The sequence below is a fragment of the Agromyces ramosus genome (genome assembly GCF_030817175.1).
Classification (GTDB): domain Bacteria; phylum Actinomycetota; class Actinomycetes; order Actinomycetales; family Microbacteriaceae; genus Agromyces; species Agromyces ramosus_A.
The window spans coordinates 228,730-286,400 of sequence record NZ_JAUSYY010000001.1; the positions used below are offsets into that span (position 1 = coordinate 228,730).

The following is a 57,671-nucleotide window of genomic DNA, read 5'->3' on the forward strand; positions in this document are numbered from 1 at the left end:
ACCGCATTCGGACGCTGGAGGTCGGCCGCGACGAGGATCGGGGTGTGGCCGTCTTTCACGAGCCACTTCGCGAGCTTGCCCGCGAGCGTCGTCTTTCCGGCGCCCTGGAGGCCGGCGAGCATGATGATCGTCGGCGGGTTCTTCGCGAACTGGAGGCGGCGCTGCTCTCCGCCGAGGATGCCGACGAGCTCTTCATTGACGATCTGCACGACCTGCTGCGCCGGGTTCAGCGCGCGATTCACCTCGTCGCCGAGGGCGCGTTCACGCACCTTCGCGGTGAACTGCTTGACCACGTCGAAGGCGACGTCGGCGTCGAGCAGCGCACGACGGATCTCGCGCACGGTGCCGTCGACGTCGGACGCCGAGAGCTTGCCCTTGGTGCGGAGGTTCTTGAAGGTCTCTGCGAGGCGGTCAGACAGGGTTCCGAAGGTAGCCATGGTGCTGACAATTCTAGGCGAGCGTCGAAGCGCCCCCGGTCAGCTGTCGCTCAGGCGTCGAAGCGCACGTCGACGACCGCGCGGCCGATGTCGATCGACGCCACGAGACGCGCGTCGATCTCGTCGGGCGCGAGTCCGTACTCGAACTCGGCGAAGATCTCGCCGTCGCCGTCGGCATCGGGGCGGAGGTCGACGCGCACGAGGCTGAGCGAGCGCAGTGCGTCGATCTGCCGGTCGCCGGACTCCCTGGTGATCATGGCGCCTGCCGCCTCGGCGTCGTCGCCGTCGAGCACCGCGGTGAGGAAGCTCACGACCGAACCGTTGCCGTCGAGTTCCCCGACGAAGGCGTTGCGGAGCTCGTCGTCGATGAGTTCGAGTTCGCCCACCATGGTGGCGGCCGCGTCGAGCGAGGCGGTCGACACGGTGTCGGAGTCGGCGTCGAGCACGACCTCGACCTCCTGGTCGCCGTATTCCTTGCGCTCCGACCAGTAGTCGCCGATGAGCCCGAAGTAGTCGTGTTCGATGGCCATGTCTGTTCTCTCCTTCTCAGCCGACGAGCTTCTGGGCGAACACGTGGGGCGTGAAGCCCGTGAGGTCCCCGATCGCCTCGCCCTGGCCGATGAGCTTGATCGGCAGCCCCGTCTTCTCCTGCACGGCGATCACGAAGCCGCCCTTGGCGGAGCCGTCGAGCTTCGTGAGCACGAGGCCGGTGACCCCGCCGTGCTCGATGAACGCCTCGGCCTGCGCGAGGCCGTTCTGCCCCGTGGTCGCGTCGAGCACGAGCAGCACCTCGCTGATCGGAGCCTGCTTCTCGAGGACGCGCTTGATCTTGGCGAGCTCGTCCATGAGCCCGCCCTTGGTGTGCAGGCGTCCGGCGGTGTCGATGATGACGATCTCGGTGCCGTCGCGCTTGGCCTGCTCGACGGTCTGGAAGGCGACGGATGCCGGGTCTTGACCTTCGCGCTCTGGGCGGACGATGCTCGCCCCCGCGCGTTCGGCCCACGTGGCGAGCTGGTCGACGGCCGCGGCGCGGAAGGTATCGGCGGCGCCGACGACGACCGTGCGGTCGTAGTTGCGGAGGAATCGTGCGAACTTGCCGATCGTCGTGGTCTTGCCCACGCCGTTGACGCCGACGACGAGCACGACCGCCGGGCGCTCGGTGAGCTTCAGCGTCGGGTCGTACTTCGAGAGGCGCTCCTCGATGAGCTCGCGGAGCATCCGCTGCACGTCACGCGGGTCGGTGGTCTTGTAGCGGTCGACCTGCGCCTTGATCGCCTCGACGATCTCTTCCGTGACCGACGGGCCGAAGTCGGCGCGGATGAGCGCGGACTCGAGGTCGTCCCACGTGTCGTCGTCGATCGTCTTCGCGCCGAAGACCCCGCGGAGGGCCGCGCCGAGCGACCACGATGCACGTTCTGCCATGCCTCCAGCCTAGGGCGCGCACCCGGTACACCGATGCCGCGTCCACCCGCAAGGGGTTGCCCGCCGTGCACGGCGACCGAGAGCCTCGGTACGACGGAAGGACCGGTATGACGATCGTGGGATTCCATGCCTCGCACGAACAACTCCCCCCGAGTCGCCTGCTCGCCGCCGTGAAGGACGCCGAGCAGGCCGGCTTCGACGCCGCGATGTGCAGCGATCATCTCGAGCCGTGGAGCGCGCGGCAGGGCCACTCCGGCTACGCGTGGAGCTGGCTCGGCGCCGCCCTCGAGGCCACGCGATTCTCGCTCGGCGTCGTCACGGCACCCGGGCAGCGGTATCACCCGGCGGTCGCGGCGCAGAAGCTGGCGACCCTCGCCGAGATGTACCCCGGGCGGTTCTGGGCCGCCATCGGCAGCGGTGAGGCCATCAACGAGCACGTCACCGGAGACCCGTGGCCCGAGAAGGACGAACGCGACGCACGGCTCGCCGAGACCGTCGACGTGATCCGCCGGCTGCTCGCCGGCGAGGAGGTCTCGGCCGATGGCCTGGTCCGAGTCGACCGGGCGCGCGTCTGGAGTCTGCCGGAGGTGCCGCCACCACTCTTCGCGGCCGCCGTGAGCACCGAGACGGCGCGCGAGGTCGCGGCATGGGCCGACGGGGTGATCACGGTCGACCAGCCGACCGACGCGCTCCGCGAGTTCATGGGCGCCTACCGCGATGCCGGCGGACGCGGACCGATCGCCGTGCAGGTGCACCTGAGCTGGGCGCCGACCGACGAGGAGGCGATCGCGATCGCCCACGACCAATGGCGCCAGAGCCTCGTGCCCGCGCACCTCGCGTGGGAGCTCGACCGCCCCCAGGACTTCGACGAACGCACCGCCGAGGTCACGCCCGAGCAGGTGGCCGAGACCCTGCTGTGCTCCGCCGACCCGGCACGGCACCTCGAGCACCTCGCCGGCATTGCCGCGCTGGGGATCGATCGCATCTACCTGCACCACGTCGGAACCGAGCAGACCGCGTTCATCGACACGTTCGGCGAGCATGTGCTGCCCGAATTGAAGGAGGCCGGCCGATGAAGATCACCGATCGCAGCGACCTGTGGTGGAAGACCGCCGTCGTGTACTGCCTCGACGTCGAGACCTACATGGACTGGAACGACGACGGGTTCGGCGACTTCGAGGGACTCGCGCACCGGCTCGACCACCTCGCCGAGCTCGGCGTGACGTGCATCTGGCTCATGCCGTTCCAGCCCACCCCCGACCGCGACGACGGGTACGACATCACCGACTTCACGGGCGTCGACCCCCGCCTCGGGACTCTCGGCGACGTGGCGGAGCTCACCCGCACCGCGCGCGACCGTGGCATGCGCGTGATCATCGACTTCGTCATGAACCACACCTCGGACAAGCATCCGTGGTTCAAGTCGGCCCGCCGGAGCCGCACGGCGCCGTACCGCGACTACTACGTGTGGCGCGACGAGCCGCCGAAGAAGCAGGCGCAGACCGTCTTCCCCGGTGAGGAGGACAGCGTCTGGGAGCTCGACGAGCGCACCGGGCAGTACTACCTGCACAGCTTCTACCGACACCAGCCCGACCTGAACATCGCGAACCCGGCAGTGCGCGACGAGATCGCGAAGACGATCGGGTACTGGCTGGAGCTCGGCATCTCGGGGTTCCGGGTCGACGCGGTGCCGTTCCTCATCGAGCCGCCCGAGGGCGTCGATATCGGCGACCCGCACGAGTTCCTCCGCGACATCCGCCGCTTCCTGCAGCGCCGCTCGAGCGAGGCTGTGCTCCTGGGCGAGGTGAACCTCCCATTCGACCAGCAGCTCGGATTCTTCGGTCCCGCGGGGGCCCAGCCCGAGCTGACGATGCAGTTCGACTTCCTCAGCATGCAGGCGCTCTACCTCTCGCTCGCTCGCGAGGACGCGAGGCCGCTCGCGGCGTCGCTCGCGAAGCGGCCCGAGATCGAACCCGAGGCGCAATGGGCGAACTTCGTGCGCAACCACGACGAGCTCACCCTCGACAAGCTCAGCGACAGCGAACGCCAGGAGGTGTTCGATGCCTTCGCGCCCGAGGAGTGGATGCGCGTCTACGGGCGCGGCATCGCCCGCCGGCTGCCGACGATGCTCGACGGCGACCCGCGGCGGATCAAGATGGTCTACAGCCTGCTCTTCTCGCTCCCGGGAACCCCCGTGCTCTTCTACGGTGAGGAGATCGGCATGGGCGAGAACCGCGAAGAGGGCGGCCGCCTCACGGTGCGCACGCCGATGCAGTGGACCGGAGAGGCGAACGGCGGCTTCTCGAGGGCCGCACCGCGGAAGCTCACCGCCGCGCCGCCGAGCGACGGCTCCGCGCCCGAGCACGTCAACGTCGAGGCGCAGATGCACGACCCCGAGTCGCTGCTCAACGTGATCCGGAGCTTCGCGGTGCGGTACCGGAGCTCACCCGAGATCGGGTGGGGCCGCCTCGACGTGCTCGAGAGCGGACAGGACGCCGTGCTCGCCCACCGCATCACCGCCGACGTGGGCCGGTTCGTCGCCGTGCACAACTTCGCGCCCACCCCGACGGTCGTCGACCTCGAGCTCGGGCCGGTGGCACCCGACTCGGTGCTCTCCGACCTGTTCACGGTCGACACGTTCGACCTCGACGAGCGGGGACGCATCGACGTGCACCTCGACGCCTTCGGCTACCGCTGGTTCCGCATCGTCGAGCCCGACGACCGACGGCTCACCTGAACCGACGGCGTCGATGACGGATGCCTCGGCGACGCGTGCCACCGTCGGGGCATCCGCTCAGCTCGCCTTCGCCTCGCGCTCCTCGCGCTCCTCGCGAACCCGCTGCCCGACGACGGCGGAGACGCCGTCCTGGCGCATCGAGACGCCGTAGAGGGCGTCGGCGATCTCCATCGTGCGCTTCTGGTGGGTGATCACGATCAGCTGGCTCGACTCGCGGAGGTCTTCGAGGGTCGAGAGCAGGCGGCCGAGGTTGGCGTCGTCGAGGGCGGCCTCGACCTCGTCCATGATGTAGAACGGGCTCGGCCGGGCCTTGAAGATCGCGATGAGCAGTGCCACCGCTGCGAGCGAGCGCTCACCGCCCGAGAGCAGGGAGAGGCGCTCGATCTTCTTGCCGGCCGGCTTCACGCTCACCTCGATGCCGGTCGTGAGCATGCTCTCGGGATCGGTGAGCGAGATGCTGCCCGCGCCGCCCGGGAAGAGCACCGGGAACACCTGGCTGAACGCCTCCCGCGTGTCCTCGAAGGCGCTGCGGAAGATCGACTCCATGCGCCCGTCGATCTCCTCGATGATCGTGAGCAGGTCCTTGCGGGTGTTCGCGAGGTCGGTGAGCTGCTCGGTGAGGAACTGGTGGCGCTGCTCGAGCGCCGCGAACTCCTCGAGCGCGAGCGGGTTCACCCGGCCCAGCTGGGCGAGCTTGCGCTCGGCCCCCTGGAGCCGGCGCTGCTGCTCATCGCGGCGGAACGGGCGCGACTCGCCGCCGTGCTCCTCGGCCGGGATCTCCTGGTCGGGACCGTACTCGGCGACGAGCACCTCCTCGGTGAGGCCGAGCTCCGACTCGGCGCGCTCCACGAGGCCGCCCACGTGGAGCTTCTTCTCGTAGATGCGCAGCTCGAGTCCGTGCACGTCTTCGGTCACGGCGTGGAGCCGCTCGCGCACCGACGCCTCGTCGCGTCGAACGGCCTGCAGCTCCTCGTTGCGGCTCGCCCGGTCGGCCTCAGCGCGGCCGAGGGCGACCCTGGCCTCGGCGACCGACCGGTCGACGGAGTCGAGTGCGGCGGGCACTGCCTCGGCCACGCGTGTCGCGGCCTCGAGCTGGGCACGGCGGATGACCGCGCGCCGTGCCGCTTCGGCCGCCGCCCGTCGCTCGGCCTCGAACTGCGACTCCATCGCCCGAATGCGCGCCTCTTCGGCGCGAACCCGCTCCTTTGCCGTCTCGAGTCGCAGCTTCGACTCGACCTCCGCCTCGCGGGCGGCCTCGAGCGCGGCGAGCGCCGCGTCGCGAACCCCGGTCTCGAGCACCGGGCGCGGAGTCGCGCGGGCGGCCTCGAGTGCCGCCTTCGCCTCGGCGGTCGCGGCCTCCGCCTCGGCGACGCGATGCTCGGCGTTCGCCGCGGCCTGCCGGAGGCGTTCGGAGTCGGCGTCGGCGGCCTCGGCCTGCACTCGCGCGCGGTTCAGCCGCTCGGTGCGCTGCGCGAGCTGGGCGTCGAACTCGCGAAGGGCGGCGAGTGCACGCTTGGCCTGCTCCTTCGACTGCTCCACGATCCGGCGCTGCTCGGTGAGCGCGAACCGGCTCCGCTCGATCTCGCCGCGGACCTCGTCGAGTCGCGCGGCGGCACGGTCGCGCTGGGCGATCAGCTCGATGCGGCTCTGCTGCCGCCCGGATCCGCCGCGCAGCACGAAGCGTCCGATGACCGTGCCGTCCTTCGTGATGACGGTGACGGGAGCGGCGAGCTTCGCGAGCCCGGGCTCGGCGGCACGCGCCGCCGGGAGGTCGTCGGCGATCAGCACTTCGGAGAGAAGGCCGAGCACGCCCGGCGGGGCGGTGACGACGTCGGATGCCGCGACGAGTCCGTCGATCGCGGTTGCGCCCGTCGTCGCCCGGCCGGCGTCGGCGAGCGTGAGCGCCACCCGGCCGAGTTCGCCGGATTCCGCCCGTTCGAGCGCGCGGTACGCCGCGGCACGGTCGTCGACGAGCACCGCGTCGCTCAGCGAGCCGAGCGCCGCGGCGATCGCCGGCTCGTAGCCGGGCTCGACCTGGAGCGCCTCCGCTAGGAGGCCGCGCACGCCCGGGACACCCGCGGCGACGAGGGCCGATGAGCCGTCCTTCTGGTCGAGGGCGAGCGAGAGCGCCTCCGTACGGGCCGCGAGCGCGCCCTGTTCGCGCTCCTTGCCGTGCAGTTCTTCGCGGATGCGCTCGATCTCGGCCTCGGCCTCGAACACCGCGGCCTGCGCGAGCTCGTAGGCCTCGTCGAGGTCGGTCTCGGCCGTGTCACCGGTGTCGGCGTCGGCCTCGGCCTCGGCGAGGGCGGCGGCCGCCTTCGCACGGCGATCGGCGGATGCCTCGAGCGCGTTGGCGTGCCGCAGCACCTCGCCGCGCACCGCGGCGAGCTTCGAGGCGGCGGTGTCGGCCCGACCGGCGAGCTTGGAGATCTCGAGGTCGAAGGCGGCGACGAGGGCGCTCTGGCGGGCGATGCCCTCATCGACCGTGTCGAGCTCGGCACGGGCGATGACCGTCGCCTCGTGCGCGCCGTCGAGCGCTGCCGCGGCGGCGTCGACGCCGGAGCGGAGGTCGCCGAGCTCGGCCACGGCGTCGTCGATCATGGCGCGAGTGACGCTCGGCGCGGCATCCGCCTGCTCGGAGGAGGTGCCCAGCAGCGCGAGCCGCTGACGTGCAAGCGAGTCGAGGGAACGCAGGCTCGACTGCGCCTGCTCGAGGGCGAAGCTCGTCGACCGGGCGCGGTCGACGTCGTCGCCGAGATGGGCCTGCTCGAGTCGCGCCACCTTCGCCTGGTGCTGTTCGAGCTCGTCTTGGAGCACGAGTCGTTCGGCGTGCCGCTCGTGCTCGGTGCGGCCGTGCGCCTCGAGTGCGCGGCGGAGGCCGACGACCTCGTCGGCGAGCAGGCGGGCACGGGCGTCGCGTACGACGGCGGCGATGGTCGCGGCCTCTCGTGCGACCTCCGCCTGGCGGCCGAGCGGCTTGAGCTGGCGGCGGATCTCACCGGCGAGGTCGGAGAGCCGCGTGAGGTTCGCCTGCATCGCGTCGAGCTTGCGGAGCGTCTTCTCCTTGCGGCGTCGATGCTTCAGGATGCCGGCTGCTTCCTCGATGAAGCCGCGACGGTCTTCGGGCGTGGCCCGCAGCACCTGGTCGAGCTGGCCCTGCCCGACGATGACGTGCATCTCGCGGCCGAGTCCCGAATCACTGAGCAGCTCCTGCACGTCGAGGAGCCGGCACGTCTCGCCGTTGATGGCGTACTCGCTCGCGCCGTTGCGGAAGAGCGTGCGAGAGATCGTCACCTCGCTGTACTCGATCGGCAGCGCGCCGTCGGAGTTGTCGATCGTGAGGCTCACCTCCGCCCGACCGAGCGGGCCGCGCGTCGAGGTGCCGGCGAAGATGACGTCCTCCATCTTGCCGCCGCGGAGCGTCTTCGCACCCTGCTCGCCCATCACCCAGGCGAGTGCGTCGACGACGTTCGACTTGCCCGAGCCGTTCGGGCCGACGATGCAGGTGACGCCCGGTTCGAACGCGAACGTCGTCGGCTGCGCGAAGGACTTGAAGCCCTTGAGCGTCAGGCTCTTCAGGTACACGTCCCACCTCTCCTGGTCGCGAGAACGCTGCGGACTACGGTATCCGAGGTTCGGCGCACTCCCGTGCACGCGCGCCGCCCTGCGGCCGATCCGCCCTTGTCCCGTCGGGGCACCACCGATAGTCTGGGCGGCTGCCCGCCCTGGGTGGCGAGGAGGTGCCCACGTGCAATTCGACATCCGCCCGGTGACCGTTCCCGAGCGACTCGGCACTCCGGAGTCCGCCGACTTCGAGGCGTACACCGAGACCACGGCCGTCGTCGAGGAGTCGGTGTGGGGGCATCGCCGCTTCGCGTACGACGCCGCACAGCTCCTGCCGATGTTCCGCGACGACCGGTACACGGGCCGGCAGGCGTTGGCCGCGTGGGAGGGCGAACGCTGCATCGGTCGCGCCGACGTGCTGTGGGAGCAGGGCGACGGGGCCCGAACGGCGGAGATCACGGTCGGCGTCGTGCCCGATGCGCGTGGCCGGGGCCTCGGCAGCGAACTCCTCCGCCGCGCCGAGCGACACGCGCGTGACGCCGGCCGCGAGGTGTTCACGGGCTACTCCGACATCCCGCTCTCGAGCCTCGAGCTGCCCGGGCCGCGGCTCGAGGCCCCCGATGGCACGGGTTCGATGCCGACCGCGGCGCTCGGGGCATCCTTCGCCACCCGTCACGGCTACCGCCTGGCGCAGCTCGAACGCGTCAGCGGCCTGGCGGTGACCGGTCGGCTCGACGAGTTCCGGGCGCTGCTGGCCGAACGGCTCGCCGGACGGGGCGCCGCCGCTGCGGGGTACCGCCTGACCGGCTGGACCGACCACGCGCCCGACGAGCTGCTCGATTCACTCGCCGTGGCGCACGCCTCCATGGCGACGGATGTCCCGGCCGGCGGCCTCACCGTCGACGAGGAGGTCTGGGATGCCGCTCGCGTGCGCGCCGGCGAGCTCCGCGCGGTCGACGGCGAGCGCACCACCCTCGTCCAGGCCGCGATCGCGCCCGACGGATCGGTCGCCGGCTACACCGAGTTGTCGCTGCCGTCGAACTCCGCCTCCGCGTTCCAGTGGGACACGATCGTGCTGGGCCCGCACCGCGGCCACGGCCTCGGCATGCTGCTGAAGCTCGGCAACCTCGTGCGCCTCGGCGAGACCGCCCCAGACCACACCGACGTCTTCACCTGGAACGCCGACGAGAACGAGCACATGCTCGCGATCAACATCGCCCTCGGCTTCACGCTCCGGGGGATGTCTGCCGAATGGCAGCGCGACGGAGACGCTGGCAGCGCGGGCACCGGTGCGACGAGCGGTTCATGAAGGGCTCCCGAACGATCGGCGTGCCGCACCGGCTGCAGGGCAGGCCGGCGCGCCCGTAGGCGTTCAGTGAATGCTCGAAGTACCCGGATGCCCCGTTGACGTTCACGTACTGGGCGTCGAAGCTCGTGCCGCCCTCGGCGAGCGCACGGCCGAGCACATCGCGCACGGCGCCGAGGAGTTCGCGCGACCGCCGGGGAGCCAGTGCGGCGGCGGGCTGCTCGGGGTGGAGTCGAGACGCCCAGAGCGCCTCGTCGGCGTAGATGTTGCCCACGCCGCTCACGACGCCCTGATCGAGCAGCACGCGCTTCACCCCTGACGCACGTCGCGCGAGCGCGGCGACGAACGCGTCATCGGAGAACGCGGGGTCGAGCGGATCACGAGCGATGTGCGCGACCTGCGCGGGGATCGATCGCGCCCACTCCCCCGTGACGTCGCCCGAGTAGCCGGCGACCGCACCGTCGGCCGTGGGCACCAGCCGGTCGACCGCGAGCGACCCGAAGGTGCGCTGGTCGAGGAAGTCGACGCGGTACTCGCCGTGCTCGGGGTGCTCGAGGTGCATCCGTACCCGCGGATGGCGGTCGTCGCCGGGGTGATCGGGGGTGCGCAGCAGGAGCTGGCCGCTCATGCCGAGGTGGCCGACGATCGCCCGACCGCTCGCGATCGGGAGCCAGAGGAACTTGCCGCGCCGCACGGCCGCCTCGATGCGGGCACCGGTGACGAGCGATTCGAAATCACCGGATGCCGCATCGTGCCGCGTCAGCGCGCGTGCGTCGAGCACCTCGACCGACGACACCGTGGCGCCGGTCACCGCGGGCGCGAGTCCGGCGCGAACGACCTCCACCTCGGGCAGCTCGGGCATTCCTCGAGCGTACTGCGACCCGCTCCCACCGAGGCTCAGCGGCGCGAGAAGCGCAGCGTGACCAGCTGGAACGGTCGAAGGCGAAGCTCGGCGGTCCCGCCCTGCGCTTCGACGAGGGACGCCGGGTCACGGGCCGGGCGCTCGAGCAGGTCGGTCTCGACGATGCCCGAGACCCGGCAGTCGACGCTCACCGTGCCCGACGCTCGCGCGCCGCGCGCCTCGTAGAGGCGCACGACGAGGTCGCCCGAGCGGTCGTCGGCGAGCTTCACCGACTCCACCACGATGCTCGGCGAGTCGCTCCGAACGAGCGGCGCCACGATGCTCGCGGCATCGACGGAGCGGAGGGGAAGGTTCAACCGATAGCCCTCCTGCGCGGCGTCGAGCACATCCGTGCCGATCGCGATCGACGTGCGCAGCCGGTGGCGACCCTGATCGCTGACGGGATCGGGGAAGAGCGGGGCGCGCAGGAGGGACTGGCGAACGAGTGTCGTCGTCCCGCCCGCCGGCCCGCTCGTCCGCGTGATGTCGTGGCCGTAGGTCGAGTCGTTCGCGACGGTCACGCCGAACCCGGGCTCGGCGACGTGCACCCACCGGTGCGCGCAGGTCTCGAACCGGGCGGCGTCCCATGACGTGTTCACATGGGTCGGCCGGTGGACGTGACCGAACTGCACCTCCGACGCGGCTCGGTCGGCGTGCACGTCGAGCGGGAACGCGAGCTTGAGCAGCTTCTGCTTCTCGTGCCAGTCGACGGTCGTCTCGATCTCGAGCGCCGCCGCGTCGCCCGCGAGCGTGATCAGCTGCGACACCGCCGAGTCGCCGAACCGGCGTTCGACGCGCACCGACGCACGCCCAGGGGCATCCGTCACCAGTTGCACCGACTCGGCGTCTCGCAGGTCGGTCCCGGAGCGCTGGTAGTGCTGATCGATGTCCCAGGCGTCCCACTGCGTCGGGGTGTCCCGGAACAGCTGGAGGAGGTTGCCCGGTTGCCCCGCCGGCACCGCATCACGGCCGGTCGTCACCTCGACCAGCGACGTGATGAGGCCGTGCGCGTCGATCGAGACCCGGAGCCGGTCGTTCTCGAGCACGAAGCCGTCGCCGTCACGCTCCGCCCGCACGGTCGGCGCCGTGTCGACGGGCCCGGCCGACATCGCGGCCACCCCCGACACCGGGAACGGCGAGGCATTGAACGCGACTGCCGCTCCGTCTCCCCCGTGGGCGTCGGCGCCGGCGCCGAGCGCCGCGATCGCATCGGCGATGATGTCCTCGAGCTCAGCCGCGATCTGCCCGTACTTCTCCTCCGCCGAACGGTGCACCCAGGCGATCGAGGTGCCCGGCAGGATGTCGTGGAACTGCAACAGCAACACCGACTGCCAGAGCTCGGCGAGGCGCGCGTGCGGGTACTCGGCACCCGTTCGCACGGTCGCGGTCGCGGCCCAGAGCTCGGCTTCTCGCAGCAGGTGCTCGCTCCGCCGGTTGCCCGCCTTCGTCCTGGCCTGCGAAGTGTAGGTGCCGCGGTGGAACTCGAGGTAGAGCTCCCCCGACCAGACCGGCGGATTCGGGTAGTCCCGTTCGGCCTCCTCGAAGAACGCGAGGGGCGAAGCGATCGTCACAGTCGGCGAGCCCTCGAGCGATGCGGTGCGGGATGCCGCCGCCAGCATCTCGCGCGTCGGGCCGCCGCCGCCGTCGCCGAATCCGAACGGGACGAGCGACACGTTCGACGCGCCCTTCTCGGCGTACTGGCGCTGTGCTCGCGCCAGCTCCTCGCCCGACAGCACCGAGTTGTACGTGTCGACGGGCGGGAAGTGCGTGAAGATGCGCGACCCGTCGATCCCCTCCCAGGAGAAGGTGTGGTGCGGCATCGTGTTGGTCTCGTTCCAGCTCGTCTTCTGGGTGAGGAAGTACCGCGAACCGGCCGCCACCGCGATCTGCGGAAAGGCGGCGGAGTATCCGAACGAGTCGGGGAGCCAGACCTCGAGCGGCTCGATGCCGAACTCCCGCATGAAGAACTCCTTGCCGGCGACGAGCTGCCTGACGAGCGCCTCGCCGCCCGGCATGTTCGTGTCGGACTCGACCCACATGCCCCCGACCGGCACGAATCGTCCTTCGGCGGCGCGCGCTCGGATCCGCTCGAACAGGTCGGGGTAGTGCTCCTTCATCCAGGCGTACTGCTGGGCTGACGAGGCGGCGAAGACGAAGCCGGGATCGCGCTCCATGAGGTCGAGCACGTTGGAGAAGGTGCGGGCGCACTTCCGGATGGTCTCCCGGAGCGGCCACAGCCACGCCGAGTCGATGTGGGCATGCCCCACGGCGATGACGCGGTGCGCGCTCGCGTACGCGGGTCGCGCCAGCACCGGAGCGAGGATCGACCGGCCGAGAGGGGCGGTGCCGCCGACATCGTCGGGGTCCATTCCGTCGACGACCGACTCGAGGGCGCGCAGGAGGTCGGCGGTCCGCGGCAGCTCGCTGCCGAGTTCGCCCATCAGGCCCGTGAGCGTCCAGATGTCCATCTGCAGTTCCCACACCTGCGTGTCGCGCAGTGCCACGTCCACTTTCCGGAGCCGGTAGATCGGGTCGGTCCCCGCCGTCGCCTTGTCGCCGACGGGTGTCGGCCGGAAGCTCCAGTCGCTGCCGACATCCGGATTCGAGGCGGCCTCGATGTAGAGGTCGATGCGACCGCCCGGGCCGACGTCGAGGGGGACGTGGTTGTTGAACGGCTCGATGGCCTTCAGGATGCGCCCCGACGGGTCGAACACGAGTCCCTCCGCCTGGAAGCCCGCCTGGCCCGAGAGGAACCCGAGGTCGACGACGAGCTCCACCTCCCCGTCGAGACCCTCCCATTCCGCCGGAACCGACCCTGTGACGTGGAACCAGGTCGTGCCCCACGGCTTGCCCCACGCGGATCCGACCGCGAACGGCTCGAATCGCTGCGCCACGGCTTCGGCGAACGGCACCGGCTCGTCGGGTACCTCCCAGGCGGCGAGTGCCAGTGGCGTGGCGGCCCGGTAGAGCGCCGGCTTCACGCGCTCCTCCACGAAGCGGTCGATCCGAGCGCGGACCAGGGCGGAATTGTCGTGCATGTGGATTGCTCCTATTGGGTGGTGGGCAGGTCTCAGCCCTTGACGGCTCCGGCGAGCGCGGACGGGCCGCCGAGGACTCGCGAGACGAGCACATAGAGGGTGATCACGGGAACGGAGTAGAGCAGGCTGAACGCGGCCAGCTGGCCGTAGGCGACGGAGCCGTACTGGCCGAAGAACGCGAAGATGCTGACGGCGGCGGGCAGCTTGTCGGGCGAGAGCAGCAGCACGAAGGGCACGAAGAAGTTCCCCCACGCGCCGATGAACACGAAGATGAACACCACGGCGAGGCCGGGCCGCATCAGCGGCACGACGATGCGGGTGAGCGTCGCCATCATGGATGCCCCGTCCATCCACGCGGCTTCCTCGAGCGTGACGGGGACGCTGTCCATGAAGCTCTTCGTCATGTAGATCGCCATCGGCAGGCTGGTCGCGGCGAGGAAGAGAATGGTGCCCGCCATCGAGTCGATGAGGTTGAACGCGACGAACAGGCTGTAGACCGGCACCATCATCGCCGTGATCGGCAGGCAGGTGCCGAAGAGCACGCCGTAGAGGAACGGCTTGTTGATGCGCATGCGGTATCGCGACAGCGGGTACGCCGCCAGCACCGCGACGATGACGGTGATGATGGCGCATCCGGCCGAGAGGATCAGGCTGTTCAGCAGTGGGATGAATGCCTTCTCGGGCGTCATGACGTCGACGAAGTTCTGGAGGGAGACCGCGTCGGGGAGCTTGATCGACAGGGTCGCGCGTTCGTCGACGGAAGCCAGGACCAGCCAGACGAGGGGCAGGCCGAACGCAACGCCGACCAGCAGCAGCACGCCGTTCGACACGGCCCGGAGGCTCCGCCGGCTGGGTGAGGTCATGCCCATGGTCAGTCCACCTCCGGCTTGAGGGCGCGAAGGTACACGACCGAGAAGAACGCGCCCACGAGCAGCAGGATGGTGGCGATCGCCGTGCCGAATCCGAGCTTGCCGAACTGGAACGCCTCTTGGTACGCGAGCACCGGCAGTGTCGAGCTGTCGGTTCCCGGCCCACCCCCGGTCATGACGAAGATGAGGGTGAACACCGACAGTGTCTGCAGCGTCGTGAGCATCAGGTTGGTCGAGATGCTGCGCCTGATCATCGGGATCGTGATGAACATCAGCCGCTGCCAGCCGCGCGCACCGTCGACCTCGGCCGACTCGGTGATCTCGGGCGGCACGTCCTGCAGCGCGGCCGAGTACACGAGCATCGAGAACGCGGTCCCGCGCCAGATGTTCGCGAGGATCACCGCGAGCATCGGGGTCGCATAGAGCCAGTTCGTCCCCTCGAGCCCGAGGAAGCCGAGCATCGTGTTCAGCGTGCCGGTGTCGTTGAAGAACGCGTACGCCGCGAACGACGCGACGATCTCGGGGAGCACCCACGCGGTCACGACGAACGTGCCGACCATTCCACGGGCGAACGGGCTGGAGGAGCGCATCAGGATGGCGAGGCCGAGGCCGATCACGTTCTGGCCGACGATGGCGGAGGCTACCAGGAAGACCAGCGTGAGCATCACCGACTTCGGGAAGTCCGGGTCGGCGAAGAGCTCGGCATAGTTCCGGAAGCCGACGAACGACGCTCCCTGTGCGGCGGATCCGGTGAGCGATGCGTCGGTGAACGACCCGTAGAACGAGCTGATCACCGGGCCGAGCAGGAAGATCACGAGCAGCACGATGGCGGGCAGCAGCGGGATGCTGCGCACGAGCGATCGACGGGCGCCGGCCTTCGGCCGGCCGGGCCGGGGATCGACTCCCCGGCCCGGCGCGGCGTCCGGTCGTACCTGTACGAGCGTGGACATCGGCTACTTCGAGCTCGTCGTGTTCTCTTCGCCCACGATCCTGACGACGGCCTCGTCGTACGCGGCGGCGGCCTCAGCCGGGCTCTGCTGGCCCGTCATGACCGCCTCCATCGCGATCGTGATCTCGCTCGAGATCTGGCCGTAGTCACTCGTCGCGGGCCGGAAGTTCGTGACCGAGACGATCTCGGAGAAGAACCCGAAGGTCGGGTTCGCCGCCTGGTAGTCGGGATCCTCGGAGACGTCACTGCGTACCGCGATCTGGCTTGCGGCGATGTCGTACGCCTGCGAGTTGTCCTTGTCGAGCGCCAACGCGATGAAGTCCCAGGCCGCGTCCTTGTTCGTCGACTTCGACCCCATGGCAAGCGTCCAGCCGCCAGACATGCTCGTCGCGCCCGGCTCGTCGCCGTTCTGGGTCGGCATCGGCGCCTGGGCCATGACCTCGCTCCACTCCGGCCACGGTGCGGTGCCCGTCTCGAGCCACGTGCCGCTCAGCCACGAGCCGTCGAGTCCGATGGCGAGCTTGCCCTGCGGGAACCACTCGCTGGAGACGAGGTTCCCGACGTTCTTGTCGAGCGCCTGCTCAGGGGTCGGGCCGAGACCACCCTGGTAGAGGTCCTGGATGAACGTCAGGGAGTCCTCGAAGCCCTGCGATCCGGTCACCCACTTCTTCTCCTCGGTGTCGTACAGCGTGTCGCCGGTGCCGTAGAGCAGCATCTCGAAGCCCTGCATGGCCGCAGCCTCACCCTGCGCCTTCCCCGAATAGACGTTGAGCGGAACGACGTCCGGCAGCTCGGCCTTCACCTTCGCGGCCGTGTCGAGCACGTCCTGCCACGTCTTGGGCTCCCACGGCACGGGCACGCCCGCCTGCTCGAACACGGCGGTGTTGTACCAGAGGGCGCGAGTGTCCGTGCCCATCGGGATGCCGTACGTCTTGCCATCTCCGCCGAGCCCGGCACTCTTCGCGTTGTCGTAGAACGCGTCCCAGTCGTCCCACGACTCGGTGTACTCGTCGAGCGGCGCGAGATATCCCGCGTCGGCGTCGGACTCGACCATGAAGGTGTCCTCGTACATCACGTCAGGGGCGGTGGACGCCGACTGGTTCATGAGCGCGAGCTTCGTGAAGTAGTCGTTCTGCTGCGCCTCGATCGGCACCAGCTCGACGGTGAGCCCCTCGTGTTCGGCCTCGAACGCCGCCTTCACCTGCTTCATGTGATCGTCGAGCTGGGTGAAGGTGCCGAACTTCTGGTAGGCGACCCTGATGGTGTCGGATGACTCGCCGCCGTCGGCCGTGCATCCCGACAGGGCCAGCAGCCCTGCTGCGGCGAGTGCCGTCGCCGCCGTGAGTGTGTGCTTCATCAAATCTCCTTGTGGTGTGCGTTGGGGTCAGTAGACGTGGCGCCACTGGTTCGGCGTCCAGCTGAGCACCGCGAAGATCTGCACCACCGCGGCCTGCTCGAGCAGCTGGGTGTGCGTGCCGTCGAAGACGAACAGTCCGGTCGACGTGTCGCGGTTCTCCGACCAGACCTCATCGGCGTAGTCCTGCATGGCGTCGCGGTAGGTCGAGCCACCGGTCACCGACTCCAGCAGCAGCAGGTTCTTGAAGAAGATGGAGTTGAAGAATGCGGGCTGGCCGGCCAGGCGCCCTTCGTCGATGTAGTAGCGGTGAGCGGCCTCCGCGATCCGCGTGGCCTCGTCGAGGTACTGCTGCTCGCCGGTCACCTCGTAGAGCAGCACGTTCACTCCCACGGGCACGCCCTGGTTGTACGACCAGATCGTGCGTTCGATGTTGCCCGCCAGGTCGACGTGATCCCAGTAGAGCCCGTCGGGCCGCTGCAGGTTCTCGTTGGTCCACGTGTACATCCGCAGCGCCCAGTCGAGGTAGTGCTGCTCGCCCGTGATCTGGTGGAGCCGCAGTCCCAGCTGAGCGCCCGGCATGTTGGATACGGTGTTCCGGTCATTGCTCCAGGGCGCTTGCGTCCAGAACACGCCGCCGGGGTTCGGGTGGCTGGGGTCCGAGTCCCAGCCCGACACCACGAGGTCGAAGATCTGCTCGGCACGCTCCAGCGCCGCCTCGTCGCCGTCGGTCAGGTACCGCTGCACATCGAGGAGCCCGACCCACTGGTTGTCGTCGTAGAAGTAATCGCCTCCGGAGCCGTACTGGCCGACGGGGTACGAGGCGTAGCCGGGAAGTCCGGTCGACCCGCCGTCGGCATCCCAATAGTGCTCCTGTGCGGCCGCGGCCGTCGCGAGTGCCGCGTCGTACCGGCGACCGTTCACTCCGGGCTGGTTGGCGAGATCGGCGATCGCGATGTGGGCCTGCGAGAACGGCCACTCGAACGCGTACGGCCGGTCGCCCGACTCAGCGGGGATCTGCTCGCGGTAGAGACCGCTCCCGTCGGCGACCGCGAAGTGCTCCTGCATTGCGGTGAACGCCGCGTCGGCGCGTTCGGAGTTGTCGTGCCGGTTGGCTGCATGATGGCGCTCGGCGGAACGAGGCTCCTCCGCGGTGGCCGCCGCGGCAGGGGTGAGTGCGGAAAGCAGTAGTGCCGAGGTCGCTGCGACGGCGGCCGCGGCGGCAAGCGTGCTCTTCATGGATCTCCCTTGATTCCAGTGATCTGCCGCAGCGGCATCGTTGCCGAGGGCCTGACCGTATAACTAAAACGCATGGACTAATTCTTGTCAACAGTCGTCCGACTCCTGATCGGCGCTCGCCGGAGCTCGCTCGTGGCCCCTGCCCAGACGCCTCAGCCCGAGATCAGCAGCGCCGAGGGGCGCGGCGAGAGCGCGTCGTCGAGCACGAGACATGCGGCGCCGACCGCGGCGACATCGTCGCCGATGCTTGAGACGGCAACCCCGATGGGGTGCGTCGTGACGAGCGCGGGCGACGAGTTCACCAGTTCCGCGATGCGGCGCAGCAGGACGCGAGACACGCGATTCCAATAGGGTCCGCCGAAGACGACCGTATCGAGGTCGAGCAGGTTCGCGACCGTGACGACCGCGACCGAGATGCGACTCGCCGTCGCCTCGAGCAGGTCGGATGCCTCGGCGTCGCCGCCCTCGGCGAGCGCGGCGATCTGCGCGAGGCCCTCATCGACCTCGGTGGCGCCGAGGCGGCCCACCGGTCGCGCGATGAGGCCCGTTGCGATCGCTGAGGCGACCAATCGGCGCGGCATGATCGAGTCGCCGAGGCATCCGCGGCGGCCGCAACCGCAGACCGGCCCGTCGGGGTCGACGATGATGTGCCCCGCGTCGCCCGCGTTGTTCGTCGCACCCCGGACGGCCTCGTGCGCGATCGCCAAGCCCACGCCGACACCGGTGCCGTAGTAGAAGAACATGAAGTCATCGCGCTGATGCGGCGAACTCATCCAGAGCTCGGCGACCGTGGCGGCGGTCACGTCCTTCTCGAGCAGCACCGTCAGGCCGGTGGACTCCGCGAGAGCTTCCCTGAGGGCCACCCCGTGCCACCCCTCGAGGAGCGGCGGATCGAGGACGACACCTCGCTCGAGGTCGAGTGGGCCCGGCGCTGCGATTCCGACGCCGAGGACTCGTGAGCGCTCGACTCCCGCCTCGACGATGAGCGCCTCGATGGAATCCCGCATGCTCGCGATCACGCGATCGGGCGTGACATCCGAGGGGGTCCTCAGCGCCTGGTGCGCGACGACCCTCCCGTCGAGGTCCAGCACGACGTAGGTGATCACCGAGGGATCGAGATGCACGCCGATCGCATAGCCCCCGGATGGATCCAGCTCGAGGATGATGCGCGGCTTGCCGACACCGAGAATGCGCTGGCCCGCCTCACGGATGATTCCCTCATCGAGGAGACGGCGTGAGACGTTCGAGACGGTCTGCGCGCTCAGGCCGGTCTGCTCGGCGATCTCGACTCGGCTCAATCCGTCGCGGTTGCGCCGGATCGTGTCGAGGATCACGATCTGGTTGAATCCGCCCAGCGCATGAACGTTCGTGCCTCGTCGCATGCAACCCCCCTCGAGCAGTCTGTCACCAGTATGCCGCTCGGGGGCCGGTGCGATCTCGGGCGCGTCAGCGTGAGTTGAGCAGGGTCCACGCCTCGAGCGCCGCGGCCATCTCGGCCTGCTTCTTGCTCGAACCCTCGCCGGAGGCGGCGACGAGCTCGCCGACCGTGACGGTGGCGATGAAGTGCTTGTTGTGATCAGGGCCGCTCTCGGCGACCGAGTAGGACGGCGCAGGAGCGCCGCGCCGCGCCGCGATCTCTTGCAGGCTCGTCTTCGGGTCCATGGAGGCGCCGAATCGCGCCGGGTCCTGCATCAGCGGTGCCACGAGGCGCAACACGAGCGCGGTGGCAGCGTCGCCGCCGGCGTCGAGGTACACGGCGCCGATGATCGCCTCGACGGTGTCGGCGAGGATCGACGGCTTGTCGGCGCCACCCGTCATGGTCTCACCGCGGCCGAGGCGGATGAACCGGCCGATGCCGATTGAACGACCGACCTCGGCGAGCGCGACACTCGAAACGAGGCTCGCGCGACGCTTGGCCAGCTCGCCCTCGTCGAGATCGGGGTGGTCGTTGAAGAGCTTCACCGTCACGGCCTGCCCGAGGATCGAGTCGCCGAGGAACTCGAGGCGCTCGTTCGTCGGGATGCCGCCGTTCTCGTACGCGAATGACCGGTGCGTGAGCGCGAGGAGCAGCAGGGCAGGATCGATCTCGACGTGCAGCGTTCGCTGCAATTCGTCGAGCGTGCGATCCCGATGAGCGCTGGGCTCTGTTCCTGCGTGCTCCGTCGGCGTCACGACCGGTCGATCGGGAGTCTGCGGCCGACTAGACGTCGGCGACCTTGCGGCCCTTGTACTCGAGGAAGAGCGGCGTGCCCGCTGAGTCCTCGACGACCTTCGCGCGGTGCGGGAGGCTGTAGGTGACCTTGCCGTTCTCGACGGTCTTGACGAGCGTGGGGACCTCTGCCTTCCACTGCGCGCGGCGCATGTGGGTTCGGGCGCGTGACTTCTTCCGCTTCGGAACAGCCATGACTATCTCTCTCTCTGCTGGTCGGCCCCGGATTCGGCATCCGGACCGCTGTCTTCGGAAGCCTGGAACCCGGTGAGCGCGGCCCAGCGAGGATCGCTGTGCTCAGGGGTGACGAGTTCCGGATGATCGGCCAGTCGGAGCCCGGTCTCGGGGTCGAGACCTGGGCAATCCGGTCGGCACACCGGCTGGAACGGCAGTGCCAGCACTACCGCATCGCGGATGAGCGATTCAAGATCCACGTGGTCGTCTTGAACCTCATACTCGATTGCTTCTCCAGAATGATACCCGAAGAGCTCTTGGAACTCGACTTCGACCGGCAGGGCGATGTCGATGAGGCATCGCCCGCACTCGCCTTCGGCGACGGCGTCGACCTCGGTGGTCACGAGGATGCCCTCGTGCACGGACTCCAGTCGGGCGTCGACATCGAGTGCTGCGCCGCTGCGCACCGCGACGAGCCCCTCGCCCATCTGCTCGGCGACATCGACGGTGAACTGTTCCTCGCGCATCTCACCGGGACGGTTGATGAGATCGCGAACGTTCAGGTTGAGCGGTGAATGCTTCGTGGCCACGATCGACGATTCTACGCGCCGACGCGTGAACGTTCGCCGAAGAGCGCGCGTGCCCGCTCCAACAGGGAATGCGGCATGAACGTCGCGCGCGCGCGCTCGACCGGAGTGGCGTCGTCGGCGAGCGCAGATCGCGCCAGCGCGAGCTCGTCGAGGAGCCTCGCGCCGCCCGGGCCCGTCACGGCCGGCCCGTACCGCTCGCGCTCCACGGCGTCGCGGAGCGCGACGAGCGCGTCGCGCTGCGGCCCGGCCGCGAACGCCGGCCGCTCGCCGAGATGCGCCGCGAGGGCGCGCGGGGTCTCGGCGACATCGCCGCCCGCGTCGAAGTCGCGCGCCGAGGCCATGAGCTCCTCCCATGCGGCATCCGCCGGCCGTTCACCTCGACGCATGCGACCGTGACGGGTGATGCGCTGTCCCAGCCGCAACGCGGCCGGGAGGAGCAGGATGACGACGGCGAGGATCGCGAGCAGCGAGCCGCGCACCCACCACGTGTCGGCGCCGAAGGCACCGCCCGAGGGATTGGCCAGGCCGCGATCGGGATCGAGGTCGGAGCGATCGGCGGCGCCGGGCGTGGCGGGCGCTGCACTCTGGACCGGCGCGGTTCCGGCTTCGCCGGCGCCGGGCCGCGAGTAGTCGGGCACGCTGCCGCGTCCGGGCGTCGGCTCGAAGGGCACCCACCCGACCCCATCGAAGTACAGCTCGGGCCAGGCGTGCAGGTCGTGCGAGTCGACGTCGACGCGCTGCACGCCGTTGACGCGCTCCTGCGTCGGCGTGCCCTGCGTGTAGCCGATCGAGATGCGTGCGGGAATTCCGGCGTCGCGAGCGATCACCGCCATCGTGGAGGCGAAATGCACGCAATAGCCGGCCTTCGTCTCGAGGAACTGGGCGATGACATCGAAGCCGCCCCCGTCGTATCCCTCTTCGACGGGCGCCTCGGTCGAGTAGTCGAAGGCGGTCGAGCGCAGGAACGCCTGGATGGCGACCGCCGCGTCGTAGGGCGACGACGCTCCGGCAGTGACAGCTGCCGTGGTCTCGCCGATGATCGCGGGCATCTCCTCGGGCAGTTCGAGGAACTGGTCGAACTCCGCCGAGCGCGGAAGCTCGGCGTTGCGCAGCTGGGAGACGGTCGGCTCGACGACGAGCCGGTTCGCGCGGTAGCGCTGGCCGCCCGTGTTGGTGTCGACGCTGCGCACCGTGAGCGCTCGGTCGTCCCAGAACCACGAGCCGCTGAGCCCTTCGATGCTCGTGGTCGGGTACGGCACCGGGAGCCAAGTCGTGCGCACGTCGTCGACGATGACGTCGATCGGATGCTCCGCCGTCTCGACCTCGTCGGAGAGCCCGACGGGACGAGGCAGCTGATCGACGGTGTTGTCGCCGTCGACGGACGACTCGGTCGCGCCCCACACCTCTCCTTCGAAGCGATCGAGCGTCAGCAGCGTGAAGTAGGGGCGATCGGCCTCGCGGGCGAGGTAATGGAACGCGGGGCTCGCCTCGGGGCGCCGAAGGTCGCGCCCGAGGTCGATGAAGGGGCTCACGCCGCGGGCGAAGAGGTTGCCCTGGCCCGGTGAACCGAGCAGCAGGCTCGTCGAGATGCTCGGCGTGGACGCGGCGAGCACCGATGCGACGAGCAGGCCCACGACCGCGAGGCCGAGCGACGCGCCGAGCGTCGAGACGATGGGCACCCGCGCCGGCGGTACGACGGTGGCCGCATCGTCGCCGACGGGGTCGGCAGCGAGCGTGGCCCGTCGGCGCACGCGCACATCCACCCGGAGCAGGAGCAGGTACGCGGCGGCCGTCAGCACGAGCGTCGGCACGTCGGCACCCGCCTCGATGATGAACCCCGGGATGAGGGTCGGCACGAGCGCGGGCGCCGCAGCGAGGGCGGGCATGCGCACCGTCTGCACGAGCACGTCGGTGAGCACGGCGAGCAGGCCCACGCCGAACGCGAGCGCGAACGTGAGCGCCGGCACCGGAATCGCCGGCACCGATTGCTGCTCGATCGTGCGCGTCGCACCCGTGAGCAGTTCGCCGAAGACCTCGAAGGTGCTCTGCGTGGGGATGATCAGCGCGATGCTCGTGCCACCGCCGAACACGAGCGTGAGGAGCAGGAGCAGCGCGACGAGTTCGAGCACCGGGACGAGGGACGCCGGGGTGCGGATGGATCGGAGTCCGGCGCCCGTGAAGAGCGTGCCCGCCGCGATGAACGCGCAGAGCCACCACCACCCGCTGCCGGCGATGAGCGGGCCGAGCGCCATCGTCGCCACGACGAGAAGCAGGAACGACGCAGCCGTGAGGGCCAGTCGTTGCCCCCGCGAGAGCGGGGCGGGGTCAGGGCGCATCCGCCACCCCCTCGGTCTCGACGGCGAGCGGGCTGGCCGCCGCGGCGAATCGCGTGCGCGCCGGCGCGGCGGTGCCGGACCACGCCGCCCCGATCTCGCCAGGGCGGCGCACGCGCACCACGCGCCAGTCGGCGTGCTCGAGCGCATCGACGATGCGGGCCGAGACGCCCTCGGTGACGAAGGCGACGGCCGGCTCGAACGTGGGTCGCAAGGCGACGAGCGTGCGGGCATCGCGTTCGTCGGGGTCGACGAGCACCGCGAAGCCGGGCATGCGCGCCTCACGCGCTCGCGGCGCCGCACCGCCGGCATTCTCGGCCGACGCCGCCTCGTCGCCGCCCGGGCTCGTCGGGCCCTCCAGCCGTGCAAGGTCTTCGAGGAACATCCGATCGCCGCCCGGCATGCGGTAGCCGCTCGCGGATTCGGTGGACAGCGCACCGCGCTCGGGGTCGCCGACGCGATCGCAGCGCACCCGGAACCCGCGCTCGAGCAGGTGAACGCCGATCGAGGCCGTGACCTCCACGCCCAGCTCGAAGCCGAAGTGCACTCCCGCGTCGCCCTCGCGCCGCAGCGAGGACACCCGGGGTCGCCCGGCGAGCGTGGTGTCGAGGATGATGCGCGCCTCGGGGTCGCCGCGCTGCTCCTCTTCGCGCACCATGAGCTCACCGCGACGAGCCGTCGCCGCCCAGTTCACACGTCGCAACGGGTCGCCGTAGCGGTATTCGCGGGCGATGAGCTCATCGGAGTTCGGGTGCGAGAGCCGCCTCAGGCCGTGCAGCACCCCGTCGACGCTCGCGGCGGAGCCGAGCGCCGCGTCGAGCGGCGTCACGCGAGGCGTCACGACGACCTCATGGCCGCTGCCGACCTGCCGTTCGATGCGGGCGAGTCCGAACGGGTCGGTGATGCCGACGCGCAGCGGCCCGATCTGGTACACGCCGCGTCGCGGCATCCGTACCCGGTACTCGACGCGCACGGTGTCGTCACCCGAGGGCAGCACTCCCTCGTATGGGCCGATCGCGGGCAGCACCGCTTCGGCGGGGGCCGTGAGCGGTTCGGGCACCTCGTCGCGCCAGTGCGCGCCGTCGAACGTGCGCCGTGAGCGGTTCTGCACCGTGAGCGAGACCCGGGTGGCGCCTCCGGCACCCACCACGGGCGGCGCGAAGAGCCGCGTCACCGCAAGGTAGGGCGAACGGAGCTGCACGAACAGGGCCGCGACGATCGGCATCGCGATGCCGACGAACGCGAGCAGGAGGATGTCACGCAGGTCGAACCACAGCGACACGGCGAGGAGGAGGGCGCCGACCACGACGAGCGCACCGCCGCGGCCGGTGAGCCGCGGCCAGGCGGCCCGAAGAGAGCGGGGGCGTCTCATCGGTCAACTCCTTCGCGCGCTGCCCACCGGAATGGGCGTCTCGCCCACGATGCGACGCACGATGGCGTCGATGAGCGGCCCGCTGTCGCGGTCGTGCGCGCCGATCGCGCGGCTCGTGGGAACGAGGCGGTGTGCGAGCACGGGAACGGCGAGGGCGTCGACATCGTCGGGCAGCACGAAGTCGCGCCCGTGCATGGCGGCGTGGGCCTTCGCCGCGCGGATGAGCTGCAGCGTCGCACGGGGGCTCGCGCCGAGACGGAGCTGCCGGTCTTCGCGGGTCGCCCTGGCGAGGTCGACCGCGTACTCCTTGACCGGCGGCGAGGTGAAGACGTGCTGCACGGCGCCGATCATGCCCCGGAGCTCGACGAGGCTCACGACCGGGCCGAGGTGCTCGAGCGGACTCGACGTCTCGCGGGTGGCGAGCATCGCGAGCTCGTCGAGGGCGGCGGGATAGCCCATCGAGATGCGCGCCATGAACCGGTCGCGCTGCGCCTCGGGCAACGGGTACGTGCCCTCCATCTCGACCGGGTTCTGGGTGGCCACGACGGTGAACGGGGGCTCGAGCCGATAGGTCGTGCCGTCGGCCGTGACCTGGCGCTCCTCCATGCACTCGAGGAGCGCGGACTGCGTCTTCGGGCTCGCCCGGTTGATCTCGTCGCCGATCACGATGTTCGCGAACACGGGGCCGCGCTTGAACTCGAAGCGTCGGCTCGACTGGTCGAACACCGAGACGCCCGTCACGTCGCTCGGAAGCAGGTCGGGGGTGAACTGGATGCGGCTGACGGTCGCGTCGACCGAGCGGGCGAGGGCCTTCGCGAGCATCGTCTTGCCGACGCCGGGCACGTCTTCGATGAGGAGGTGGCCCTCGGCCAGGAGCACCGTGAGCGATGCCGTGACGGCGTCGCGCTTTCCGGCGATGACCGCCTCGACGTTCTGCACGATCGCAGCCGCGAGCGAACCCACCTCGTCGATGCCCATCGGCTCCGCCGGTGTCGCCTCGTCGGGGCCGTTCATCGTCAACGCCGCTTCGGTCATTGGGTCATCGCCGCCTGGAGGTAGTCGGCGACCACGGGAGGCACGTAGGGGGCGACGTCGCCCCCGAGCGCCGCCACCTGCCGAACGAGTGAGCTGGAGACATGGGCATTGCCGGGATCGGGGAGGAGGAACACCGTCTCGACGCCCGCGAGGTGCCGGTTGACGATGGCCATCGGCGTCTCGTAGGCGACGTCGAGCTGCGAGCGGATGCCCTTCACGAGCACGGATGCCCCGACGTCGGTGCAGTAGTCGACGAGCAGGCCCATGCTCCACGATGCCACCACGATGCGACCCACGATGCCCGCATCGGCAACGGCCCGCTCGATGAGCGCGACACGCTGCGAGATGGGCAGGAGCGCCGACTTGTCGGGGTTGTGCACCACGACGACGTGCAGCTCGTCGTAGAGCCCCGCGGCCCGTTCGATGACGTCGAGATGGCCGCGCGTGACGGGGTCGAACGATCCTGGGACGACGGCGATCCGCTGCATACGAATCAGCGTAGTGCGCGGAGGCCTTCGTGGCAGGGCCTGTGCAGAGTCTCAGCCCTTGCTCAGGTATCCGCTGGCCTCGGCGTCGAGTCGGCGGCGCACGGCGGCGGCGAGGGCGCGGTGCTCGGTGAGCCGGGGGTCGCTCGCCAGCAGCTCCTGCGCGAGCGAACGGGCGTCGGCGATCACGTCGCCGTCGCGCGCCACGCGGAGCAGGCGCAGCGACGAGCGGCCGCCCGACTGGGTCGCGCCGAGCACGTCGCCCTCCTGGCGGAGCTCGAGGTCGACCCGGGCGAGCTCGAACCCGTCGAGCGTGGCGGCGACGGCCTCGACCCGCTGCAGCGCCACCGAGCCCGCCGGTGCCGACGTGACGAGGAGGCAGAGCCCTGGGACCGACCCCCGGCCCACACGACCGCGAAGCTGATGCAGTTGCGACACCCCGAACCGATCGGCGTCGACGACCACCATGACGCTCGCGTTGGGAACGTCGACGCCGACCTCGATGACCGTCGTCGCGACGAGCACGTCGAGCTCGCCCGCCGCGAAGCCGCGCATCGTCGCGTCCTTCTCGTCGGCGCTCATGCGCCCGTGCAGCGGGGCGATGCGCGAGCCGGCGAAGGCCGGATGTGCGCGCAGCTCGGCGAGCACCGAGGCGACGGATGCCGCGGGCGTCGCGGCATCCGTCTCGTCGCCGCTCTCGCCGCCGTCGTCTTCGGCGACCCGCGGCTCGATCGCCGGGCAGACGACGAAGCCCTGCCGCCCCTGTGCGAGCTCCTCGGCCAGTCGCTGCCAGATGCGCGCCCGCCACGCCGGCCGCGCGGCGAGCGGCACGACGTGCGACTCGATGCCCGCCCGGCCGGCAGGGAGCTCGCGAATGGTGGAGACGTCGAGGTCGCCGAACACCGTCATCGCGACGGTGCGCGGGATCGGGGTGGCGGTGAGCACGAGCACGTGCGGCGGGTGCTTGCCCTTGAGGCGCAGCGCCTCACGCTGCTCGACGCCGAAGCGATGCTGCTCGTCGACGACGACGAGGCCGAGGTCGGCGAACGAGACGGTCTCGCCGATGAGGGCGTGCGTGCCCACCACGATGCGCGACTGCCCGGCAGCGGCGCGCAGCATCGCCTTCTTGCGTTCGGCCATCGGGAGCTGGCCGGTCAGGAGTGTCGGCATGAGCTCGGCGGAGAGCTCGGGGCCGAGCATCCGCACGATCGAGCGCAGGTGCTGGCCGGCGAGCACCTCGGTCGGGGCGAGGAGCGCCGACTGCCCGCCTGAGTCGGCGACGGCGAGCATCGCACGGAGCGCAACCACGGTCTTGCCGGAGCCCACCTCGCCCTGGATGAGCCGGTTCATGGGCACCGGATGGGCGAGGTCGTCGGCGACCTCTGCGCCGACGGAGACCTGGTCGCCGGTGAGCTCGAATGGGAGGGCGGCATCGAAGCGCTCGAGTGCACCCCCCGGCGACGGATGCCTCGCGGTGGTCGTGTGCGCGCGCAGCTCGGCGCGCCGCTCGAGGAGCGCCGTCTGCAGCACGAACGCCTCGGTGAATCGCAGGGTGCGGCGCGCCGACTTCCAGTCGGACTCGTTCGCCGGGCGGTGCACCGCCTCGAGCGCCTCGCGCTGGCCGAGCAGTGAGCGGCTCTCGCGCACCGCGGCGGGCACCGGGTCGTCGACGGGGCCGAGGCCGTCGAGGAGCAGCGCGATCGACTTCGCGAGCTGCCAGCTCGCGAGCGTGCCGGTCGCGGGGTAGATGGGGATCGGCGACTCGGCCCAGCGCTTCGCCGCTTCATCGTCGGCCGAGAGCTGCGTGGTCTCGTCGAAGAGCTCGTAATCGGGATGCGCGAGCTGGCGGGCCCCCTTGTAGTCGCCGACCTTGCCCGCGAAGATCCCGCGTGCGCCGGGCTTCAACTCGCGTGCGCGCCACGCCTGGTTGAAGAAGGTGAGGGTGAGGATGCCGGTTCCGTCGGAGATCTTCGCCTCGAGGATGGAGCCCCGCCGCGAGCGCATCGTCCGTTCGCGCACCTCGAGCACCTCCGCGACGATCGTCACGTTCTCATCGAGCGGCAGCGAGGCGAGCGCCGTGAGCTCGCCCCGGAGGGCGTAACGGCGCGGATAGTGCGCGAGCAGCTCGCCGACGGTGAGGTAGCCGAAGGCGCGCTCGACCGCCTGCGCCGTGCGCCCGCCGAGCGCCCCCGCGAGCTTCGTGTCGAGCGAGTAGGCGCCGACGAGCGACGGCGCGTCGTCGCCGACGCCGGCGCGCGCACCACCGGCGCCCGCGGCATCCGCTTCGTCGGCCGTCATGCCTCGATCGTAGGCGCCGCCCCCGTCAGCGCGGCCAGCTCGGCCTGCACGTACGGGTCGTCGGGGCGTGCGGCGGCCAGGGCGCGCTGCACCTCGAGCGCCTCATCGGTGCGACCGAGTGAGCGGAGGCACCGCGCCACCGACCAGCGGGCGACATGCCGCTGCTCTGCCGTGCCGTAGGCGTCGGCGACTTCGACGGCCTGCTCGAAGTGCGTGAGGGCCGCCGCCGCACGACCGCTGTCGTGCATCGTCCAGCCGAGGTTGTTGTGCAGGGCGACGCCCCAGCGCAGCACGCGCGGATCGCGCACGCCGGCGAGCACGTCGAAGCCCTCTGCGGCCCACTCCTCCTCGTGGCCGGCGTCGTGCAGCGCCAGCATGTGCAGCGCGTCGAGCACGAGGAAGGGCGAGCCGGCGAGCGCCGCCTCGCGAACGCCGCGGGTGAGCTCGGGCACTGCGTCGGCGGGTCGCCCGCCGGACGCCACGATGCGGCCCCGCTCGATCGCCACGCGTGCCCGGATCTCTGCAGCGTCGCGTTCGGGCGCGGCGGTGGCCGGCGGCTCCGCCGCGAGCGCGTCGAGCACGGCGGTCGCCTCGTCGGCACGGCCCTGGATGCCGAGGGCACGCGCCAGCTGCGTCGTCATGACGGCGCGCACGTGGGCGGGGTGTTCGTCGTCGTCGGCGGCCTCCCGGAACCGCTCCTCACTGCCGGCGGGATCACTGAAATCCCACAGCCGGTCGATCATCTGCTGCTCATCGCCTCGATGGCGGGACGGTTCGGCGGGCACCTGGTCGGTCGAGTCATCCACCCCTCCATCATGGCAGCGCCGAGCGATGGCTCGATATGCTGCCGGAAGCATGACCCGCATCATCGCCGGATTCGCCGGCTCCCTCACCCTGCACGTGCCCCGCTCGGGCACGCGTCCGACGAGCGACCGCGTGCGCGAGGCGATCTTCTCCGCGCTCGAGTCCCGCGACGCGATCGAGGGCGCCAGTGTCGTCGACCTGTACGCCGGGTCCGGCGCGCTCGGCCTCGAGGCGGCGAGCCGCGGCGCCGCCGAGGTGGCGCTCGTCGAGCGGGCGAAACCGGCTGCCGAGGTCTGCAAGCGCAACGCCGACGCCGTGCAGCGCGCCGCCCGCGGCCATGCCGCCGTGCGCATCCGAGTCATTCCCCGTCCGGTGGCGACCTACCTCGAGGGCGCCGCGGGCGGCATCGACCTCGCGTTCATCGACCCGCCCTACGAACTCGGCGAGGCCGCCCTCACGCGCGACCTCGAGCTGCTCGCGCCGCTGCTCACCGACGACGCGATCGTCGTCGTCGAGCGCAGCGCACGCTCGCCCGAGCCCGCCTGGCCCGCCGGCATCGAGGTCGACCGGCGGCGCGACTACGGCGAGACGACGCTCTGGTGGGCCGGCCGCGCGCCGCGTCAGCCGGTTCGGCCATCCCAGCCCGAGTAGGGATCCCAACCGAGCGTGTCGATCGGCCGCCCGTCGACGCTGAGCACTCCGGATGCCGCGGTGACCAGTCCGATCGTCATGAACGGCTCCGGCACCGAGGTGTCCGGCGGGAACGTGGCCAGCAGGCCGTGGTCCTCCGCGCCGGCGAGCGCGATGCGCGCGTCGGGGCCGAGCGCCCCGCCGTCGAAGTCGATGCCGACGCCGCTGGCCTCCGCGATGCGCCGCGCATCGCGAGCGAGGCCGTCGGAGACGTCGAGCATCGCCGTGGCGCCGGCGAGGGCCGCGACGACGCCGGCCGCGACCGGCGGGGCCGGAGCGAGCTGCGCACGCACGAGCTCGGGATGCCGCGAGCGCAGGTCGTCGGCGAGGGCGGCATCGGGCTCCCCCGTCGCATCGGTCGCCTCGGCGAAGAGCAGGGCGAGGCCTCGGGCGGCATCGCCACGCACGCCGGCGTGTGCGACGACATCGCCGGCCCGCGCGCCCGAACGCAGCACCGGTGAACGCCCCGCGAGGTCGCCGAACGCGGTCACGGCGAGGGTGAGCACCGGCGACGCCGAGAGGTCGCCGCCCACCACTCCCGCGCCGGGCGCGAGCGCCGCGAGACCCTCTCGGAGTCCGTCGGCGATGCCTTCGAGCACCGACACGTCGGTCGACGGGGGCGCGGCGATCGCGACGACGAGCGCGGTCGGCCGCGCGCCCATGGCGGCGACATCCGTGAGATTCGTCGCGGCGGCCTTCCAGCCGAGCTCGAAGGGGGTCGACCAGGCGAGCCGGAAGTCGGGACCGTGCACCATCAGGTCGGTCGTGACCACGAACCGGCCGTCGGCGGCGTGCACGAGGGCCGCGTCGTCGCCGGCCCCGAGAATCGCGGCGTCGCCCGGCCTGAGGCGCGGAAGGATGCGCGCGAGCACCGCGTCCTCGCCGAGCTCTGCCACGGTCGCGGTTTCGGCCGCGGCATCCGCTCGCTCATGGCCCAGCTCAGGATCCGGCGCGGTCATGCCTCTCACGGTAGCCTGAACGGGATGCCTCACCCAGTCGTGCCCTCGCCGCGCCGCGGGCGCATCCACCGTCTCGCCGCCGTCACCTCGGCGCTCGCGGGCGCCCTCGTGCTCTGCGGGTGCAGCCAGACCGTCCCCGTCGATCCCGCGCCGCAGGCGAGCGACGCCGACTGTGCAGCCGTCGTCGTCCGCCTGCCCGACGTCATCGGGGCGGGCACCGATGCCGAGCAGCCCAAGCGTGAGACGAACGCGCAGGGCACCGGCGCCTGGGGCACCCCCGCGTCGGTGGTGCTGCGCTGCGGCGCGCCCGTGCCGGGCCCCACCACGCTGCGCTGCGTGAGCGTCGATGGCGTCGACTGGATCGTCGACGAGAGCGACGCGCCCCGCTACCTCTTCACCACCTACGGGCGCACGCCCGCCGTCGAGGTGCTCGTCGACAACGACGTCGTCTCGGGCACCACGGCGATCGCCGACCTCTCGCCCGCCGTCGCCGTCATCCCGGCCGTCGACGCGTGCACGTCGGTCGATGACGCCATCGACGCGCCCGACGACTAGCGGGGTCCTCGGGCGTGCCCGACCTCGATGAGCTCGCCGATCAGGTCGGCGTAGCTGAGCCCCGAATTCTGCCAGCAGGTCGGGAACATCGAGATCGGCGTGAAGCCGGGCATCGTGTTGATCTCGTTGACGACGAACCCCTCGCCCGTGAGGAACACGTCGACGCGGGCGAGGCCCTCGCCGCCGACCGCCTCGAATGCGCGGCGAGCAATGCGCTGCAGCTCGAAGAGCTCGCCGTCGCCGAGGTCGGCAGGGCAGATCAGTTCGACGCCCGGGGCATCGAGGTACTTGGCCTCGAAGTCGTAGAACGCGCGTCCGGTGACGACGACCTCGCCGGCGACGCTCACCCCGATTCCGGTGCCGTCGCTCCCCTCGAGCACCCCGCACTCGATCTCCCGGCCCTCGACGGCCGCCTCGACGAGCACCGAGCGGTCTTCGGCGAAGGCGACGTCGAGCGCCCCGTCGAGCTCGGCCCAGTCGTCGACCTTCGTGACGCCGACCGAGGAGCCGGCCCGCGCCGGCTTGACGAAGACCGGCAGGCCGAGCGCGCGCGTGCGCCGCTGCCAGAGCTCGGGGTCGGCCTCGAGCGCGCCACGTGTGAGCGTCACCCACGGCGCGACCTGGATGCCGGCCCCCTCGAGCACCGTCTTCGTGAAGTGCTTGTCCATGCCGATCGCCGACGCGAGCACGCCGTTGCCGACGTACGGCAGGCCGAGGAGCTCCAGCAGCCCCTGCACCGTGCCGTCTTCGCCGAAGCGACCGTGCAGGATCGGGAAGACCACGTCGACGTCGCCGAGCGAGCGCTCGCCGGCGGCGTCGACCACGCGGAGCTCGCGCGATGCAGCGCTCTCGGGCCAGCGCACCCGGGTGTCGTTGTCGGCGACCTCGGGCAGCGCATCGGGATCGAGGGCGAACCGCGCCGGGTCATCCGATTCCAGCACGTAGGCGCCGTCGCGGGTGACCCCGACCGGGATCACCTCGTAGCGATCACGATCGATCGCTCCCAGCACTCCCCCCGCCGTTGCGCAGCTGATCGAATGCTCGCTTGAACGCCCGCCGAAGAGCAGAACCACCCTGAGCTTGTCCATCGATCGTCCTTTCGCCCTGCGGCTCGTCATCGGTCGTGAGGTGGGGCGCGATGTCCCGCGGGTCGAGCGTGCCGGCGAGCACCTGCCGCACCTGCTCGACGATGGGCATCTCGACGCCCTTCGCCCGGGCGAGCTCGAGGATCGGCGCGACCGATGCGAGCCCCTCGGTGGTCTGCTGCATCTGGTGCACGACGTCGTTCAGGTGATAGCCCTGGCCGAGCAGCCGGCCCGCGGTGTTGTTCCGCGAGAGCGGCGACTGGCTCGTGGCGATGAGGTCGCCGAGCCCGGCGAGTCCCGCGAGCGTCTCGGGCTGGGCACCATAGGCGACCGCGAAGTCCGTCATCTCGACGAGGCCGCGCGTGATGATCGACGCCTTCGTGTTGTCGCCGTAGCCGACGCCGTCGACGATGCCGATCGCGACGGCGATGAGGTTCTTCAGCACGCCGGCGAACTCGGTGCCGATCACGTCGGTGTTCACGAAGCTGCGGAAGTAGCGATTGCGGGCGATGGATGCCACAGCCTGCGCGGTCTCGAGGCTCGTCGATGAGACGACCGCCGCGGTGGGCTGCTCCTTGGCGATCTCGAGGGCGAGGTTGGGGCCCGAGACCACCGCGATCTGCGACGGATCGATCGGCAGCATCTCGGCGATGACCTCGCTCATGCGCAACCCGGTGGCCTTCTCGACGCCCTTCATGAGCGACACGACGGTGGCCTCGGCGTGGAGGTGCGGTGCGATGACCTTCAGGTTCTCGCGCAGCGACTGACTCGGCACCGAGATGTACACCTGCTCGGCCCCGGCGAGGGCGAGGTCGAGGCGGCTCGTGGCACGGAGTCCGAGCGGCAGGTTCACTCCCGCGAGGTAGTCGCTGTTGCGCTTCGCCTCTTGGATCTCGCGCGCGAGCTCGGGGCGGCGCGCCCAGATGACCACGTCGGCCCCGCCGTCGGCGAGGATCTTCGCGAACGTCGTGCCCCAGCTGCCCGCGCCGAGGACGGCGACCCGCTTGCCATGGCCCTTGCGGCCCTGCGTCCTAGTCTTCAAGTCTGCCGGTCTCCTTCTGGCCGTGGGCCGTGGGGTCCCAGCGCTGCGGCGGGGCGGGCTCGCCTCGCACCTCGCCGAGGAGCGCGGCGATGGCGTCCATGAGCTCGGCGGTGGCCTTCAGGAGCGACGACTGGTCGAGCGGCCGACCGCGGTAGGCGCCGAGGTCGAGCGGCTCGCCGATGATGACGTCGATGGTCTTGCGGGGGAAGAGGCTGAGCTTCTTGCCATAGCGGGGCATCAGGGCCTGGGTGCCCCAGTGCGCGACCGGGATGATCGGGATGCCGCGTTCGAGCGCGATGCGCACCGCTCCGGTCTTGCCGCGCATCGGCCACAGGTCGGGGTCACGCGTGAGCGACCCCTCGGGATACACGACCACGAGGCGGCCCTTCTCGACGAGCTCCTCCGCGGCGCGCAGCGCAGCGTGACTCTTGCTGCCCGCACGCTCGACCGGGATCTGCCCCGACGTGCGGAGGAGCCACCCGAGCAGCGGGTTCTTGAACAGCGACGCCTTGGCGAGGAACCGCGGCGCCCGTCCGAGTTTCCAGCTCACCACGCCGATGACGACCGGATCGATCTCGCTGTAGTGGTTGGGGGCGAGCACGAACGCGCCGCTCTGCGGCATCCGCTCAGGATGATGGAACCGGAATCGCACCGCCAGGTTCATGATGGGCAGCACGAGGGCGGCGAGCAACCAGAAGAACGAGGGCCGGCGGGTCTCCGAACGTGCCTTCACAGCAGCGTGGGGAGGCGAGTCGTCGTGTGGCACTCCCCCATTATGCTTCGAGTTCGAAGTCCGCCCCGAGGAGCTCGAGCTTCGTGATGAAGTTCTCGTAGCCACGGGCGATGATCCCGACGTTCGACACCGTCGAGCGGCCGTCGGCCGTGAGCGCCGCGATGAGGTGGCTGAAGCCGCCCCGAAGGTCGGGCACCTCGATGTCGGCGCCGGTCAGGTGCGTCGGACCGGAGATGACCGCGGAGTGCTGGAAGTTGCGCTGGCCGAACCGGCACGCCCCTGCCCCGAGGCACTCCTTGTGCACGTCGATCGACGCACCCATCTCGACGAGTGCGTCGACGAAGCCGAAACGCTGTTCGTACACGGTCTCGTGCACGATCGAGACGCCGTGCGCCTTCGTGAGGGCCACGACGAGCGGCTGCTGCCAATCGGTCATGAACCCCGGGTGCACGTCGGTCTCGATGATGACCGGCTTCAGCTCGCCGCCCGGGTGGAAGAAGCGGATGCCGTCTTCCTGGATCTCGAAGTCGCCGCCGACCTTGCGGAAGACGTTGAGGAAGGTGAGCATCTCGGCCTGACGTGCACCGCCGACGAAGATGTCGCCGTCGGTCGCGAGGGCGGCAGCGGCCCAGCTGGCAGCCTCGTTGCGGTCGAAGAGCGCACGGTGCGTGTAGCCGTCGAGCTTCTCGACGCCCTCGATGCGGATGACGCGGTCGGTGTCGACCGTGATGATCGCGCCCATCTTCTGCAGGATGTTGATGAGATCCATGATCTCGGGCTCGATGGCTGCGCCCGAGAGCTCGGTGATGCCGTCGGCCAGCACCGCGGTCAGCAGCACTTGCTCGGTGGCTCCGACGCTCGGGTAGGGCAACGACACCTTCGCGCCGTGCAGCCCGCTCGGCGCGGACATTCGGATGCCGCTCGGGAGCTTCTCGATGATGGCACCGAAGTTGCGCAGCACCTCGAGGTGGTAGTCGATGGGGCGGTCGCCGATGCGGCAGCCGCCGAGGTCGGGGATGAACGCCTCGCCCAGGCGATGCAGGAGCGGACCGCAGAAGAGGATCGGGATGCGCGACGAACCCGCGTGCGCGTCGATGTCTGCCATGTGCGCCGTCTCGACCGCCGATGGGTCGAGGATGAGCTCGCCGTCGACCGCGCCGTCGGTCACGGTCACGCCGTGCACCTCGAGCAGGCCTCGCACGATGCGCACATCGCTGATGTTGGGAACGTCTTTGAGCACGCTCGGCGTGTCACCGAGGATCGCGGCGACCATCGCCTTCGTGACGAGGTTCTTCGCGCCCTTGAGCTCGATGCGGCCGCGAAGCGGCTTGCCCCCGTTGATGGTGATCTTGTCGACCTGCAACCCGACCGCCGTTCCGTGGTTCTTGGCGTCCTGCCCGAGTGTGTTCACAGACTCCCTGATTCTGCCGGCTCCCTGATGGGAAGCGTCTTCGGCCGCCAAGCTTCTCGATGTGATTCGAACTCGGCGATGGCGTTCTCGTCCCGGAGGGTGAGGCCGATGTCGTCGAGCCCCTCGAGAAGCCTCCACCGAGTGTAGTCGTCGATGTCGAACGGCACGGTGAGCGCACCGGCGCTCACCCTACGCTCAACCAGATCGACCGTCACCGCTATTCCCGGCTCCCCCTCGATCGCCTCCCAGAGGCGCTCGACCGCCTCGTAGGCGACCTGCGCGGCGACGAGTCCCTGCTTTCCGGAATTGCCGCGGAAGATGTCGCCGAACCTCGAGCTGATGACGACGTCGAAGCCGTAGTCCCTGAGCGCCCACACGGCGTGCTCACGGCTCGATCCGGTACCGAAGTCGGGGCCTGCGATGAGAATGCGGGCTCCCGCGAACTCGGGTCGGTTCAGCACGAAATCGGGGTCCTGGCGCCAGGCGAAGAACAATGCGTCTTCGAAGCCGGTCTTCGTGACCCGCTTCAGGAAGACGGCGGGGATGATCTGGTCGGTGTCGACGTTGGAGCGTCGCAACGGCACGGCAGTGCCCGTGACAGTGGTGATCTTCTCCATGGTCATTCGCCCTTCGGCTCGCTCGAGCCCTCGAGATCCCACGGACCCGAGAGCGTGCCCCTGATGGCCGTGGCGGCCGCCACGAGCGGCGACACGAGGTGGGTGCGGCCGCCCTTGCCCTGCCGGCCCTCGAAGTTGCGGTTGGAGGTCGAGGCGCAGCGTTCGCCGGGCGCGAGCTGGTCGGGATTCATGCCGAGGCACATCGAGCACCCCGCGAACCGCCATTCGGCGCCGAACTCCTCGATCACCTTGTCGAGGCCCTCCGCCTCGGCCTCGAGCCGGACCCTCGCCGATCCGGGCACGACCATGACGCGGACGCCATCGGCCTTGTGCTTGCCCTTGATGACCGAGGCGAAGGCCCGCAGGTCCTCGATGCGGCTGTTCGTGCACGAGCCCATGAAGACCGCGTCGACACGGATGTCCTTCAGCGGCGTTCCGGGCTCGAGGGCCATGTACTCGAGGGCGCGCTCGGCGGCGGCGCGCTCGTGCTGGTCGGCGATCGTGGCCGGGTCGGGCACCGACTCGCTGAGCGAGACGCCCTGTCCGGGATTGGTGCCCCACGTGACGAACGGCTCGAGCGTGTCGGCGTCGATGGAGACCTCGGCGTCGAACGTCGCTCCGTCGTCGGTCGCGAGCGTCTGCCAGTATTCGACGGCGGCGTCCCAGTCGGCGCCCTCGGGTGCGTGAGCGCGACCCTTGAGATACGCGTAGGTCGTGGCATCCGGTGCCACCATGCCGGCCCGGGCGCCGGCCTCGATCGACATATTGCAGACCGTCATGCGGCCGTCCATCGAGAGGGCCCGGATGGCGCTGCCGCGGTATTCGAGCACGTAGCCCTGCCCGCCACCGGTGCCGATCTTGGCGATCACGGCGAGGATGATGTCTTTCGCCGTGACGCCCGGGCGGAGGCTGCCCTCGACGTTGATGGCCATCGTCTTGAACGGCTTCAACGGGAGCGTCTGTGTGGCGAGCACGTGCTCGACCTCGCTCGTGCCGATGCCGAACGCCATGGCGCCGAAGGCGCCGTGCGTTGAGGTGTGCGAATCGCCGCAGACGACCGTGATGCCGGGCTGCGTGAGCCCGAGCTGCGGGCCGACGACGTGCACGATGCCCTGCTCGACGTCGCCGAGCGAGTGCAGTCGGATGCCGAACTCGGCAGCATTGCGCCGGAGCGTCTCGATCTGCGTGCGGCTCGTCGGATCGGCGATGGGCTTGTCGATCGCGAGCGTCGGCGTGTTGTGGTCTTCGGTCGCGATCGTGAGATCGGGACGCCGCACCGGCCGGCCGGCCAGCCGGAGGCCGTCGAACGCCTGCGGACTCGTGACCTCGTGCACGAGGTGCAGGTCGATGTAGATGAGGTCGGGCGTGCCGTCCTCGCCCTTCTTGACGAGATGGGCTTCCCAGACCTTCTCGGCCAGGGTGCGCGGGCGATCGCCCGAAGCTGTGATGGTGTTCATGCGTTCGTCTTCCTCAGGTTCAGGGGTCAGCCGACGACGGACTCCGCGACGGGAAGGCTAGAACGAAGCCCCGTCGCGGCACCGAAGAAGTCGTGGAGCGCGCACGCCCCCAGATTACACCGTGTCGCCGGGGAGTCGTTGCACACGCAACTCGAGGTCACCGAGCAGGATGGACGCTCCCGGCGGGACGACCGCCGGAATCCCCGGGGCGAGCTCGTGCAATTCGACATCGGCGGTTCGGATGCGCACACCGTTGGTGGAGTGGAGATCGGTCACCGACACGCCGTCGGGCGCCGCATCGACGAGCGCGTGGGTCTTCGACACCGATCGCGCCGGATCGACGACCGGGACCGGCTTCGCGTCGGCATACGGTGACACCGCGACCGGGTCTCGGCCGAGCACGAGACGACCTGCGACGACGACATCGAACTCCCGCTCGCCCGTCAGGCGCCACGGCCCGGGCGAGGCCTCGGCAGCCACCGGCGCCGGAGGCGGGCCCGGCATGGGATGTACCGACGGCATCTGCGAGGGGACCGCCCGCGGCGGCGCCGCCGGGACGAAGGTCGGCAGCACCCGGCCGGGCGCGGCTTGCACCGTGCGTTCGGGCTCGGTGTGCTCGGGCGCAGGAGGCACCAACCCCGGAGGGGGAACGATGAAATCGGGCGCGGCCACGCAACCACTTTAGCGGCGCGAGCGGATCCGATAGCGGCTGATGACGCGGCGGATGCGTCCGGCGGCGCCGTAGATGGCAGCGGTCGCGGCATCCGCCTCGGTCCAACGTGCGGTGACGACCTCGTCGCTCACCTCGACGCCGCCGAACACGTCGCGATCGATCGTCGCCGCGAGGGACGCGAGTCGCACCGGTTCTGACGGGCGATCGCCGGGCGACCCGGGCGATCCGGTCGCCGTCGGCCGCTCGAGCCCCTGATCGACCGCCTGTCGCTCGAGCACCCGCGCCGACTGGAGCCGCGTGCCGCGATCGGGCGGTTCGAAGCCGAGTTCCGCGTATCGGTCGACCAGCTCCTCCCAGGCGCCTGCGGCGCGCCGGTCGTTGGCCCCGCGCAGTCGCTTCTGGCGACGACGCCGCTTCGCGAGAGCCACGGCGAGGATCGGCAGGAACACGATCAGGAGCGGGATGCCGAGGACACCGGTCACGAGCCAGACCCAGCCGGGCACGACGAACGCCTCGTCGCGATCATCCTTCGTCTCGTCGATCTCGACCGTCGTGAGGAGGTCGTCCTCGATCTCCTCCGCCCGCGGGGGCTGTCGGACCTGCGGCTGCGGCTCGGACTTCGGCTTGGGCGTCTGCTCCTGCGGCACGTCGACCTGGTCGGGCGTGGGGCGGAAGGAAACCCATCCCACCCCTTCGAACGGCACCTCGACCCAGGCCGTCACGTCACCACCGGTGACTTCGACACTGCCGCCGTCGGCGGGCACCTCGGGCGCGAAGCCCATGACCACCCGTGCCGGATACCCGAGGTGACGGGCCATCAGCGCCATGGCGGAGGCGTACTGCTCCTCATCGCCGACCATCTGGGTCCGTGTGAAGAGCTCGATGATGCGATCGGCACCGTGCCCGGCACGTGACGGGACGGTATCGGACGCGAGCCCGTGGCTGAGGAATCCGCCGGTCTTGAGCGCACGTTCGATATTTCGCAGCTGCTCGATCGGGCTCACGGCGTCGCCCACGAACTCGTCGGCCTTCGCGGCGATCACGTCGGGTGAGTTCACCACGGCCGGGAGGGTCAGGCTCGCCACCGGCACGTCGACGAGCTCCTCGAGCTCGGGTTCGAGCTGGATGCGCGCGTCGACGAGATACCTGGCACCGTCGCCGATGCCGCTCGTCAGCACTGCCGTTCCGGCGGCGGGGTTGTACCGCAGGTCGCCTTCGCGAGCAGCTGTGTCGTCGTCGAGCAACTGGAGCGACGAGCCATACCCCACCGTGGGAATCCAGACGTCGTCGTAGCCGGCGACGTCGACCTCGACCTCACGCCGGCTTCCGAGGCTCGCGAGCGGCGGTTCGGGGAGGGTCTCGCCGACGATCGCATAGCCGCCGCCATCGGCGCCGACGGCCTCGGGACCGGCGACGTTCCACAACCGGCCCGTGTACGAGTCCATGGTCGCGAGGCGGATCGCGTCGCCGGGCTCCAGCCCTGAGATCTCGAAGAGCGGCGTCTCGGCGAGGTCCTTCGTGTACTTGCGGAATCCCGACAACGGGCTCGGGAACTCGAGCGGATCGAACGGCGGCACGATCTCCTCGCGCAGCACGAACCGATCGGGTGTCACGGGTGCCAGCGCTGCACCGGCGAGCGTGCCGACGGCGATGGCGCCCACGACGACGGCCGCGGTACCGACGAGCTTCTGCTTGAGGAGGCGCTTCGCCCCGTCGCCGCTCGCCTCGACGGTCGCGCCGCGTCGCCAGGCGATCCAGACGAGGGCGAGCACCGCGAAGGTGACGCCGCGCACGCCGGCGAAATAGGCCTCGTCGGTGCCGAGCAGGATGCCTGAGACGTACAACAGGATCGGCCCGATGAGCAGCACGCTCGACCGCAGCGCCGTGCGGCGCTTCACGAGCCACCTCGTGACGAGCATGGTGCCGACGAGCGACACGAGCCATGCGGCGAAGAACGGCACGGCTGCCACGTAGTACGGTGCTTCAACCGGGGTGCCGATCGTCACGATGTCGGCCCAGCCGAACACCGCACCGAAGGCGAGCCCGACGATCGACTCGAGACTCGGAAGCACGACGAACGTGCCGGCGCCGGGCATGGTGAACGGCGTGCCGAGCACGAAGTAGGCGGCGAGTCCGAGCAGCACGGTCGTGAGCACGCCGAGTCGCCAGAGCGAGCCCGCCACGGCGGCGAGCGTCCCGACGAGGAGCCCGCCGATGGCCGCGACGAGGAAGTTCAGGTCGCCGAATGACGTCTCGTATCCCAGGATGCCGAGCAGCGAGAGCGCGCTGAGCACGAGGATGTCGCCGACGACGCTGCGGGGAATCCGGGTCATGGTCGCACCCTTCGCATGATGCGGGAGAGATCGGCGAGGTCACCGACGGTGACGACGACGGCGCCGGCGACCCTCGAGAGTCGAGACGGGGCGCCGAGCTCGACGCGCAGCGCCACCATCATGGTGTCGGCGCTGAAGATGGTCTCGATCGAGCGGAACTCCGCGACGGGCATCTGCGAACCGGAGACCGCGATCACGACGCTCGGCGCCGGCAATCGCTTCGTGGCGTCGCGGACGAACTCGCGCACCGAGGGGAACGCTCCGCTCGCCGGTTCGATCCGGGAGGTGTCGTCGAGCAGCGACGTCGGGGTCGCCGTGCGAAGGGCGAGCCCCTCGGTCACCACCGCCAGGCGCGTACCGTCGCGAATGACCTGCACCGCGATCGAGGCGAGCACCGAGACGCCGAGTTCGAACTCGTCATCGGAGGCGTAGTGCCTGCGCTCGGTGGTCTGCACGAGCGTGAGCTGGGAACGGCGCGTCTCCTCGTACTGGCGCACCATGAGCTGGCCGGTGCGCGCGGAGGTGCGCCAATGCACGTTGCGCAGCGCGTCGCCCGGCTCGTACGCGCGCAGCGCATGGAACGAGATGTCGTTGTTCGTGATCGTCTTGGTGATCTCACCCTCGAGATCGCGCATGAGGCCCGCCGCCGACGGCTGCAGTCGCGCCGTGACCGGGTGCACGAACAACTCGACCGGGTCGGTCCAGCGCACGATACGGCGGAGCAGGCCGAGCTGATCTCCGCGAACCGAGATCGCCGGCCCCGCCACGATGACGGCCCGCCGGCTGGTCGGCACCGCGAAGAGCTCCTCGTGCTCCGCCTCGGGCGGCAGCGCCGGCATCACGAACTCGGCGAGGCCGGCGCCGACGGGAAGCTCGACCCGCGACGGCGTCGACACGCGGGTTCCGGCGTTGGCGACCACGAGCCGACCGAGCGCCCGTTCGCCGGCGACCACTCGCGAGGGCTGCAGTTCGATGCCGACCCGGAAGTTCATGCGTCCGAACACGAACGCCACGGCGATGAGCAGCGCGGCGAGCAGCGTGAAGCCGAGGAAGGCGAACTCGATCCACCCGAACGACCACGCGAGCACGAGCGACACCACGGCAGCGGCGAGCACGAGCCAGCCGGTCGGCGACACGACGCCGGTGACGGGGGCCGCCAACCGCGCCCCACCCTGCACTGCGCTGGAGACGCGCGCCGCGATCGACCGAGCGGATGCCGCAACGGCACGCCCGGTCGAACGGAATGCGATGCGCGCCTGCGAGGGGGCCGGTCGCGCGGTCGACTCGCCGCTCATGCCGCCCGGTACGCGGGCGGCGCGATCTCGACGAGCACGCGGGAAACGATGTCTTCCGCCGTGACGCCCGCGAAGTCGGATTCGGGGTCGACGATGATGCGGTGCGCGAGCACCGGCACGGCGAGATCACGCACGTCATCGGGGGTGACATAGGTGCGGCCGTGGGCGATCGCCCACGACTTGGTCGCGCGTGCGAGGGCGAGCGCGCCGCGCATACTGACGCCGAGTGCGGTGTCCTGGTGCTCTCTCGTCGCTGCGACGATCTGGTTGAGGTAGGAGAGCACCGCGGCGTCGACGTGCACGTCGGACGCCAGCTGCGCCATGGTGGTGATCGAGCTCGACGCGATGATCGGCGAGACCCGGGAGGCGCGCGCGCGGTTGGCCGAGTCGAGCAGCAGCGTCACGGCCGTGTCGTGGTCGGGGTATCCGAGCGAGGTCTTGATGAGGAACCGGTCGAGCTGCGCCTCGGGGAGGGAGTACGTGCCCGCCTGTTCGACGGGGTTCTGCGTGGCGATGACCATGAAGGGGGTGCCGACGTCGTAGCTCACGCCGTCGACCGTGACCTTGCCCTCCTCCATGACCTCGAGAAGCGCCGACTGCGTCTTGGGGCTCGCGCGGTTGATCTCGTCGGCGAGCACGATCGACGCGAAGATCGGGCCGCGGTGGAACTCGAAGTGCCCCTTGCCCTGGTCGTAGATCGTGACGCCGGTGACGTCGGACGGCAGCAGGTCGGGCGTGAACTGGATGCGCGAGTGGGTGCCGTCGAGCGTGTTCGCGAGCGCCTTGGCGAGCACCGTCTTGCCCGTACCGGGGAAGTCCTCCAACAGCACGTGGCCACCCGCCAGCATGGCGGTCACGACGAGCTCGATGACCTCCCGCTTGCCGAGGATCGCCTGGTCGACGTTGTCGACGAGCTTGCTGAAGGCGTCTTGGTACCACTGGGCCTGCTCTTGGGTTACTGGCATCTGCGTTCCTTTGGTCTGTGTTGCCTGCGCCGTGTCACGGTCGTCACCACGTGTTGAAGCCGAGGTTGTTCCACTGGGTTCCGCTGATGGCGCCCAGCGTGCGCGAGGTGCCTCCGCTGACGTTCTCGAACCGCACCGCGATGGTCTCGCCGCCCGATCGGATGCCGAGGTGGTTCTGCAGCTGCAGCCGCCCGCTCGCGCCGATGTCGACCTGCTGCTGGTAGCCGCAGCACGCGCCGCCGTTGATCGTCGCGAAGACACGGTAGGTGCCCGGATCCATATTGTCCCAGGTGATGCGCACCTCGGCGCATCCGCCACCACCGCTCTGGCATCCCATGCTCGACCCCTTGCCGATCGAGCCCGAGGGCTGGGGCGGCGGCGGATTGCTCACCCCGACGGTGTCGGTGGCGACGGGACCGGCATTGCCGCTGCCATCGTTGATCGCGTAGACCTCGAGCGTGTAGCTTCCGGCGCCTGCGCCGTTGAACCGGCCGGAGGTGCCGTTCGTCTCCTGCCAGCCCTGGCCGGTGCCGGTGATGCGCCAGCGGTACGTGACGGATCCGCCGCCGGTGTCGCTCGGGGCGTTCCAGCTGGCCGTGAGGTTCGAGGGCGCATCGCCAGAGGACTGGAGGCGCGCACCTCGCGGCGCGGACGGCGTGCCGTATGGAATGGCACTCGTTCCCGGCGAGGCCTCGGACGTGCCGATCGCGTTGATCGCCCGCACCGTGAAGGTGTACCGGGTGCCGTTCGTGAGGCCGGTGATGCGCTGCGGACGATCAGCAGCTGACGCAGGGAACTCCGCCCTCTGGCCGTCGTACTCGACGAGATAGTCGGTGATCGGCGAGTTGTTGTTCGCCGGCGCCTTCCACGTCACGGTGGCCGCCGCATCTCCGGCAACGACGGTCGGAGCGTTCGGCGCATCCGGTGGAGCCCGCACGATGACGGTTGCACGGCCCTGCGTCTCACGCGCGGGATCCTTCGTCGCGTCCTGGATGCGGTAGATCACGCTCAGGGTTCCGGTGAAGGAGGCGCCGGTGCGCACGGTGATGCCCTCGGAGGTGAAGCTCACCGAGGCGCTCGAGCCGACGCTCGCCTGATCGACCTCGGCGGCGATGACTCGCAGCGGCACGTCGGGGAACGGGTTGAAGTCGTTGGCGAGCACGTCGATCGCCAGCGATTCGCTGCGCTTCATCTCCTCCGGTCCGTCGTCGACGGCCTGCGGCATCGCGCGCGTCGACGAGACGACCTTCACGTCGACGTAGCCGGGCACCGTGAACGAGTTGAACGTCACGTCGAAGGTGATGCGCGTCGAGGTGCCGGGCTGTACGCCGAGCGGCGCCGAGAGGTTCAGGGTGGCGCCATCGAGCGTGGCCTGGATGTCGGCGGTCGTGCCGCCGAGGTTGGAGTAGCCGAGGCGCTGGATCGCGTCGGGGTTCGGGTGATCGCTCGACGAGCGCAGATCGACCTGGAGTGCCGATTCGCCGGCCTCGATCGTTTCGCTGCGGGGGGTGAAGACCGGGGGCGTGTCCTCGAAGTTCGGATCGCCGACGGTGATCGGGATGGTGAGGATCGCCTTGCGCCCCTTCGGGTCGTTCGCCGACGTTCCATCGGTCACCTCGAAGGTGACGGATGCCTCGCCACGGTAGTCCTTGGCTGGAACGTACTGCAGGTTCTCACCGTCGATGAACGCCGATTCGCCGGAGTTGGTGCTCGAGGCCGACAGGATGAGCGCGGGATTGCCGGAAGGGACCACGACGATGTCGGCGACGTCCCAGCTGATGCGGCCGTTCATCGGGATGACGATGGGACCGAGCTCGGCGAGATGCGGACCCGGGATGCTCGGCTCGTCGGCCTCGTCCTCCTTCGGGTTCACGGCGGGTGGAACGATCACGAATGCCATGGCGTCGAGAGCGTCGAGCTCGTTCGTGAGTCGGTACGCGACGGCGAAGCGCTGCTTCGTCGGACGCACCACGATGCTGCCGTCGGCCTGCACCTCGGCTCGATCGGCGTTGGGACCCTCGACCGTCACCACGAGGTCTTCGACGAGTCCGCCGGGGTTCGTCGCATCGTCGAGCGGGCTCACCTCGACGGAGTCGACGTCGAGCACGTCTTCAGGCTCGATGACCTGATCTTCGGCGCTCGGAGGGAGGATGCGGGCGTCATCCTTCACCGCGATCTGCAGGAACGCGGTGTCGGCGCCGCCGTGCCCGTTCGAGATCTCGTACCGGATCGTGAACGCGCCCTCCTGCTCGGGAGCGGTCACCACCACGCGCCGCTGCTCGCGCACCTCGGCCTCCACGCCCTCGTCGACCTCGGGCAGGTCGGCGACGCTCAGGCTGTAGCCGCTCGGGTCGGAGTCGTTCAGGAGCACCTCGACGGATGCCGTGCGGCCGGGCTTCATCTCGATCGTGTCGTCGACGGCCTTCGGCGGCAGCGCGACCGCGGGCCGCGGAATGGTGCCGATGCGGATCGTGCCGATCGCGGTCGCGCCCTGCGTGTCGCGCAGCTCGTAGGTGAAGGTGTCGGTGCCGGTCGAGCCCGCGAACGCCTCATAGGTGAACGACGTGCTGGTCTCGTCGACGACGCGGCCGAGCCCCGGAGACGACTTGATGCCCGTGAGCACGACCGAGTCGCCGTCGGGGTCGAGTCCGTCGAGCGGGACGTCGATCTTGACGGCGGAGCCGGCGAACGTGCGCGAGGTGAGCGGCGTCGGCAGCGGCGCCCGGTTCTCACCGGCATCCTTCGCCACGACGGTGAAGTTCACCTGGGCGCGGGCGGTCTGGTCGAAGTCATCGCCGATCGTGTAGACCACCGAGTAGAGCCCAGGTTCCTCGGGCGCCTGGAAGCGAACGGCATCTTCGCTCACGAAGGCGAGTCCCTCGGGGATCTCCGCTTCGGCGAGGTCGGGCAGCACGTGGAGCGTCGCACCATCGGGGTGGTAGTCGTTGCCGAGCACCGGCACGGTGACGATGTCGCCGGCGCGCACGTTGACGTTGTCGTCGAGCGCCACGGGGGGCTGGTGGTTCACGAGCGGCGGCACCGGCACGACCGTGACGGTGGCCGTGGCCGTCTGGAGGCCGTCGGAGATCGTGTAGCTGAACTGCAACTGGCGATCGAGCGCCGCCGAGGCGGTCACACGGGCGACGGTGTTGGTGATGATCTCAACCGAGACGAGGTCGTCGGTCATGGAGTCGTCGACGGATTGCACGGCCAGCACCCGGCCCGTCGGCGAGACGTCATTGGCGAGCACCGGCACCGAGGTCGGCTCACCGGGGCGGAGGTACGCGGTGTCCTTCACGGCGATCGGCAGCTGCTCGTCAGTGGGCGGATCGACCACCTGCACGCGCACGAGCCCGACACTCACCGCGGCACCGGCGCCGAGGTTGTAGAGGAAGATGTACTCCCCCGGCGACTGGGCCGAGACGGCGAGCGTGCCGCGCTCGAGGTTCGGCGTGACGAACGCCTCACCGGGCACGTCGGCGACGCCGAGCAGCGCCAGTGGCGCACCCGATGGTGACAGGTCGTTCTCGAGCGGATTCACCAGGACGGTCTCACCCGTGAACACCTTCGCGAAGTCCGGCGTGCCGACGGGGTTCAGGCTGCCCGCCGCCTTGACGTCGACCGTCAGCACGCCCGCCGCCGTGGCCTGCCCGTCGGAGACGGTGAACTGCACCTCTTTGAGGCCGAGCTCGCCCGACTGGTGACCGAACGTCACGAATCCGTCGGGGCTGAACCGCACGGAGTCGCCGCTCGTCGGTGAGGCGTTGACGAGGAACACGTCGTCGCCGTCGGGGTCGATCCAATCGGCGAGCAGGTTGTACGAGATCTGCTGGCCCTGCTCGACGCTCACCGCGCCGGACCGCAGCGCCACGGGCGCCGCGTTCTCCAATTCGGGCACGACCCGCACATTCACGGATGCCTCGGACACGCCCTTGCGGCCGTCATCGACGCCGTACCGGAACGAGACCGTGCCGGCAGCGCCCTCAGCCGGCGTGAACTGCAGCGCCCGACCGCCGTCGATCAGCTCCAACCGCCCCTGCGACTCCGCAACCTCCGACGTGCCGCTGACGGTCAGCACGTCGCCGTCGGGGTCCGTGTCGTTCTCCAGCACCTCGAGTACCGTCGTGCGGCCGGGACGCACGCCATAGCTGTCATCGCGTGCCAGCGGCGGACGATTCACGTCGGTGCGCTCGGCGAGGGTGTCCTCGAAGGTCTGCTGGGCGCTCTTCTCATCACCCTCGAGCTCGTCGGACTCCTCGGGCGGCGTGACCTCGTCCCAGTTGTCGACCAGGCGAAGATCGGAGTCGACCAACCAGGCATTCCCGTTGGTCAGGTCGTTCAGCACGATCACGTCCCGGTTCACCCGGAACTCCAACCGCGATCCCGCCGTGGGCTGCTCGATCTCCTGCGGTGCCGGCTCCTCGCCATCGCACGCGGACAGGTAGCGCGACGACGACGCCCACGCCCCGTGCGCGCACCCGTTCAGCCACACCGGCGCCGCAACCTCGTCGGCAGACCGGGCCGCGGCGTCACCACCGCTGTCGATGACCCGGACGTCGCCACCGCCCAGCGGCACCTCCAGCAGTCCCGACGCGTTTGCCACGTAGGCCGCATCGTGCTCGGCACCCGACTGCTGCAACCGCAGGCCGGGCTCGGGCAGCGCGATCGCCCGCCCATCGACGACGACCTCGTCGCGCTCGACATCGAGCACGACCGCACGCTCGCCGACGGCCGCCAACTGATGCTCACCCAGCTTCGGCAACTCCGACGTCACCGGTTCGCCACCACCGCGCTCGATGCGATACAACGTCTTCTTCGACGGTGACGTCGCGAACACCGTGCCCTCGAGGGTCACCGCGACCTGCGCATCGTCACCGAGCTCGACGAGCGGGTCGGTGCCGCGCGGGTCGAACGAGAGCTCGCCGCCGGCGGGTGTCGTCCACAGCTCGCCCTTCGACGAGAGGATGGCGAACACGTCGCCCCCGTAGGCGATCTTCGAGCCGAGCGGCACGTCGACGCGCTGCGTCAACGTCGTGAAGGACGGATCGATGCGCTCGAGCGAACCGGCGCTCAGGTCGTAGAGGAAGACATCGTCGCCGTTCTGGAAGACGTCCATCTCGTTCGAGACCGTGCTCACAGCGGCGTCGAGCTCTTCGATCTGGCGATTGAGGCGGCCGGCCAGCAGCTCTTCGCCGTTCGTCACCCAGACCTCGCGCGCACGCAGGTCGGGATCCGTCACCGGGAAACCCTGGTGCAGCACGGCGAACGTGAGCGGAACACCTGCGAGCAGCGAGATGGCCACGGTCGTGGCCATGGTCTTGCGGGGGCGGAGCCAGGACGTGAAGGTACCCAACCGTTACTCCCTGATTTCTGCTGCAGACGTGAGCGCATGAAACTGGGCGCAGTCGCCCCCCAACTCCGGGGTACACGCTAACACGGGCCGCGCCATCGACACATGGGGAGCACTCCCCTCCGATCAGTCGGGCGCAGGGTGCTCCGAGTCTTGCCGCCCGGCGTCGAGCAGGGCGAGATCCTCGAAGCTCACGAGCCGGGTCGCGACGGCATATTCGACGAGCCGGGCGCGCCGATTCGTCGCCAGCTTGCCGCGGCCGCCGCGGAGACCGTGCACCCCGATCTTGTCGAGTTTCTCGCACACGTTGTCGAGCTTGCGATTGAAGGTCGTCATGCTCCATCCGAGACGCGCCGCCGCCTCGGCCGACGTCGGAACCGCCGCCCGGCCCGCCGATGGCTGCGAGAGCAGGTTCTCGGCGAGCGCCACCACGAGCAGCCGCTGGCTGCTCGTGAGCGTGACCGGGAGCACGGTCGTGCCCCCGTCGGCCGGGAGTCGCGGTCAGGGAGGTGTTGTAGAAGTCCTCTTCGGCGTGGACCGTGAAGTCGTAGGTCGTCGCGCCGGCGCTGAACATGACGTGCACCGCTTGGAAGACGAGCGGGAGCTTCGCCCCCGGTGCCACCCAGGCCTGCACGCTGCCCGTGGCGTCGGAGACGGTGGCCGAGAGCAATTGCCCGACGTTCGAGAGCCACCAGAGCCCGTATTCGGACGACAGCGTCAGGAAGGTGCGGTGCAAGTACGGGTTGTCGTCGATCGTGAGGTCGGACTCCCGGCCGATCGTGAAGGGCTGCCCGGGCTCGACGGTGTACCACTCGCCGCAGTACTCGACGCGCAGCGGCCTCACGATGAGCACCCTCGCTGCGGCTCCGAGGTCTTGCTGCCGCGTTGCACCTGCACGTCGATGCAGAGCGGCACACCCGGCGTCGCGCCGGTGACCGTGATGGACGGCCCCTCGGCCACTTGCGTGCTGCCGATGCCGTCGGCGCGCTGCCAGCGGTAGAGATCGCCGTCCTCGACAGGGTCGTGCGAGACCTCGAACACGACGGATGCCCCGTCGGCACCGGGGACGCCCGGCGAGATCGTCGGCGCGGGCACGGTGACGGCCACGACGGCATCGTCGGGCGTCGTCGTCGGCTTCGCGGACGGCTCCGGCGCCGACAGCGTGCCGGAGAGCGCGATGACGAGGCCCACCGCGGCGAGCACGACGACACCGGCGACCGCGCCGATGACCGTGCCGATGGCGGGGCGACGACGCGGCGCCGGTGTCTCGGAGCGCGACGGTGCAGCGGCATCCGCGCCCACTGCGCTCGGGGTTCGCACGATCGTCACGTCGGTGACGCCGTCGGCGGCGCCCACGGACGCACCCGCATCGACCGGTGCGGATGCCGCGCGCCCGTGGGTGCGCACCACCGTTCGGTCGTCGAGGGGTGCCTGCGTGGGCGCCGCCGACGCCGCGACCGGCTGCGGGTCCACCCGCTGGGGCGAGCGAGCCCGGGTCGCGTCATCGTCGCCGGGGACGACCACCGGCGACACGGCCCGTGCCGACTGAGCGTCGACGACCTGCACCGAGCGAGCGCGAGTCGCGTCGGCGTCGGGGACGGCATCGGGGTCGACCTCGCCCGTTGCGGACCCGTGCCGCTCGGTCGCGAGGTTCGGCACCTCGATCGTGGTCGCGGCGTAGCCGAGTTCGAGCTCCACGCGCTGGAGTGCCCGGGCGAAGTCGACGGCACTCTGGTAGCGGTCGTCACGGCGCTTCGCCATTCCCTTGGCGAGCACGACCGACAGGCTCCTCGGGACGTCATCGCGATCGAGCGGGGTGATCGCTCCGCGCTCGATGCGTCCGATGAGGTCGAGCGAGCCGTTCGACCGGCCGGCGATCTCGAACGGCGTGCGACCCGCAAGGAGGGTGTACACGGTGGCCGCGAGGGAGAACACGTCGCTGCGGGTGTCGGGCTTCGGGTCGTCCTCGAACATCTCGGCCGGTGACCACGGCACGCTCATGCCGACCGCCGATTGCCCTGACCCGGTGCCGGACGCCTCGTCGCGACCGGTGATGGTGTGCACCGGGAGCTCGCCCTCGAGGTTCGACGAGATGCCAAAGTCGGTGAGCGCCGGCCAGCCGTAGTCGTTCGTCAGCACGTTCGCGGGCTTGATGTCGCGATGCAGGATGCCCGCTCCGTGCGCGGTGGCGACGGCGCCCGCCAGCCGGACACCGGTGCGGAGCGCGTCTTCGACCGCGAACCGGCCGCGCTTGTAGCGCTCGGCGAGGCTCGGTCCGGAGCAGTACTCCATGACGAAGTACGGCCTCCCGTCGGCCGCGACGTCGGCGTGGAAGATCGTGACGATGAACGGATGCGCCGACAACTGGGCCATCAGGTTCGCCTCGGCGACGAACTGCGCCTTCGTATCGCGTTCGAGCCCCTCGGCGAGCAGCACCTTGACGGCGACCTTGCGGCGGGGAAGCCGCTGCTCGTAGAGGAACACGTCGGCGAAATCCGCCCGAGCCGAGCAGGCCGAGCGACGTGTAGCCCGGCAGCTCGGGCGGCACCGAGGTGATGCGACGCATCAGTCGGCCACCACTTGGATGGTCCAGCCTCCGCCGAAGTCGACAACGGTACCCGCGAGCACGGGCGTGGGTTCGCCGGCCCGGAGCTTCACGGGGGCCTTGCCGGGCTGGGCGACATGCGTACCGTTGCGCGAGTGGAGATCGGTGACCACGACCGTGTCGCCCTCGAGGGCGAGACGCGCATGACTGCGGGAGATGTCGGGGTCGCCGAGGCCGATGGTGACCAGTCGCGGGATGCGTCCGCCAGACACCTTGCTCACGCTCGGAGCGCGCCCGAGGACGACCTCCTGGGCGATCGGCTCCACGGAGCCGTCGGGCAGGCGGATGCTGATCGGCGAAGCGGCGGCGGATGCAGCGGGCGTGCCGTTCGCCGGCGTCTCCGGAGCAGTGCGGGCGCGCGCTTCGCGGAGCCGCCGGATGTCGACGCTCGCGACGGTCATGCCGTCGTGGTCGCCGTCGGCATCGCCGGTCGGCGCGGCGGCCTGGGCGGTCGCAGTGGCGGGGGCGCTCGGTGCGGTCGGCCGAGCGGTCGGGTGGACGCTCGCAACGGTCTCCTCCGCCGGCACCATGGTCTGCTCGGCCGGAGCGCGGTTCGGCGCGGCAGGGGGCGGGGCCGGAGGAAGGAGGGGCGCCGAGGGAGCTCGCACCTCGGGCACGGCAGCCGGTCGTGCGGCCGGCGCGCCCACTGCCGGCGCCGCCGCGGCTGCTTGCTCGCGCGGCTCGTCGGGCGCGACCGACTCGACGCCCCCGGAGGAGACGGCGAGCGCCGCGACCACGGCCTCGACCACGGGCAGCGCTTCACCGGCGACCGACTCGGCGTCGCCGATCGCGTCCACCGCGACCCGCACGGTGGCGGCATCGGCGACGACCCGCTCGATCCAGGTCGAGACGCCGGTGCCGTTGATCTCGATGTCACCGACGTCAACCGTGATCGGGCCTCGAACGACGATGCGTGCGCTCCCAGCCTCGCGATCGCGGACGACGAGCGCGAACGACGGAGTCGCGGCCAATCCCTGCGCGGTGAGCCGGTCGAGGACCCGCGACGTCGGGTCTCCATCGGCGAACTCGGCCCAGAGCGCGCCGAGCTCGCCTGACGCAGCCGACGGAACGAACAGGATCACACCCCCGCGAATCGCCGCGAACCACGAGCCCTTCGGGTCATGCCGATACGTTGCCATCTTCGCCTCCCGCCGTGCGCGGCCTGGTGTCTTCCGCAGGGTGCGCCGTGCGCGCGGCGCGGTCGCGTGTCGTCTCGTCGTCGTCGCCGCCCGAGCCGAGCTCCGATTCCACCACGACGGCCGTCACGTTGTCGCGGCCGCCGTTGGCGAGCGCCGCCGCGACGAGTTCGCCGGCGAGGCCGGCCGCGTGCCCGGTGTCTCCGGCGAGGATGTCCGCGATGGCCTGGTCGTCGACCTCCTTGGACAGTCCGTCGGAGCAGACGAGGAACACCTGCCGACCGGCCGCCGGAATGAGCCAGATGTCGGGGTCGACGAACTCGTCGGCGCCGAGGGCGCGGGTGATGACGTTGCGCTCGGGGTGGCGCTCAGCCTCATCGGCACGGATCAACCCGGCGTCGACGAGCTCCTGCACCGCGGAGTGGTCGACGCTCAGCTGCTCGAGCGTTCGGCCGTCCCACGCGTAGATGCGGGAGTCGCCGACGTTGAAGACCATCCAGTGGAAGCCTGCCCCGTCGCCTGCGTCGACGAGCGCGACGCCGGCCAGGGTGGTGCCCGCGACGGCGGTGCCCTCCTCGCCCTCTTCGCTGAGGGCGCGCACGGCGTCGTTCGAGCTGTGGATGGCGTCGAGCACCTGCTCGGGCGACGATGGGACGCCCGTCTCGAGATGACGCCGGAACGTCTCGACCACCGCCTGGCTCGCCGCATCGCCTCGGGCATGGCCCCCCATGCCGTCGGCCACGAGGTAGACGGGCGCTTCCGCGAGGTAGGCGTCTTCGTTCACGCTGCGCACGCGCCCGACGTCCGATTGCGCACTGTGCGCGATGAGCGCCTCGCCTCGCGTCAGGGCGACGACGCCCTCACCATCAGCAGACACGTTCCTCCTCGATCAGCGATCGCACGGGCGCTTGCCCGGCCGTCGCAGCCGGGCGACGCGCATCCACGCTAGCAACTCGAGCCGCCTCCTGACGACGCCGACGCCGTGTCAGCGCTCGTTGGCGTGCGAGTCTTCCGTGAAATGCGGCACTTCGTCCATCAGGTTGTGACCGCGGCGCTTGGCGTCGATGCGGGCTTTCGCGACGCTCGCGATCGTTGCGACCGCCATCGCGGCGACGATCACGATGAGCGACGTCCACGTCGAGATCTCGGGCGCCCATTCGATGTGCTCGCCGCCGTTGATGAACGGCAGTTCGTTCTCGTGCATGGCGTGCAGCACCAGCTTCACGCCGATGAAGGCGAGGATGAAGGCGATGCCGTACTTCAGGTACTCGAGGCGCTCGAGGAGGCCGCCGAGCAGGAAGTAGAGCTGGCGCAGTCCCATCAGGGCGAACACGTTCGCGGTGAACACGATGAACGGGCTCTGCGTGATGCCGAAGATCGCTGGGATCGAGTCGAGGGCGAACAGCAGGTCGGTCGTGCCGATCGCCACGAAGACGATGAGCATCGGCGTGAAGAACTTCTTGCCGTCGATCACGGTGCGAAGCTTCACGCCGTCGTACTCGTCGGTGAGCCGCACGCGCTTGCGCAGCATCCGGACGACGAAGGTCTCGGACTCGTCGTCTTCGTGGTCGGCGCGCACCTGCTGGATGGCCGTCCACACGAGCCACGCGCCGAAGATGTAGAAGATCCACGAGAAGTTCTCGATGAGCGAGGCACCGAGCAGGATGAAGATGCCGCGCAGCACGAGGGCGATGATGATGCCCACCATGAGCACCTCCTGCTGGTACTTCCGGGGCACCGAGAACCTCGCCATGATGATCACGAACACGAAGAGGTTGTCGATCGAGAGGCTGTACTCGGTGAGCCACCCGGCGAGGAACTGACCGGCGTGCTCGGCATCGCCCAGCACGTACATCAGGCCCGCGAACACGAGGGCGAGCGCCACGTAGAAGACCACCCAGAGGGTGGACTCCTTGAGCGACGGCACGTGCGGCCGCTTCAGGACGAGCAGCAGGTCGCCGACGAGGATGAGCGTCAGGATCACGAGGGATCCGACTTCGAACCAGACGGGGAGATCGAGCACGAGGTGCCTTTCGAGGATTCGGGGACGGCGGAATCCGAAAGTCTCTCCCAAAGCTGCCGCAGCAGTTCCCACGCCCGGAGCGGCTGCGGCGGCGCTCGTATTGACGATCGTGGGTCGAGGCTGGTGCCTCGCGGGATACTCCCCTTCGCTCCGGCAAGCCTAGCGGCATCCGGCGGAGGTCGGGTGCCGTGAAATGCCGAACGCCCCCGCTGAGCGAGGGCGTTCCTGTTGTCGGAGTATTCAAGCGTGACCCCAGCGGGATTTGAACCCGCGCTGCCGCCGTGAGAGGGCGGTGTCCTAGGCCGCTAAACGATGGGGCCGAATCGACAACTTGAAGAGTATGACACAAGCGCCGGGCCGCCGCCAAATCGGGGCGCCGACGGTATCCGCCCCTCGCTCAGGCGAACACCGACACCGCGCCGGGTGCGATCTCGACGTCGATCGGCAGCTGGCCGATGCGCTCCCCGTCGGCGTAGGCGACGATGTCGTCGGCCTCGATGCGAACCCGCTCGGCCTGCAGGAACTCGACCGCGGGATGGCCGGTGTGCTCGCCCGCGAACACCTTCGGGAACACCGCCAGCAGGCCGGCACGTGAGAGCGGATGCACGATGAACACGTCGAGGCGGCCGTCGGCGAGGTCGGCGTGCGGCACGATGCGCATGCCGCCGCCGAGCGACGGATTGTTGGCGACGGACACGAGCATCGCACGTTGCACGCGAGGGACGCCGTCGATGGTGAGCGTGTAGGTCCGAGGCCGGAACGTCGCGAGCTCGCGCACGAGGGCGAGCGTGTATCGGCTCGCCCCGCGCGGCCGGGTCATCCGGTTCGCGCGTTCGTTCACGACCGCGTCGAACCCGGTCGAGACCACGCACGCGAACCACGTCCTGAGCTCGCCGCGCCGGATCAGCCCCGCGTCGATCGGTCGCGGCGGACGGCCCAGCGCCTCGACGAGCGCCTCCGTCGCCGCGGCAGGGTCGTCGTGCGGCAGCCCGAGCCCGCGCGCGAGGTCGTTGCCGGTGCCCGCCGCGACGATGCCGAGCGGCACCCCGGTGCGCGCGAGGAGGTTCACGCCGAGCGAGACCATGCCGTCGCCACCGACCACGACGACCCCATCGGTGCCCTGCTCGAACGCCGACTCGGCCTCGCGCCGGAGCAACTCGAAGTTCGCCTCCCGCAGCATCGACACCTCGTACCCCTCGTGCACCAGGCGCTCGACGACGGCCGCCCCGACCGCGCGGTTGCGGCCGAACGAGGCCGCGGGGTTCACGGCGACGACGAGGCGCCGCGGGGGTCGGGTCATCCTGCGATTCTGGCAGCACCGGCGCTTGCGCACCGAAGGGACGCGGTGTTGGCTCGGAACATGCGCCTCACGAAACTCGAGCATGCCGCCCTCGTCATCGAGGCCTCGGGCGAGAAGCTCTACGTCGACCCCGGCAAGTTCACGACGCCGATCACGGAGTCGTCCGGCACCGTGGCGGTCGTGATCACCCATGAACACGACGACCACTGGACCCCAGAGCAGCTCGCTCGAATCTCGGAGGCGAACCCGGGCCTGCGCATCTTCGGCCCGGCCGGGGTGGCGGCCGCGGCCGCCGACTTCCCGGTCGAGCCGGTCGCGGCCGGCGATGAGGTCGAGGTCGGCCCGTTCCGGCTCCGCTTCTTCGGTGGCCGCCACGCGCTCATCCATGCCTCGATTCCGGTCATCGACAATCTGGGCGTGCTCGTCAACGATTCGCTCTACTACGGCGGTGACTCCTTCGCCGTGCCCGTCGACGTCGCGGTGGACGTGCTCGCAACGCCGGCGGGCGCGCCATGGATGAAGATCGCGGAGGCGATGGACTACGTCGAGCAGGTCGCGCCGCGGCGCGCGTTCCCGACGCACGAGATGTTGCTCTCCCGCGCGGGCAAGACCCTCTCGAACGCGCGGCTCGCCTGGGCGACCGAGCGAGGTGGGGGCGAGTATCTGCCGCTGGAACCGGGCGACTGGCTCGACTTCTGAGCTGCGCGGGGGCACGCCATGGCATGACCCAGAAGGCTCAGCCTCCCGGCTTGCCCTGACCCGGACCCCGGCCGCCCTCGCCACCGGGCACCTGTCCCGGCGGGCCCTGGTCGGGCGGTGGCGCGGGCGGTGCTGCGGGCGTCGACGGCTGTGCCGTCGATGGCGGCGGCGCCACGGGCGCCGGCGCCGCCTCGGTGAACTGGCCGCCGCCGTACTTGGCGGCCGCGACGGACATCACGATGGGCCACATCCGGTGGCGCGCCGTGGCGGCTTCGCCACTGCCGAATGAGAGCCCACGCTGGTTGGCGTCGCCGGTGACGCTCACGACGGCCGCGACGGTCGCCACGGTCGTGCTCGCACCGACCATCCATGTGTCCTTCGCGCCGTCGGTGGTACCCGTCTTGCCGATGAGCGGCACTGAGGGCTGAACGCGATCATTCGACTGGGCGCCGGTGCCGCCCAGCATCACGCGACGCAGCGCGTAGTGCATTCCGGCCGCGACTTCGGGAGTCACCGCGGGTGCGCACGTCGATGCGGGCACGGGAATCTCCTGTCCGTCGCGACCGACGATCCGGTCGATGGCGACGGGAGTGCAGGCGACACCGTTGTTCGCGATGCCCGCGAATGCGACGGCCATGCTGAGCGGCGCCACCTCGTTGATGCCGATCACTGCAGAGGGCACTTGCACCAGCGGGTTTCCGTCGGCGCGGTGCACGCCGAACGCCTGTGCGGCCTGTGCGATGCCGCACTGGTCGAGCAACTTCGCCATGCCGAGATAGCCCGTGTTGATCGAGCTGATCGTCGACTCGAGGGCACTGTAGTTCGTGCCCGGCTCATTGGCGTCGTTGCGCGGGTTCCAGCCTGCCTCGGCGATTTGGGTCCCTTGACAGCTGTCGGGGAATGCGCCCCAGTTGCTCTTGCGACTCGAGTCGACCCGCTCGTTGAGGCTGTGCCCCTCTTTCAGCCACTGGGCGAGCGTGAACACCTTGTATGACGACCCGGGCTGGAATCCGCTCGAGCCGCCGTAGTCGTAGTCGGTGTTGTAGTTGATGCCCGTGTACTCGGGATGCCCCTCCACCACGAGCGGATCCTCGCTGTAGTTCTTGTTCTGCGCCATTGCGAGCACGCGGCCGGTGCCGACCTGCACACTCGAGATCACGCCGCCGACATCCCAACCCGGGAAGGTCTGAGGCACGTTCTCGGCGATCGCCCGTTCGGCGGCGGCCTGCAGATCGAGGTCGAGCGTCGTGTACACGTCGTAGCCGCCGCGCTTGAAGTTCAGCATGCGCGTCTCGGCGTCGGCGCCGAAGGTCGGGTCGTTCTGCAGGATGTGGGTGACGTAGTCGCAGAAGTACGCCGAGCCGCCCGCGGTCTGGCATCCCGTGCTCGGTTCCTTGATCGCCGGCTGCACGGGCGTTGCGATCGCCTCGTCGTACTCGGCCTGGGTGATCTTCTTGTATTCGAGCATCCGGTCGAGGATGTAGTCGCGCCGCGCGTGATTCTGGGCGTAGCCGTTCGCCACCCCGTTGGTCTCGCTGTCTGGCTTGTCGAGTTGGAACTTCACCGGGTTGTTCACGATCGCCATGAGCGAGGCGGCCTGTGCGAGCGTCAGGGTCGCCGCGGTCGT

General features: G+C 70.2%; 44 protein-coding genes, 1 tRNA gene and 1 pseudogene (2 of these 46 only partly in view). 6 read left to right on the forward strand and 40 right to left on the reverse strand.

Going from position 1 to position 57,671, the window contains the following annotated elements:
• The 3 genes in view from ffh to ftsY are tightly spaced (at most 50 nt apart) and all read right to left on the reverse strand, a layout consistent with a single transcriptional unit that may run on beyond the window.
• On the reverse strand, positions 1-437 hold the start of the coding sequence (ffh, locus tag QFZ26_RS01080; RefSeq protein ID WP_307038640.1) for a signal recognition particle protein. It extends 1,147 nt beyond the left edge of the window; only the first 437 of its 1,584 coding nucleotides appear in the window; its start codon is at positions 435-437; the stop codon falls past the left edge of the window.
• 50 nt (positions 438-487) lie between these two features.
• Positions 488-967, reverse strand: coding sequence for a DUF2004 domain-containing protein (locus tag QFZ26_RS01085; protein WP_307038641.1), 480 nt, complete (start codon positions 965-967; stop codon positions 488-490).
• A 16-nt stretch (positions 968-983) separates the two neighbouring features.
• Positions 984-1,859: a signal recognition particle-docking protein FtsY gene (gene ftsY / locus QFZ26_RS01090; RefSeq protein WP_307038642.1), complete on the reverse strand. Its 876-nt coding sequence runs from the start codon at positions 1,857-1,859 to the stop codon at positions 984-986.
• Between the two features lie 107 nt (positions 1,860-1,966).
• On the opposite strand from ftsY, the gene QFZ26_RS01095 reads away from it, so the two are divergent.
• Positions 1,967-2,935, forward strand: a complete 969-nt coding sequence (locus tag QFZ26_RS01095; RefSeq protein ID WP_307038643.1) for a TIGR03885 family FMN-dependent LLM class oxidoreductase — start codon at positions 1,967-1,969, stop codon at positions 2,933-2,935.
• Positions 2,932-4,596: an alpha-amylase family protein gene (locus QFZ26_RS01100; RefSeq protein WP_307038644.1), complete on the forward strand. Its 1,665-nt coding sequence runs from the start codon at positions 2,932-2,934 to the stop codon at positions 4,594-4,596. The genes QFZ26_RS01095 and QFZ26_RS01100 overlap by 4 nt, the downstream gene beginning before the upstream one ends.
• Positions 4,597-4,653: 57 nt before the next feature.
• Here the strand turns inward: QFZ26_RS01100 and smc are convergent, their stop codons facing one another.
• Positions 4,654-8,181: a chromosome segregation protein SMC gene (gene smc / locus QFZ26_RS01105; RefSeq protein WP_307038645.1), complete on the reverse strand. Its 3,528-nt coding sequence runs from the start codon at positions 8,179-8,181 to the stop codon at positions 4,654-4,656.
• A 163-nt stretch (positions 8,182-8,344) separates the two neighbouring features.
• On the opposite strand from smc, the gene QFZ26_RS01110 reads away from it, so the two are divergent.
• Complete coding sequence (locus QFZ26_RS01110; protein WP_307038646.1) at positions 8,345-9,469, forward strand: GNAT family N-acetyltransferase; 1,125 nt, start codon at positions 8,345-8,347, stop codon at positions 9,467-9,469.
• Here the strand turns inward: QFZ26_RS01110 and mutM are convergent.
• The 16 genes from mutM to QFZ26_RS01190 form a co-directional block, all read right to left on the reverse strand.
• Positions 9,387-10,328 carry a bifunctional DNA-formamidopyrimidine glycosylase/DNA-(apurinic or apyrimidinic site) lyase gene (gene mutM / locus QFZ26_RS01115; protein WP_307038647.1) on the reverse strand — a complete coding sequence of 314 codons (942 nt, stop codon included), beginning with the start codon at positions 10,326-10,328 and terminating at the stop codon, positions 9,387-9,389. The genes QFZ26_RS01110 and mutM overlap by 83 nt on opposite strands.
• 35 nt (positions 10,329-10,363) lie before the next feature.
• The gene (locus QFZ26_RS01120) at positions 10,364-13,405 is read right to left on the reverse strand and encodes an alpha-mannosidase (protein ID WP_307038648.1); all 3,042 of its coding nucleotides are present in this window, start codon (positions 13,403-13,405) and stop codon (positions 10,364-10,366) included.
• A gap of 32 nt (positions 13,406-13,437) precedes the next feature.
• Complete coding sequence (locus QFZ26_RS01125) at positions 13,438-14,268, reverse strand: carbohydrate ABC transporter permease (RefSeq protein WP_373460665.1); 831 nt, start codon at positions 14,266-14,268, stop codon at positions 13,438-13,440.
• An 8-nt stretch (positions 14,269-14,276) separates the two neighbouring features.
• The gene (locus QFZ26_RS01130) at positions 14,277-15,224 is read right to left on the reverse strand and encodes a carbohydrate ABC transporter permease (RefSeq protein ID WP_307038650.1); all 948 of its coding nucleotides are present in this window, start codon (positions 15,222-15,224) and stop codon (positions 14,277-14,279) included.
• Positions 15,225-15,227: 3 nt separating this feature from the next.
• Positions 15,228-16,580: an extracellular solute-binding protein gene (locus QFZ26_RS01135; RefSeq protein ID WP_307038651.1), complete on the reverse strand. Its 1,353-nt coding sequence runs from the start codon at positions 16,578-16,580 to the stop codon at positions 15,228-15,230.
• Between the two features lie 27 nt (positions 16,581-16,607).
• Entirely contained in the window at positions 16,608-17,816 is a 1,209-nt protein-coding gene (locus QFZ26_RS01140; RefSeq protein ID WP_307038652.1) for a glycoside hydrolase family 76 protein, read from the reverse strand.
• 152 nt (positions 17,817-17,968) lie between these two features.
• Complete coding sequence (locus tag QFZ26_RS01145) at positions 17,969-19,198, reverse strand: ROK family transcriptional regulator (protein ID WP_307038653.1); 1,230 nt, start codon at positions 19,196-19,198, stop codon at positions 17,969-17,971.
• Positions 19,199-19,262: 64 nt separating this feature from the next.
• Complete coding sequence (rnc, locus tag QFZ26_RS01150) at positions 19,263-19,925, reverse strand: ribonuclease III (RefSeq protein ID WP_307038654.1); 663 nt, start codon at positions 19,923-19,925, stop codon at positions 19,263-19,265.
• Between the two features lie 91 nt (positions 19,926-20,016).
• Positions 20,017-20,220, reverse strand: coding sequence for a 50S ribosomal protein L32 (gene rpmF / locus QFZ26_RS01155; RefSeq protein ID WP_022891802.1), 204 nt, complete (start codon positions 20,218-20,220; stop codon positions 20,017-20,019).
• A 2-nt stretch (positions 20,221-20,222) separates the two neighbouring features.
• Positions 20,223-20,789, reverse strand: coding sequence for a YceD family protein (locus QFZ26_RS01160; protein ID WP_307038655.1), 567 nt, complete (start codon positions 20,787-20,789; stop codon positions 20,223-20,225).
• Positions 20,790-20,800: 11 nt separating this feature from the next.
• Positions 20,801-23,125 carry a DUF3488 and transglutaminase-like domain-containing protein gene (locus QFZ26_RS01165; protein WP_307038656.1) on the reverse strand — a complete coding sequence of 775 codons (2,325 nt, stop codon included), beginning with the start codon at positions 23,123-23,125 and terminating at the stop codon, positions 20,801-20,803.
• Positions 23,115-24,494, reverse strand: coding sequence for a DUF58 domain-containing protein (locus QFZ26_RS01170; RefSeq protein WP_307038657.1), 1,380 nt, complete (start codon positions 24,492-24,494; stop codon positions 23,115-23,117). The genes QFZ26_RS01165 and QFZ26_RS01170 overlap by 11 nt, the downstream gene beginning before the upstream one ends.
• A gap of 3 nt (positions 24,495-24,497) precedes the next feature.
• Positions 24,498-25,472 carry an AAA family ATPase gene (locus QFZ26_RS01175; RefSeq protein WP_307044872.1) on the reverse strand — a complete coding sequence of 325 codons (975 nt, stop codon included), beginning with the start codon at positions 25,470-25,472 and terminating at the stop codon, positions 24,498-24,500.
• Between the two features lie 53 nt (positions 25,473-25,525).
• Positions 25,526-26,017: a pantetheine-phosphate adenylyltransferase gene (gene coaD, locus QFZ26_RS01180; RefSeq protein WP_307038658.1), complete on the reverse strand. Its 492-nt coding sequence runs from the start codon at positions 26,015-26,017 to the stop codon at positions 25,526-25,528.
• Positions 26,018-26,068: 51 nt separating this feature from the next.
• Entirely contained in the window at positions 26,069-28,312 is a 2,244-nt protein-coding gene (locus QFZ26_RS01185; RefSeq protein WP_307038659.1) for an ATP-dependent DNA helicase RecG, read from the reverse strand.
• Positions 28,309-29,118: a tetratricopeptide repeat protein gene (locus tag QFZ26_RS01190; protein ID WP_307038660.1), complete on the reverse strand. Its 810-nt coding sequence runs from the start codon at positions 29,116-29,118 to the stop codon at positions 28,309-28,311. Before QFZ26_RS01190 ends, QFZ26_RS01185 begins: the two co-directional genes overlap by 4 nt.
• 49 nt (positions 29,119-29,167) lie before the next feature.
• Between QFZ26_RS01190 and rsmD the strand changes: the two genes are divergently transcribed.
• Positions 29,168-29,767 (forward strand): 16S rRNA (guanine(966)-N(2))-methyltransferase RsmD, encoded by a 600-nt coding sequence (rsmD, locus tag QFZ26_RS01195; RefSeq protein WP_307038661.1) that lies wholly within the window; start codon positions 29,168-29,170, stop codon positions 29,765-29,767.
• Here rsmD and thiL read toward each other — a convergent pair.
• Complete coding sequence (gene thiL, locus QFZ26_RS01200; protein ID WP_307038662.1) at positions 29,737-30,765, reverse strand: thiamine-phosphate kinase; 1,029 nt, start codon at positions 30,763-30,765, stop codon at positions 29,737-29,739. The genes rsmD and thiL overlap by 31 nt on opposite strands.
• A 24-nt stretch (positions 30,766-30,789) precedes the next feature.
• On the opposite strand from thiL, the gene QFZ26_RS01205 reads away from it, so the two are divergent.
• On the forward strand, positions 30,790-31,320 hold the full coding sequence (locus QFZ26_RS01205) for a DUF3515 domain-containing protein (RefSeq protein WP_307038663.1): 531 nt from the start codon (positions 30,790-30,792) through the stop codon (positions 31,318-31,320).
• On the opposite strand, the gene QFZ26_RS01210 is transcribed toward QFZ26_RS01205, so the two are convergent.
• From QFZ26_RS01210 to QFZ26_RS01295, 18 genes and pseudogenes are all read right to left on the reverse strand, one after another.
• Entirely contained in the window at positions 31,317-32,408 is a 1,092-nt protein-coding gene (locus QFZ26_RS01210; protein ID WP_307038664.1) for a D-alanine--D-alanine ligase family protein, read from the reverse strand. The genes QFZ26_RS01205 and QFZ26_RS01210 overlap by 4 nt on opposite strands.
• A complete protein-coding gene (locus tag QFZ26_RS01215) occupies positions 32,308-33,447 on the reverse strand; it encodes an NAD(P)H-dependent glycerol-3-phosphate dehydrogenase (RefSeq protein WP_307038665.1) in 1,140 nt (379 codons plus the stop codon). Before QFZ26_RS01215 ends, QFZ26_RS01210 begins: the two co-directional genes overlap by 101 nt.
• On the reverse strand, positions 33,437-34,180 hold the full coding sequence (locus tag QFZ26_RS01220) for a lysophospholipid acyltransferase family protein (RefSeq protein ID WP_307038666.1): 744 nt from the start codon (positions 34,178-34,180) through the stop codon (positions 33,437-33,439). The genes QFZ26_RS01215 and QFZ26_RS01220 overlap by 11 nt, the downstream gene beginning before the upstream one ends.
• Before the next feature lie 40 nt (positions 34,181-34,220).
• Positions 34,221-35,591: a UDP-N-acetylglucosamine 1-carboxyvinyltransferase gene (gene murA, locus QFZ26_RS01225; protein ID WP_307038667.1), complete on the reverse strand. Its 1,371-nt coding sequence runs from the start codon at positions 35,589-35,591 to the stop codon at positions 34,221-34,223.
• On the reverse strand, positions 35,588-36,208 hold the full coding sequence (leuD, locus tag QFZ26_RS01230) for a 3-isopropylmalate dehydratase small subunit (RefSeq protein WP_307038668.1): 621 nt from the start codon (positions 36,206-36,208) through the stop codon (positions 35,588-35,590). The genes murA and leuD overlap by 4 nt, the downstream gene beginning before the upstream one ends.
• Positions 36,209-36,210: 2 nt before the next feature.
• Complete coding sequence (gene leuC / locus QFZ26_RS01235; protein WP_307038669.1) at positions 36,211-37,665, reverse strand: 3-isopropylmalate dehydratase large subunit; 1,455 nt, start codon at positions 37,663-37,665, stop codon at positions 36,211-36,213.
• 114 nt (positions 37,666-37,779) lie between these two features.
• Positions 37,780-38,337 carry an FHA domain-containing protein gene (locus QFZ26_RS01240; RefSeq protein ID WP_307038670.1) on the reverse strand — a complete coding sequence of 186 codons (558 nt, stop codon included), beginning with the start codon at positions 38,335-38,337 and terminating at the stop codon, positions 37,780-37,782.
• A 9-nt stretch (positions 38,338-38,346) separates the two neighbouring features.
• A complete protein-coding gene (locus QFZ26_RS01245; protein WP_307038671.1) occupies positions 38,347-40,671 on the reverse strand; it encodes a transglutaminase-like domain-containing protein in 2,325 nt (774 codons plus the stop codon).
• The gene (locus QFZ26_RS01250) at positions 40,668-41,966 is read right to left on the reverse strand and encodes a DUF58 domain-containing protein (RefSeq protein ID WP_307038672.1); all 1,299 of its coding nucleotides are present in this window, start codon (positions 41,964-41,966) and stop codon (positions 40,668-40,670) included. The genes QFZ26_RS01245 and QFZ26_RS01250 overlap by 4 nt, the downstream gene beginning before the upstream one ends.
• Positions 41,963-42,931 (reverse strand): AAA family ATPase, encoded by a 969-nt coding sequence (locus QFZ26_RS01255; RefSeq protein WP_307038673.1) that lies wholly within the window; start codon positions 42,929-42,931, stop codon positions 41,963-41,965. The genes QFZ26_RS01250 and QFZ26_RS01255 overlap by 4 nt, the downstream gene beginning before the upstream one ends.
• Before the next feature lie 43 nt (positions 42,932-42,974).
• Complete coding sequence (locus tag QFZ26_RS01260) at positions 42,975-48,284, reverse strand: Ig-like domain-containing protein (protein ID WP_307038674.1); 5,310 nt, start codon at positions 48,282-48,284, stop codon at positions 42,975-42,977.
• A gap of 123 nt (positions 48,285-48,407) precedes the next feature.
• Positions 48,408-49,128 (reverse strand): annotated as a pseudogene (locus tag QFZ26_RS01265) (hypothetical protein).
• A complete protein-coding gene (locus QFZ26_RS01270) occupies positions 49,122-50,765 on the reverse strand; it encodes a serine/threonine-protein kinase (protein WP_307038675.1) in 1,644 nt (547 codons plus the stop codon). Before QFZ26_RS01270 ends, QFZ26_RS01265 begins: the two are co-directional and overlap by 7 nt.
• An 81-nt stretch (positions 50,766-50,846) precedes the next feature.
• Positions 50,847-52,025 carry an FHA domain-containing protein gene (locus QFZ26_RS01275; RefSeq protein ID WP_307038676.1) on the reverse strand — a complete coding sequence of 393 codons (1,179 nt, stop codon included), beginning with the start codon at positions 52,023-52,025 and terminating at the stop codon, positions 50,847-50,849.
• A complete protein-coding gene (locus QFZ26_RS01280) occupies positions 52,006-52,899 on the reverse strand; it encodes a PP2C family protein-serine/threonine phosphatase (protein WP_307038677.1) in 894 nt (297 codons plus the stop codon). The genes QFZ26_RS01275 and QFZ26_RS01280 overlap by 20 nt, the downstream gene beginning before the upstream one ends.
• Before the next feature lie 108 nt (positions 52,900-53,007).
• Positions 53,008-54,045 (reverse strand): TerC family protein, encoded by a 1,038-nt coding sequence (locus tag QFZ26_RS01285; RefSeq protein ID WP_307038678.1) that lies wholly within the window; start codon positions 54,043-54,045, stop codon positions 53,008-53,010.
• Positions 54,046-54,292: 247 nt separating this feature from the next.
• Positions 54,293-54,365 (reverse strand) — tRNA-Glu (locus QFZ26_RS01290).
• A gap of 77 nt (positions 54,366-54,442) precedes the next feature.
• Entirely contained in the window at positions 54,443-55,345 is a 903-nt protein-coding gene (locus QFZ26_RS01295; RefSeq protein ID WP_307038679.1) for a diacylglycerol/lipid kinase family protein, read from the reverse strand.
• A 60-nt stretch (positions 55,346-55,405) separates the two neighbouring features.
• On the opposite strand from QFZ26_RS01295, the gene QFZ26_RS01300 reads away from it, so the two are divergent.
• Positions 55,406-56,044: an MBL fold metallo-hydrolase gene (locus QFZ26_RS01300; RefSeq protein WP_307038680.1), complete on the forward strand. Its 639-nt coding sequence runs from the start codon at positions 55,406-55,408 to the stop codon at positions 56,042-56,044.
• Positions 56,045-56,081: 37 nt separating this feature from the next.
• Here the strand turns inward: QFZ26_RS01300 and QFZ26_RS01305 are convergent, their stop codons facing one another.
• A protein-coding gene (locus QFZ26_RS01305) for a transglycosylase domain-containing protein (RefSeq protein ID WP_307038681.1) crosses the window boundary here: on the reverse strand, positions 56,082-57,671 show its 3' portion. The gene runs 741 nt beyond the window's last position; 1,590 of the gene's 2,331 nt are visible here — the last part of the coding sequence; its start codon lies beyond the right edge, outside the window; it ends in the stop codon at positions 56,082-56,084.

Bases quoted from the DNA above. Each gene is read 5' to 3' on its own strand.
- QFZ26_RS01085 (WP_307038641.1), bottom strand. From the start codon at position 967: ATGGCCATCGAACACGACTACTTCGGGCTCATCGGCGACTACTGGTCG.
- ftsY (WP_307038642.1), bottom strand. From the start codon at position 1,859: ATGGCAGAACGTGCATCGTGGTCGCTCGGCGCGGCCCTCCGCGGGGTC.
- QFZ26_RS01095 (WP_307038643.1), top strand. From the start codon at position 1,967: ATGACGATCGTGGGATTCCATGCCTCGCACGAACAACTCCCCCCGAGT.
- QFZ26_RS01100 (WP_307038644.1), top strand. From the start codon at position 2,932: ATGAAGATCACCGATCGCAGCGACCTGTGGTGGAAGACCGCCGTCGTG.
- mutM (WP_307038647.1), bottom strand. From the start codon at position 10,328: ATGCCCGAGCTGCCCGAGGTGGAGGTCGTTCGCGCCGGACTCGCGCCC.
- QFZ26_RS01120 (WP_307038648.1), bottom strand. From the start codon at position 13,405: ATGCACGACAATTCCGCCCTGGTCCGCGCTCGGATCGACCGCTTCGTG.
- QFZ26_RS01125 (WP_373460665.1), bottom strand. From the start codon at position 14,268: ATGACCTCACCCAGCCGGCGGAGCCTCCGGGCCGTGTCGAACGGCGTG.
- QFZ26_RS01130 (WP_307038650.1), bottom strand. From the start codon at position 15,224: ATGTCCACGCTCGTACAGGTACGACCGGACGCCGCGCCGGGCCGGGGA.
- QFZ26_RS01135 (WP_307038651.1), bottom strand. From the start codon at position 16,580: ATGAAGCACACACTCACGGCGGCGACGGCACTCGCCGCAGCAGGGCTG.
- QFZ26_RS01140 (WP_307038652.1), bottom strand. From the start codon at position 17,816: ATGAAGAGCACGCTTGCCGCCGCGGCCGCCGTCGCAGCGACCTCGGCA.
- QFZ26_RS01145 (WP_307038653.1), bottom strand. From the start codon at position 19,198: ATGCGACGAGGCACGAACGTTCATGCGCTGGGCGGATTCAACCAGATC.
- rpmF (WP_022891802.1), bottom strand. From the start codon at position 20,220: ATGGCTGTTCCGAAGCGGAAGAAGTCACGCGCCCGAACCCACATGCGC.
- QFZ26_RS01165 (WP_307038656.1), bottom strand. From the start codon at position 23,125: ATGCGCCCTGACCCCGCCCCGCTCTCGCGGGGGCAACGACTGGCCCTC.
- QFZ26_RS01170 (WP_307038657.1), bottom strand. From the start codon at position 24,494: ATGAGACGCCCCCGCTCTCTTCGGGCCGCCTGGCCGCGGCTCACCGGC.
- QFZ26_RS01175 (WP_307044872.1), bottom strand. From the start codon at position 25,472: ATGGGCATCGACGAGGTGGGTTCGCTCGCGGCTGCGATCGTGCAGAAC.
- coaD (WP_307038658.1), bottom strand. From the start codon at position 26,017: ATGCAGCGGATCGCCGTCGTCCCAGGATCGTTCGACCCCGTCACGCGC.
- QFZ26_RS01185 (WP_307038659.1), bottom strand. From the start codon at position 28,312: ATGACGGCCGACGAAGCGGATGCCGCGGGCGCCGGTGGTGCGCGCGCC.
- rsmD (WP_307038661.1), top strand. From the start codon at position 29,168: ATGACCCGCATCATCGCCGGATTCGCCGGCTCCCTCACCCTGCACGTG.
- thiL (WP_307038662.1), bottom strand. From the start codon at position 30,765: ATGACCGCGCCGGATCCTGAGCTGGGCCATGAGCGAGCGGATGCCGCG.
- QFZ26_RS01205 (WP_307038663.1), top strand. From the start codon at position 30,790: ATGCCTCACCCAGTCGTGCCCTCGCCGCGCCGCGGGCGCATCCACCGT.
- QFZ26_RS01210 (WP_307038664.1), bottom strand. From the start codon at position 32,408: ATGGACAAGCTCAGGGTGGTTCTGCTCTTCGGCGGGCGTTCAAGCGAG.
- leuD (WP_307038668.1), bottom strand. From the start codon at position 36,208: ATGGAGAAGATCACCACTGTCACGGGCACTGCCGTGCCGTTGCGACGC.
- leuC (WP_307038669.1), bottom strand. From the start codon at position 37,665: ATGAACACCATCACAGCTTCGGGCGATCGCCCGCGCACCCTGGCCGAG.
- QFZ26_RS01245 (WP_307038671.1), bottom strand. From the start codon at position 40,671: ATGACCCGGATTCCCCGCAGCGTCGTCGGCGACATCCTCGTGCTCAGC.
- QFZ26_RS01250 (WP_307038672.1), bottom strand. From the start codon at position 41,966: ATGAGCGGCGAGTCGACCGCGCGACCGGCCCCCTCGCAGGCGCGCATC.
- QFZ26_RS01255 (WP_307038673.1), bottom strand. From the start codon at position 42,931: ATGCCAGTAACCCAAGAGCAGGCCCAGTGGTACCAAGACGCCTTCAGC.
- QFZ26_RS01275 (WP_307038676.1), bottom strand. From the start codon at position 52,025: ATGGCAACGTATCGGCATGACCCGAAGGGCTCGTGGTTCGCGGCGATT.
- QFZ26_RS01295 (WP_307038679.1), bottom strand. From the start codon at position 55,345: ATGACCCGACCCCCGCGGCGCCTCGTCGTCGCCGTGAACCCCGCGGCC.
- QFZ26_RS01300 (WP_307038680.1), top strand. From the start codon at position 55,406: ATGCGCCTCACGAAACTCGAGCATGCCGCCCTCGTCATCGAGGCCTCG.